At 49.1% G+C, this 57,671-nt stretch carries 49 protein-coding genes, 1 tRNA gene and 1 pseudogene (1 of these 51 running past the window's edge); 31 read left to right on the top strand and 20 right to left on the bottom strand.

Annotated features, from left to right (window positions below):
• Positions 1 to 365: pseudogene (locus QOL41_RS00005) on the bottom strand (InlB B-repeat-containing protein); the annotation flags it as partial.
• A gap of 371 nt (positions 366 to 736) precedes the next feature.
• Positions 737 to 1,336: a fibrobacter succinogenes major paralogous domain-containing protein gene (locus tag QOL41_RS00010; protein WP_283428143.1), complete on the bottom strand. Its 600-nt coding sequence runs from the start codon at positions 1,334 to 1,336 to the stop codon at positions 737 to 739.
• Between the two features lie 74 nt (positions 1,337 to 1,410).
• Between QOL41_RS00010 and QOL41_RS00015 the strand changes: the two genes are divergently transcribed.
• Positions 1,411 to 1,935 (top strand): hypothetical protein, encoded by a 525-nt coding sequence (locus QOL41_RS00015; RefSeq protein WP_283428144.1) that lies wholly within the window; start codon positions 1,411 to 1,413, stop codon positions 1,933 to 1,935.
• 361 nt (positions 1,936 to 2,296) lie between these two features.
• Entirely contained in the window at positions 2,297 to 4,849 is a 2,553-nt protein-coding gene (locus QOL41_RS00020) for an ATP-dependent Clp protease ATP-binding subunit (RefSeq protein ID WP_283428145.1), read from the top strand.
• 74 nt (positions 4,850 to 4,923) lie between these two features.
• Here QOL41_RS00020 and hisN read toward each other — a convergent pair whose 3' ends face one another.
• Both hisN and hisC read right to left on the bottom strand, forming a co-directional pair.
• On the bottom strand, positions 4,924 to 5,736 hold the full coding sequence (gene hisN / locus QOL41_RS00025) for a histidinol-phosphatase (RefSeq protein ID WP_283428146.1): 813 nt from the start codon (positions 5,734 to 5,736) through the stop codon (positions 4,924 to 4,926).
• Positions 5,737 to 5,750: 14 nt separating this feature from the next.
• Positions 5,751 to 6,842: a histidinol-phosphate transaminase gene (hisC, locus tag QOL41_RS00030; protein ID WP_283428147.1), complete on the bottom strand. Its 1,092-nt coding sequence runs from the start codon at positions 6,840 to 6,842 to the stop codon at positions 5,751 to 5,753.
• 46 nt (positions 6,843 to 6,888) lie between these two features.
• Between hisC and QOL41_RS00035 the strand changes: the two genes are divergently transcribed.
• Entirely contained in the window at positions 6,889 to 7,596 is a 708-nt protein-coding gene (locus tag QOL41_RS00035; RefSeq protein WP_173652820.1) for a hypothetical protein, read from the top strand.
• Here the strand turns inward: QOL41_RS00035 and QOL41_RS00040 are convergent, their stop codons facing one another.
• Positions 7,597 to 9,960, bottom strand: coding sequence for a DNA internalization-related competence protein ComEC/Rec2 (locus QOL41_RS00040; RefSeq protein WP_283428148.1), 2,364 nt, complete (start codon positions 9,958 to 9,960; stop codon positions 7,597 to 7,599). It abuts the gene before it with no gap.
• A gap of 67 nt (positions 9,961 to 10,027) precedes the next feature.
• On the opposite strand from QOL41_RS00040, the gene QOL41_RS00045 reads away from it, so the two are divergent.
• The 4 genes from QOL41_RS00045 to QOL41_RS00060 are packed head-to-tail and all read left to right on the top strand — an operon-like array spanning position 10,028 to position 13,827.
• A complete protein-coding gene (locus QOL41_RS00045; RefSeq protein ID WP_283428149.1) occupies positions 10,028 to 11,302 on the top strand; it encodes a zinc metalloprotease in 1,275 nt (424 codons plus the stop codon).
• Positions 11,303 to 11,307: 5 nt separating this feature from the next.
• Positions 11,308 to 11,874, top strand: a complete 567-nt coding sequence (locus QOL41_RS00050; protein WP_283428150.1) for a DUF4416 family protein — start codon at positions 11,308 to 11,310, stop codon at positions 11,872 to 11,874.
• Complete coding sequence (locus QOL41_RS00055) at positions 11,871 to 12,857, top strand: tetratricopeptide repeat protein (RefSeq protein WP_283428151.1); 987 nt, start codon at positions 11,871 to 11,873, stop codon at positions 12,855 to 12,857. The genes QOL41_RS00050 and QOL41_RS00055 overlap by 4 nt, the downstream gene beginning before the upstream one ends.
• Positions 12,858 to 12,876: 19 nt before the next feature.
• A complete protein-coding gene (locus QOL41_RS00060; protein ID WP_283428152.1) occupies positions 12,877 to 13,827 on the top strand; it encodes an asparaginase in 951 nt (316 codons plus the stop codon).
• Between the two features lie 62 nt (positions 13,828 to 13,889).
• Here QOL41_RS00060 and fabV read toward each other — a convergent pair whose 3' ends face one another.
• A complete protein-coding gene (fabV, locus tag QOL41_RS00065) occupies positions 13,890 to 15,095 on the bottom strand; it encodes an enoyl-ACP reductase FabV (RefSeq protein ID WP_283428153.1) in 1,206 nt (401 codons plus the stop codon).
• Between the two features lie 270 nt (positions 15,096 to 15,365).
• On the opposite strand from fabV, the gene metX reads away from it, so the two are divergent.
• A complete protein-coding gene (gene metX / locus QOL41_RS00070) occupies positions 15,366 to 17,168 on the top strand; it encodes a homoserine O-acetyltransferase MetX (protein WP_283428154.1) in 1,803 nt (600 codons plus the stop codon).
• Between the two features lie 82 nt (positions 17,169 to 17,250).
• The gene (locus tag QOL41_RS00075; RefSeq protein ID WP_163438388.1) at positions 17,251 to 18,132 is read left to right on the top strand and encodes a YicC/YloC family endoribonuclease; all 882 of its coding nucleotides are present in this window, start codon (positions 17,251 to 17,253) and stop codon (positions 18,130 to 18,132) included.
• A 149-nt stretch (positions 18,133 to 18,281) separates the two neighbouring features.
• On the opposite strand, the gene QOL41_RS00080 is transcribed toward QOL41_RS00075, so the two are convergent.
• On the bottom strand, positions 18,282 to 19,220 hold the full coding sequence (locus tag QOL41_RS00080) for an FISUMP domain-containing protein (RefSeq protein WP_283428155.1): 939 nt from the start codon (positions 19,218 to 19,220) through the stop codon (positions 18,282 to 18,284).
• 44 nt (positions 19,221 to 19,264) lie between these two features.
• Complete coding sequence (locus QOL41_RS00085) at positions 19,265 to 20,377, bottom strand: family 8 glycosyl hydrolase (protein WP_283428156.1); 1,113 nt, start codon at positions 20,375 to 20,377, stop codon at positions 19,265 to 19,267.
• 98 nt (positions 20,378 to 20,475) lie between these two features.
• Here QOL41_RS00085 and QOL41_RS00090 point away from each other — a divergent pair, with 98 nt between their 5' ends.
• Complete coding sequence (locus tag QOL41_RS00090; protein ID WP_283428157.1) at positions 20,476 to 21,342, top strand: NAD(P)/FAD-dependent oxidoreductase; 867 nt, start codon at positions 20,476 to 20,478, stop codon at positions 21,340 to 21,342.
• 134 nt (positions 21,343 to 21,476) lie between these two features.
• A complete protein-coding gene (locus tag QOL41_RS00095) occupies positions 21,477 to 22,211 on the top strand; it encodes a hypothetical protein (protein ID WP_349362387.1) in 735 nt (244 codons plus the stop codon).
• On the opposite strand, the gene QOL41_RS00100 is transcribed toward QOL41_RS00095, so the two are convergent.
• From QOL41_RS00100 to QOL41_RS00140, 9 genes are all read right to left on the bottom strand, one after another.
• Positions 22,208 to 23,590 (bottom strand): TldD/PmbA family protein, encoded by a 1,383-nt coding sequence (locus QOL41_RS00100; protein WP_173652808.1) that lies wholly within the window; start codon positions 23,588 to 23,590, stop codon positions 22,208 to 22,210. The genes QOL41_RS00095 and QOL41_RS00100 overlap by 4 nt on opposite strands.
• A gap of 1 nt (position 23,591) precedes the next feature.
• The gene (hisF, locus tag QOL41_RS00105) at positions 23,592 to 24,383 is read right to left on the bottom strand and encodes an imidazole glycerol phosphate synthase subunit HisF (protein ID WP_073320237.1); all 792 of its coding nucleotides are present in this window, start codon (positions 24,381 to 24,383) and stop codon (positions 23,592 to 23,594) included.
• A gap of 5 nt (positions 24,384 to 24,388) precedes the next feature.
• Positions 24,389 to 24,712: a thioredoxin gene (gene trxA / locus QOL41_RS00110; protein WP_283428159.1), complete on the bottom strand. Its 324-nt coding sequence runs from the start codon at positions 24,710 to 24,712 to the stop codon at positions 24,389 to 24,391.
• 37 nt (positions 24,713 to 24,749) lie between these two features.
• Positions 24,750 to 25,397: a hypothetical protein gene (locus tag QOL41_RS00115; RefSeq protein ID WP_283428160.1), complete on the bottom strand. Its 648-nt coding sequence runs from the start codon at positions 25,395 to 25,397 to the stop codon at positions 24,750 to 24,752.
• A gap of 18 nt (positions 25,398 to 25,415) precedes the next feature.
• Positions 25,416 to 26,966 carry a hypothetical protein gene (locus tag QOL41_RS00120; protein WP_283428161.1) on the bottom strand — a complete coding sequence of 517 codons (1,551 nt, stop codon included), beginning with the start codon at positions 26,964 to 26,966 and terminating at the stop codon, positions 25,416 to 25,418.
• 47 nt (positions 26,967 to 27,013) lie between these two features.
• Positions 27,014 to 27,775: an RsmB/NOP family class I SAM-dependent RNA methyltransferase gene (locus QOL41_RS00125; protein ID WP_283428162.1), complete on the bottom strand. Its 762-nt coding sequence runs from the start codon at positions 27,773 to 27,775 to the stop codon at positions 27,014 to 27,016.
• A 107-nt stretch (positions 27,776 to 27,882) separates the two neighbouring features.
• Positions 27,883 to 27,953 (bottom strand) — tRNA-Gln (locus QOL41_RS00130).
• Between the two features lie 44 nt (positions 27,954 to 27,997).
• Positions 27,998 to 29,389 carry a carboxypeptidase regulatory-like domain-containing protein gene (locus tag QOL41_RS00135; protein WP_283428163.1) on the bottom strand — a complete coding sequence of 464 codons (1,392 nt, stop codon included), beginning with the start codon at positions 29,387 to 29,389 and terminating at the stop codon, positions 27,998 to 28,000.
• Positions 29,386 to 30,237, bottom strand: coding sequence for a TIGR02147 family protein (locus tag QOL41_RS00140; protein ID WP_173652801.1), 852 nt, complete (start codon positions 30,235 to 30,237; stop codon positions 29,386 to 29,388). The genes QOL41_RS00135 and QOL41_RS00140 overlap by 4 nt, the downstream gene beginning before the upstream one ends.
• A 262-nt stretch (positions 30,238 to 30,499) precedes the next feature.
• On the opposite strand from QOL41_RS00140, the gene QOL41_RS00145 reads away from it, so the two are divergent.
• The 3 genes from QOL41_RS00145 to QOL41_RS00155 all read left to right on the top strand — a co-directional run bounded on the left by QOL41_RS00145 (position 30,500) and on the right by QOL41_RS00155 (position 32,663).
• On the top strand, positions 30,500 to 31,303 hold the full coding sequence (locus QOL41_RS00145; protein ID WP_283428164.1) for an alpha/beta hydrolase: 804 nt from the start codon (positions 30,500 to 30,502) through the stop codon (positions 31,301 to 31,303).
• Between the two features lie 144 nt (positions 31,304 to 31,447).
• The gene (locus QOL41_RS00150; protein WP_173652799.1) at positions 31,448 to 32,194 is read left to right on the top strand and encodes a hypothetical protein; all 747 of its coding nucleotides are present in this window, start codon (positions 31,448 to 31,450) and stop codon (positions 32,192 to 32,194) included.
• A 16-nt stretch (positions 32,195 to 32,210) separates the two neighbouring features.
• Complete coding sequence (locus QOL41_RS00155; protein ID WP_173652798.1) at positions 32,211 to 32,663, top strand: hypothetical protein; 453 nt, start codon at positions 32,211 to 32,213, stop codon at positions 32,661 to 32,663.
• On the opposite strand, the gene QOL41_RS00160 is transcribed toward QOL41_RS00155, so the two are convergent.
• Positions 32,660 to 33,385, bottom strand: coding sequence for a UDP-2,3-diacylglucosamine diphosphatase (locus QOL41_RS00160; RefSeq protein WP_283428165.1), 726 nt, complete (start codon positions 33,383 to 33,385; stop codon positions 32,660 to 32,662). The genes QOL41_RS00155 and QOL41_RS00160 overlap by 4 nt on opposite strands.
• 92 nt (positions 33,386 to 33,477) lie before the next feature.
• Between QOL41_RS00160 and QOL41_RS00165 the strand changes: the two genes are divergently transcribed.
• From QOL41_RS00165 to lnt, 3 genes are all read left to right on the top strand, one after another.
• Positions 33,478 to 34,050 (top strand): hypothetical protein, encoded by a 573-nt coding sequence (locus tag QOL41_RS00165; protein ID WP_283428166.1) that lies wholly within the window; start codon positions 33,478 to 33,480, stop codon positions 34,048 to 34,050.
• A 2-nt stretch (positions 34,051 to 34,052) separates the two neighbouring features.
• A complete protein-coding gene (gene rsmI / locus QOL41_RS00170) occupies positions 34,053 to 34,736 on the top strand; it encodes a 16S rRNA (cytidine(1402)-2'-O)-methyltransferase (protein ID WP_073320199.1) in 684 nt (227 codons plus the stop codon).
• Positions 34,737 to 34,844: 108 nt separating this feature from the next.
• On the top strand, positions 34,845 to 36,785 hold the full coding sequence (lnt, locus tag QOL41_RS00175) for an apolipoprotein N-acyltransferase (RefSeq protein ID WP_283428167.1): 1,941 nt from the start codon (positions 34,845 to 34,847) through the stop codon (positions 36,783 to 36,785).
• Here the strand turns inward: lnt and QOL41_RS00180 are convergent, their stop codons facing one another.
• Positions 36,786 to 37,424: an alpha/beta fold hydrolase gene (locus QOL41_RS00180; protein ID WP_283428168.1), complete on the bottom strand. Its 639-nt coding sequence runs from the start codon at positions 37,422 to 37,424 to the stop codon at positions 36,786 to 36,788.
• A gap of 221 nt (positions 37,425 to 37,645) precedes the next feature.
• Between QOL41_RS00180 and QOL41_RS00185 the strand changes: the two genes are divergently transcribed.
• From QOL41_RS00185 to QOL41_RS00195, 3 genes are read left to right on the top strand one after another with little or no spacing between them, the layout of a single operon-like run.
• Complete coding sequence (locus tag QOL41_RS00185) at positions 37,646 to 38,461, top strand: TPM domain-containing protein (protein ID WP_283428815.1); 816 nt, start codon at positions 37,646 to 37,648, stop codon at positions 38,459 to 38,461.
• 7 nt (positions 38,462 to 38,468) lie between these two features.
• On the top strand, positions 38,469 to 39,158 hold the full coding sequence (locus QOL41_RS00190) for a hypothetical protein (RefSeq protein ID WP_173652793.1): 690 nt from the start codon (positions 38,469 to 38,471) through the stop codon (positions 39,156 to 39,158).
• A gap of 14 nt (positions 39,159 to 39,172) precedes the next feature.
• A complete protein-coding gene (locus QOL41_RS00195; RefSeq protein ID WP_283428169.1) occupies positions 39,173 to 39,442 on the top strand; it encodes a hypothetical protein in 270 nt (89 codons plus the stop codon).
• Between the two features lie 129 nt (positions 39,443 to 39,571).
• Here the strand turns inward: QOL41_RS00195 and QOL41_RS00200 are convergent, their stop codons facing one another.
• Entirely contained in the window at positions 39,572 to 41,371 is a 1,800-nt protein-coding gene (locus QOL41_RS00200; protein ID WP_283428170.1) for a CotH kinase family protein, read from the bottom strand.
• A gap of 360 nt (positions 41,372 to 41,731) precedes the next feature.
• On the opposite strand from QOL41_RS00200, the gene QOL41_RS00205 reads away from it, so the two are divergent.
• From QOL41_RS00205 to QOL41_RS00255, 11 genes are all read left to right on the top strand, one after another.
• Positions 41,732 to 43,018, top strand: a complete 1,287-nt coding sequence (locus QOL41_RS00205) for a DUF3300 domain-containing protein (RefSeq protein WP_283428171.1) — start codon at positions 41,732 to 41,734, stop codon at positions 43,016 to 43,018.
• Between the two features lie 28 nt (positions 43,019 to 43,046).
• Entirely contained in the window at positions 43,047 to 43,400 is a 354-nt protein-coding gene (locus tag QOL41_RS00210) for a hypothetical protein (protein ID WP_283428172.1), read from the top strand.
• 44 nt (positions 43,401 to 43,444) lie between these two features.
• Complete coding sequence (locus QOL41_RS00215; protein ID WP_283428173.1) at positions 43,445 to 45,124, top strand: glutamine--tRNA ligase/YqeY domain fusion protein; 1,680 nt, start codon at positions 43,445 to 43,447, stop codon at positions 45,122 to 45,124.
• 134 nt (positions 45,125 to 45,258) lie between these two features.
• Positions 45,259 to 47,019 (top strand): AAA family ATPase, encoded by a 1,761-nt coding sequence (locus QOL41_RS00220; protein ID WP_283428174.1) that lies wholly within the window; start codon positions 45,259 to 45,261, stop codon positions 47,017 to 47,019.
• A gap of 64 nt (positions 47,020 to 47,083) precedes the next feature.
• Positions 47,084 to 48,412, top strand: coding sequence for a hypothetical protein (locus QOL41_RS00225; RefSeq protein ID WP_283428175.1), 1,329 nt, complete (start codon positions 47,084 to 47,086; stop codon positions 48,410 to 48,412).
• A 32-nt stretch (positions 48,413 to 48,444) separates the two neighbouring features.
• A complete protein-coding gene (locus QOL41_RS00230) occupies positions 48,445 to 49,626 on the top strand; it encodes a LysM peptidoglycan-binding domain-containing protein (RefSeq protein WP_173652785.1) in 1,182 nt (393 codons plus the stop codon).
• Between the two features lie 40 nt (positions 49,627 to 49,666).
• Positions 49,667 to 51,730, top strand: a complete 2,064-nt coding sequence (locus QOL41_RS00235; RefSeq protein ID WP_283428176.1) for a sensor histidine kinase — start codon at positions 49,667 to 49,669, stop codon at positions 51,728 to 51,730.
• Positions 51,731 to 51,732: 2 nt separating this feature from the next.
• Entirely contained in the window at positions 51,733 to 52,437 is a 705-nt protein-coding gene (locus tag QOL41_RS00240) for a response regulator transcription factor (protein WP_173652783.1), read from the top strand.
• 99 nt (positions 52,438 to 52,536) lie between these two features.
• Entirely contained in the window at positions 52,537 to 54,960 is a 2,424-nt protein-coding gene (locus QOL41_RS00245; protein ID WP_283428177.1) for a PQQ-binding-like beta-propeller repeat protein, read from the top strand.
• An 89-nt stretch (positions 54,961 to 55,049) separates the two neighbouring features.
• Entirely contained in the window at positions 55,050 to 56,858 is a 1,809-nt protein-coding gene (locus QOL41_RS00250) for an ABC transporter substrate-binding protein (RefSeq protein WP_283428178.1), read from the top strand.
• Positions 56,859 to 56,965: 107 nt separating this feature from the next.
• On the top strand, positions 56,966 to 57,671 hold the 5' portion of the coding sequence (locus QOL41_RS00255; RefSeq protein ID WP_283428179.1) for a CDP-alcohol phosphatidyltransferase family protein. It continues 89 nt past the right edge of the window; 706 of the gene's 795 nt are visible here — the first part of the coding sequence; the start codon lies at positions 56,966 to 56,968; the stop codon falls past the right edge of the window.

Raw genomic sequence — 57,671 nt, forward strand, 5'->3', positions numbered from 1 at the left:
TACGAATGATCTGCGCTAGTATAATCTTTTCTCACAAAACTGCTAGACGACTTCACCACGCTGCTGCTCGAAGCCACAACGCTTGAAGAAGACTGCTTAACTTCTTCGCTGCTACTGGACTTCGGCGTTACACTAGAGGAAGAAGCAATTACCACGCTACTGCTGGAATCTTCTTTTTTGACAGAGGAAGAAGACTGTTTATCTTCACTAGAAGTAGGCTTTGCCGAGGAACTAGATTCGTTTGTCTTTTCAACAGAAGAAGATGATTCTTCACTCGGGTCCGGGACAGGCGCAGAACTACTTGAGTCATCGCCACAAGCGACAAACAAAACGGCAGAAAGCAACAGCGCAGCAAAATATTTCACAGAAGACCTCCGGTAACCTCATGAATTCAGACTGAATTTAGCATTTTTCGGCAGAGAATGCTGATGCTGACCTTCGTCAGCATGACAACAGGCGGAGAATGCCGGGGCGTTGCGGGGCGGCGAGCGCCCGCAGAGAGGGTGCTGGAAGACCCGGCGAAAAATGCTAATGGCCGAAGCGAATGTTTTTTAGCAAGCGAACGATTTACGGTTTTTTCCGTCTGTGAGCAATAAGCCCCAAGCGTTAAGCGAGGGCGATTGCGAGAGAGAGGCTGTAAAGCCGAACAGTCTGTCATTGAGCGGGTAAAAACATCGTGAAGGCCATTGCCTGATTAAAGCCGGGGCTGCAAGCAGGGGGATTCTTCCCCCTTTTATCATCTAACACACCGTACAGAGAATCCGAAGTTCTTGGGTTTGGACATATAGCCAAATGCCATGGATTTGCTGGTGAGATACCACACACGGGCAGAGCCCGGGGCAATGCCTTCGGAGGAATCGTCGGAGCTCCAGAAGAAGGCGAATTTGGCGGTATTGCCGTAGGTTTCGTCGTCGAAACGGTTGCCAGCAGGCATCGCCGAGAATTTGAGAGTATCGTTGCCGTTGGTGTCGCCCGACCAGCCGTAATCAGCCTTAATCAAGTAGCCCGCGTTAAAGTCGGCGCCTGCCGCAGTCCAGAGGCTTTCAAAGTCGGCGTGAGTCGGCAAGCGGAACCCGGCGGGGCATGCCTTTTTGGCCGCATCCCAAGTGTAGAGCCTGCCGAAAACCATGCACTGGTCGTCTTCATCTTTGTAGCAGAAACTGCCCTCGGTTTTGTAATTCAGGTTGTCGCCCAGCCATTCGAGGCCGGCAATTTTCACCGTACGATACATCTGCTTGTCGCGCGGGTCCTTGAACTCGTTTTTCTTTTTAGACTTGGGAGCCGCCGAGGCGTAGACTACAAACAAACTAACAAACAAGACCAGCCAGAATTTCATGGTGTAAAAATAGCATAATAAAGGGGTCTCCCCCAAGCTTTTTTGCTATTTTCTACCCAAACTCAAGGAGTCCTATGCTTTTCAAACGAATTTCAGCCGCTATCCTATGCGCCGTAGCCATGAGCCTTGCAGCCCCCGATGCCGATTCCGGGGAAGACATGATGATTTTCAAGGCGATTCTGCAGAGCCCGATTTTCAAAGATAACTTTGTGCAATCGTGTACCGCACAGTCCATGGAATGGCTCGGTGCAAGCCAGGCCGACAAGACCTGCAATTGCGCTTTTGACCGCATGGTGAAAGACAGCAAGTTCATCAACCGGATCCTGAGTTCGATAAACAGCGAAAACATTGACTTTCAAAAATGGGGATTCGACTTTATCGAGCCGTGCATTCCCCAGAACTACCCCGCCGAAACAGACATTGCCTTCGTGAAGGAATGCCTGAAGGCCGGCGACGTGGACAAAGCAACCTGCGAATGCGTGCTGAATTCGATCAAGAAAGATTACAGCGTGCGCGACCTGATGAAAACCGCTTTCGAAGACCAAAAGAAGCTGGAAGTCGACCTAATGCTCAAATCGGCGCAGTGCCTTTCGAAATAATTCAGGAAATACCCCTATAAAAAACTAACGGCATCCCCCCCAAGGGATGCCGTAGTTGGTGTTTGGGATGTTTGGTTTCGTATCCATAAGATAGATTCGTATGCAAGCAAAAGGTATACTTGCAGCTTACAAAGCGTTGTTGTACTTTACAACACCCCGACCCCCGTTTCAGTCTCAAAATGAGCCAAAATGGCGTAAATTTTTGAAAAAACGGCATTTTTTTATTAAACACCCCCCAATAGCGTTGTTATAAAACTGCTGTTTTGGGGCAAAAAAAACGCCCAAAACGGCCAAATTTTCACATTTCGAGGCGTTGGCACGGCCTTTGCATATAGTATGGCGGTAAAAAAAGAGAGGTTTTATGTCCGATTTTAATAACGATGCAGAAAAAGTGTTGGCCAAGGCGCAGAGCCTGCGTGACCGTTGCTCGCATTCCTACCTGGGTGCGGCCCATTTGGCCGTGGGTCTAGTCGAAGGCCCCGATGCCACCCTGAAGAAACTTTATAAATCCAAAGGCGCGAAGACCAACGAACTCCGCGGCAAGCTGGAACCGTTCGTGCAGAAGATTCCCCGTATGGAAGGCGTGAACCCCGACGTGGAACCGGATAACGACTTGAACCGCATCTTGCGTGCTTCCGTGCAGGCGGCGCGCCAAGTGAACCGTATGGTGACCCCGGGCGATATGCTCGTGGCCTTGATGAAGTTCTCGGGCGACCGAGGCCTTGCGAAGGTGTTCGAAGATGCTTTGGGAAGCGTCGAGGTCGTGGAAACATGGCTTTCGGACCCGTTTGCGGGAGCCGCCAATGCCGAGGAACAGTCTCCCTTGAAATTGTACGGGCGTGAACTCGTGGAAATGGCTGCCGACGGAAAGCTTTCGCCGGTGATTGGCCGTGAAGAAGAAATCCGCCGCGTCATCTTGATCTTGAGCCGAAAGACGAAAAACAACCCGTGCCTGGTCGGTGAACCTGGCGTGGGTAAGACCGCTATTGTCGAAGGGCTCGCCGAGCGAATCTATCGCGGCGATGTGCCTGACGCTCTGAAGGGCAAGAAGTTGTTTGCGCTCGATTTGTCTGCCTTGATGGCGGGCGCAAAGTACCGCGGCGATTTCGAAGAACGTTTGAAAGCCGTGCTGGACGCCCTCGAAGAAGACGGCAATACCTTGCTGTTCATCGACGAAATCCACACCATCGTGGGTGCGGGCAAGACCGAAGGCTCCATGGACTTGGGCAACATGCTTAAGCCGAAGCTCGCCCGTGGTGAACTGCACTGCATCGGTGCGACCACCACGCAGGAATACCGCAAGTACATCGAGAAGGATTCCGCCTTGGAACGCCGTTTCCAGCCCGTGCAGGTTGACGAGCCGAGCGAAGAGGAATCGATTTCTATTCTGCGTGGCATCAAGGACGGATTCGATGCGCACCACGGCGTGCGTCTGCACGACAACGCGCTTGTGGCGGCGGTAAAACTTTCGAACCGCTACATCAGCGACCGTTTCTTGCCGGACAAGGCTATTGACCTGATTGACGAGGCGGCAAGCCTTGTGAAGACGCAGATGGATACCGTGCCCGAAGCCTTGGACACCTTGCAGCGTAAGGAACTCCAGATGAAAATCGAGGAGCAGGCCTTGGCGAAGGAAACCGACGACACCAGCGTAAAGCGCCTGAAAGAGTTGCGTGAAGAACTCGCGACGACAGATGCGGCTGTAAAGCTGATGCAGGACCGCTGGCAGGAACGCCGTGCGAAAAACGCCGAGTTGCAGGGCCTTAAAAAGTCTTTGCAGCAGGCGAAGGACGAGATGGAGCAGGCTGAAGCCCGCTACGACTTGAACCGCGCCGCCGAACTCAAGTACAACAAGATCGTGAACCTCGAAAAGGAAATCGCCGCGAAGACTGAAGAAATCAGGAAGTCCGCCAGCGACGGCGACTTGAGCGAAGAGGTGACCGAAGAGACGATTGCCCTCGTGGTAAGCCGCTGGACGGGAATTCCGGTGACCAAGCTTTGCGAAGGCGAAAAGGCCAAGTTGTTGCACTTGGACGAACGCCTGCATGCCCGCGTGATTGGCCAGGATGAAGCTGTCGAGGCTGTTTCCGAAGCCATCTTGCGTAACCGTAGTGGCCTTAGCCGCGAAAATGCGCCGATTGGTAGTTTCTTGTTCCTTGGCCCGACAGGTGTCGGCAAGACGGAACTTGCCCGTGCGCTTTCGACTGAACTGTTCGACAGCGAAGCAGCCCTGGTGCGTATCGACATGAGTGAATACATGGAAAAGCACAGTGTCAGCCGTTTGATTGGTGCGCCTCCGGGATACGTGGGCTACGAAGAAGGCGGCCAGCTGACCGAAGCCGTGCGTACGCATCCGTACTGCGTGATTCTGCTCGACGAAATCGAGAAGGCTCACCCCGACGTGTTCAATACGCTGTTGCAGGTGCTTGACGACGGTCGTTTGACCGATGGCAAGGGCCGTACCGTGAACTTCAAGAACACCTTGATTCTGATGACGTCGAACCTGGGCGCCGCTCATTTCCAGAACCGCGCGGGTGATGCAAAGCCTGTGACCTTGAAGGAAATCGAGCCGGAACTCCGCGGATTCTTCCGTCCGGAATTCCTGAACCGCTTGGACGAAGTGCTGGTATTCCAGAGCCTCACGAAGCCGCAGATCAAGGACATCGTGAAACTCAAATTCAAGGGTCTGGCCGAACGCGCCGCCCGTCAGGATTTGCAGCTCACGCTGACCGACAAGGCGCTCGATGCCATCGCCGATGGCGCTTACCAGCCGGAATTCGGCGCACGCCCGATTCAGCGTTACCTGGAACGGAACGTGGAACGCCCGCTGAGCCACGCCATCCTCGCTGGCGAAGTGAGTGCAGCAAAGCCCGTAACCATCGACTACGACGGAGCTACATTCACGGTGAAGTAAAATTCTCCTCCAATCCCCAAACGAAAGACCCGCTTATTATAAGCGGGTCTTTTCTATCATATTTTACCGAGTCTTTACGGCTTCATGATTTTCGCGACTTCGTCGTGAATCAGTCCGTTCGAGGCCATGCTCGTGTAGCCTTCGTAAATCGGGGCTACCGGCTTGCCGCTTGCATCGAAGAGTTCCGTGATGCCGTCGATAGTGCTGAACTTGCCGCCCGCCTCCTTGAACAGGAGCGGATACGGGGCGATGTCCCACAACGAAACCACAGGGTCAATCATGAGTTCGGCACGGCCGGCGGCAACCAAGTAGTAGCCGTAGCAGTCGCCCCAACCGCGGTGCAATCTAGCAGCCCGACGTACGGCAGCGTACTTTTCGCCGTAGCCCGCGGTTTCCATGGTATTCACAGTGCCCGAAAGCACAAGCGATTCCGAAAGAGTCGAAACCTTGGAGCAGCTAACTTCACGGCCGTCTAAGAAAGCGCCGCCATCTTTTACCGCCCAGACCGCCGTATTCATCGCGGGAATGCGAATGAGACTTGCAATCGGCGTACCCTTCTTGTACAAGGCTATCAGCGTCCCGAATAACGGCACGCCATGAATAAACGCCTTGGTTCCGTCAATCGGGTCGATGACCCATTGGTATTCGGCATCGGGATTTTCAATTCCGTATTCTTCGCCAATCACGCCAAAGCCCGGAGTTTCTTTTTCCCAGAACTTGCGGGCGATTTCTTCGGTGCTTTTGTCAGCGATGGTTACAGGAGTGTTGTCCTTTTTCCATTCCACGCCAACGCTTGCCTGAAAATACTTCATGATATTTTCTTGAGCAAGGTCTGCAGCCTTGAGCGCAATCTTCAAAAGCTCTTGATTTTCAGCAGTCGCTGCCATAACACCTCCGGCAATTAAGCCTGAGCCTTCCACTTTTTGACGAGGCTAACCAAGAGTTCGTTTTCTTCGCGCTTGCCGAGAGTCACGCGGATGTGTTCGGGCAGGCCAAAGCTGGTGAGCCCACGAACGATCATGCCGTTCTGTTCGAGGAACAGCACGAGGTCCTTCGCCTTAGGGCCAATGTGAATACAAATGAAGTTACCCTGAGTCGGCAACACCTTGAAGCCAAGCGATTCGAATTCCGGAGTCAGGTACTTGATACCTTCGGCATTGAGTTCGAGAGTCTTCTTGACGTGTTCCTTGTCAGAAAGGGCCGCGATTGCAGCCACTTGGGCAGCCTGGTTCACGTCAAACGGCGGCTTGATTTTCCACATGGCCTTGATTACTTCGGCATTTGCCATAGCATAACCAATGCGAAGGCCCGCGAGGCCGTAAATCTTACTGAACGTGCGGTTGATGAACAAGTTCTTATACTTGTCAAGCATGTCTATCAGCACGGGGTAATCTTCGGCAGTTGCAAATTCAGAATAAGCCTGATCGAGGAATACAAGCACGTTGCTCGGAACCTTATCCAGGAATTCAATCAATTCCTGCTTGTTATAGTAAACGCCAGTCGGGTTGTTCGGGCTGCAGATAAAGACCACGCGAGTCTTATCATTCACCACCTTCAAAAGTTCCGAAAGCGGAGTCTTCTGGTCGCCCACACCGACACCGATAAAGTCAGCACCGTTCGAAAGCGTCGTAAACTTGTAGACCGAGAACGTCGGCGTGATGCCGATACAGTTGTCACCCTGACGAATGAAAGCCTTGCCCACCATGTCGATGATTTCGTCGGAACCGTTACCAATCACAATCTGGTTGGTGTTCACACCGTAAAAATCAGCGATGGCATTAATCAGCTTGGGAGCATCACCACGCGGGTACAAGTGCAATGCGTCCGCAATTTCGTGGTAGGCTTCGACCGCCTTCGGGGAAGCTCCGAGCGGGTTTTCGTTCGAAGCCAATTTAACGACTTTCGTAAGCCCGTACTTCGCACGGATTTCATCCATGGATTTGCCGGGAACGTAATCAGAAAGTTTCAAAAGCTCTGGACGCGGATCAATCATGATATCCTCTTTTTTTTGCGCCTAAAATTTAGCTAAATTGGGACTCATGAAAATTTCCCATTTCATTATTTTTGTGTTAATAAGCCTTTGCATTCAAAACGCATTCGCTTTAGACCGTATTTGGAACATGCGCTATACCCTTGGCCCCGATGCAAGGCCCGCACCTAGGTTCGGTGCAGGAATCGGCATGCGTTCTGACTTTGGCAGCAACGTTCTATTCCCGGTCAACATTTTGGGTTCACTCAACAAAGAATGGGAACTTGGTGTCAAGGTGGACATGTACACCTACAACAAAATGGACAACTTGGAAGCATCCATTGACCTCGGTGGTAGATACCGTATGGGTGCAGGCCGTTTTATCGAATTGGACGGCTATTTCGGACTCAACCGCAATAACGGTAGCGCCTTGGTGTTGACCTACGGCAAAGAAGTCTACATTGCAAGCAATTTTTCGAACTCCTACGAAGCCCGCGCCGGCTTTTTCGAAGGCGTTACCGGCGAAGACGGTTACGTGAAATTCGCCCTCGGCACCATTCCGACACTGCACTTTGGCAAAAGCTTTCTTTGTATGATCGAAATCACCTCGAGCGGAAGCATTGGCCACTTGCGCGACGACTTTATGGTTGACATTATTCCGAAGCTTGAACTGGCCTTTGGCGGAACCCGCGTGCGCCTGGAATTCGACATCGGTGTCATGCAAGAAGAAAACAACGACCAAAAGAGCATCGGTCTGTACGTGCAGACCGCCTTGTAATTATTCCCACATTGTATTTACGAGCATGGAATCCTTTCGAAAGAGGATTTCTATTGTTCCCTTTTCTGCCGTATTCAAATACGGAATCTTGAGAGAATCAAGCCTTTGAATTACCTGCTTGCTCGGATGGCGGAACCGGTTCTTGCGCCCGCTCGAAATAAGGGCTAGCTTTGGTTCCACCTGATTCAAGAACTTGCGACTGCTTGATGTTTTTGATCCGTGATGTCCGAGCTTGAGCACATCGCTTTTCAGGTACGCATCGGTTTTCATGATTTCTTTTTCGCCTTGCACCGTCAAGTCGCCCGTCAGCAAAGCGGAATGCCCGAGTCCCTTTGCCCGAAACGCAATACTTTGTGTATTCGCATCGACACAACGCTTGGTATCTGGATGGAGCACCTTGATTTCAAAGAAGTTTTCTTTGTACAAGATTCCGCGAGAAATGTCGCGAATTAGAATTCCCCGCCGGTAGGCTTCAGAAACCACCCGTTGCCAGTTTTCTTTTTCATCGATTCTTGCGCATTCCGTTATCCAGAGTTCCTTGACCGGAAACATCTTGATGATTGATTCTGCGCCGCCGAAATGGTCTTGGTCTGCATGCGTGATGACTAAAGCATCTAGCTTGGAAGCCCCGATATGGTGCAGGTACGGAACGATGATATCTTTCCCGGAATCTTGCCGTTTGATATCGCCCGCATCCACCAGAATATGCGAGCCCGAAGGTGTCGTGAGCAAAAGGCTATCGCCCTGCCCGATATCGATGGCCGTCAGTTTCCAGCTCGGTTTTAGAATAGCATAGTATCCTTTGTATGCGAAAACGATTGCAAAAAGGAGCATGCAACAAAGCGAAAACCGCCTAGCGACTCGGTTCTTGCTTGCAACAGGAACCAAGACTATCAACGCCCCGCACAAAAGCAATATGGAGGGGTCAAACGGCCCAACAGTCACAGAGGCCTGCGAAGAATCCGACAGCAAGCGCGTCAAGAGCGATGCCAGCCGTAAAAAGAATCGCGCCGCATAACAAAAATGTTCCCGCAGTAAATCAATCGGCGAGAGCAACGCAAAAAGTCCCGCCTGCATGCCCATCGAAATCGCAGGCACCACCACAATATTGCCAAGCCACGCAAACGGAGAAAGCGTCTTGAAATGGTGAATCAAAAATGGAGCCGTCGAAAGTGTGGCGCACAGAGTCACGTAAGTCGGCTCCACCACAAATGCCTGCAAGCGGGCCCACCACTTATTCTTACGAAGTTCATCGGGCAATTTCTTAAGCGGATTCCAAGAGCCGCCCATCAGAATGCCCATGGTCGCCGCCACCGACAGCTGGAAACCAGGATTCCAGATAACAGAAGGCTCCGGAATCATAATAAAAAGGAGAGCGACCCCCAGGCTATTCAATGTATTCGCAGTCCTTTGGAACAATGCGCCGACCTGCGGCACGGCGAACATGAGCACCGCCCGCCTTACGGCGGGCGATCCGCCGGTCACAGGAATGTACAAGAACAAAAGCGCAATCGCCAAAATGCGCACCACTCGATGCGGAAGCCCAGTTGCCTTCAAGAAAATCATCAGCATGCCCGCCAAGAGCACCACATGAAAACCACTTATCGCTAAAACATGCACAAGCCCCGAGCGCTGAAAATCACTGCGCAAAGCATCGGGAATGCCCCCGCGGTCCCCCGCCAAAAGCCCAAGCAACAAGCCTGTTTCAGACGGATCCAGATAATCGCTAAACCTCGACGCAATCCACTTGCGAAAATGATAAAAACTGCGTTCCGGCACCCAAGTTTCACTGAAAACGGTCCAATGGACAAATTTTCCGTACGCCAAGAGTCCTTGCGACTTAAGCCACCCTTTGGTATCGAATGCCCCCGGCACTGTAGGCGGTAAAACCGGGTAATACGAAGCCTCGTAACACAGAGAATCGCCTGGCATGGGGTACTCGGGCAACGAGCGTTTTTCAGTCAGTCGAACACGATAAGGCTCAAGAGACTCGCCCGCCATCGTCTGAGTCGTACGAATCACGATAGCCATTCCACTTTTTTTGGATTGCGCCGTCTCAACAATCCCGCAAGCCGTGGTCAAAGCACCTGCCGCAGGCGAATTCTTTTCTTGTTGACTCACCGAAAACTCATGAGCCACAATCGCCACCACTATGCTAATCAAGACCACCCATTGGAGCGACCTTTTAAAAACATGCGTCACGAGCCCTAAAATAGGCCATAAAAAGCAGGCATACATCGGTTCGTCTATTCCTGCAAAAATAATCGTGATGACAATCGCGCTCAACAACGCGGGTTTTCCCATGAGCGGGGTGAGTAAGTTTTGCAAATCGGTCAGAATTTTATTTTTTTTGCTAGATTTCATTGTTATAAAGCCCTTAAAAGAGTCCTATCCTATACACGCTTTTTTTGGGGCAATGGAACCTGTTTTTATGAAAAATTTTTGTAAAAAATTTCGTGCATTATTATTTTTAGGCTTAGCGCTTCTCGTTGCCGGCTGTGGAGATGACTCTTCACAGGAATTTATCCTTTACCCGGATAGCGGACTTGCCTTTGGCCTTCACCCCAATGACTATGCCCGCAACGATTCTTCGGCCGCAAACCTTGCCCATGGTATCACGCTGACGGTTCATCCCAAGGCAACTTACCAGCTATCGTTTGACATAGACCCCAATTTTGAAGCACCCAAGCTCCAGCTTTTTAGAATTTACACCACCGATGACGGCGAAGAACTGCACGCCAAAATGGTCCGCACGCTAGACCCTGATATCCAAAATGGTCGATACGTCTACAGTTTTGTCTGCGAAGAACGCGAAAGCACTCTGTGGGCAACCTCTTTAATTCTGGACAAGACATTCTATCCGGGCCGCGTTTCAAACATTCTTTTCACCGGCGACGGCGCCTATTCTGACCATTTTTCAATCAACTTGATTTTGGTCGGCAATATTGAAGAAGACCTTGAAGACTATTCCGTTGACGAACTCGCCTCGAATCTACTCGCCGAATACCGCAAACATTACTCCTCGGTAACCATCGACACATTGTACATCAATCGCGCCGAATCCCACCCGAAATTGGGTAAAAAATACCCGGCAAACGCACCATGGATTGCAGGGCGTTCTTCGGATGATGTGATGCTTTCTGAATTAGGCGGTTGGCCAGGAATCGAATACGCCTTAGACATCACTTTAGTTCATTTTATCGACAACGAAGGCATTTTGGGCTATTCGAACCTGTTCAGTGCAAATCTTGGCTCGGGAGTCGGAAGCACGGTCGTTCTCGGCACACACATCAAGACTCTTATTGGCGAAGAAAAAATCGATATGCGAGGAATTATCGAAACTGCTCTACACGAAACAGGGCACTTCTTTGGGCTCCGCCACACGACTGCAACTCAGGCAGACATTGAAAATATCTTCATGGGCTACGATTTTGGCGATTATTCAAACATCGATGACGGACTTGATGACACGCCCTCTTGCATTGGCGAGGCAACCGTAAACCTCATGAAACTTCAAAAATCGGACATTCAATACAGACATTTAATGCCCCGTATCCGAATTTCCGCAGGCTCTTCGTTCGAGGTCGAAGATTGCCCGGATGCAAGCAACTACATGTTCCCCGTTACCGTAGACAATGTAGACCTCCAGTTTAGCGAACAGCAACTTGACATTATCCGCCGTAACTTGATGATTTTCCCCCACTGATTTTTATGAAAGCATCGCAATTTTCTGAAAACGCACAACTTTTAGCATTTGTCTTGCAACCCGGTGCCGAATGGCTCCCCGAGGTTATTGACGCCTTGGAACGGACATGGGGAAAAATCCGCCACAAAGGGAAACTTTTTGCTTTCGACAAAACGCCTTATTACACCCCCGAAATGGGCGAAGGCCTGTACCGCGGCGTACTTTCGTTCGAATGTACGATTCCGCCTGAAACGATAGCCCTCGAAAAGGAACGTAGCAACGCCTTGGAACTCACCATGGCGCAAGCGTCGGATCCCAACGCCCGCAGAGTAAATATTGACATCGGCTACATGGACTTGGACAAGGTCGTGCTCCCGAGCTACAAGCGAGGGCCCTTCAAACTTTACGCCGGCAACGGCGTGTGGCTCGACATGCTCTTGACGTACGCGAAAGGACAATTCCACCCAACGGCATGGGCTTTCGAAGACTTCAAGCGCAATCCCTACCAGCATGACTTACAGCTTATTCGCGAGCGCTACAAGAAGGCCGGCAGCGGGAAAGATTCTTCTAACGAAACGGCGGTTAGGCTTTGAAAAATCTGATCTCGATTGTCGTAGGCGTCATCGTCTTGCTTATTGGTGTCCGCTGGTTCATGCAACAGTCGGCGGCCAAAGAAGCTTTCGATAAGCACGAAGCGTTAATCGCCGAGACAAACGAATGCCTTGAAATGGCCGAATGGAACTGCGCCGAAAAGAATGTGCGCACGCTCCTCAAAGAAACGCCTGATGACCAAAATTTGCAACTGCACTTAGCAGGAATCCTTTTCGAGCAAGAACGCTACGAAGACTGCATCGCCTACGCTCAGTCGCGCAATTTTAAGCATGAAGACCTGGATTTCCTTAAGCAGAAATCTGAATCGCTGATGCGAGAAATGGCCGAATTGCAGTTGGAACGATCTATGCATTTCCGCGTGGAATTCGAAGGTCGCCCTTCCCGCAGCGATGTAATGGAAGCGCTCTCGGTTCTTGAAGTGGCCTACGATTCGCTTTGCAGGCTATTCGATTTCCACCCCGAAAACAAAATGCACTTGGTTCTTTACGAATCGTCGCAATACCAAGGAATCGGGCCGCGCCCAGAATGGGTGGGGGCCGTATTCGACGGCAAATTACGCATTCCGGTGAACGTGATGGCCTACCGTGAAATTTACCGCCCGATGTTCTTCCACGAGTTGACGCACGCGTTTGTACGCGCCATGACGCGCCATCATGTACCGCTGTGGGTCAACGAGGGCATTGCCCAAGTGATTGATGCATCTCGCACGGGCATGGCAAGGCCCGAAGGCGGCGCCCCCAGTATCGAAGCACTTACGACGCCGTTCGTGAACGAAAACAACACTTCGGCGGCAGTCAAACTCTACTGGTATTCGCAGGCCATGGTCGAACGACTTTTAGCACGCAACGCAAGCCTTGTACACTTTAGAGATTATATTCAAAACATGCGGCAATTGGGCGACGAAGAAGCCCTCCAGAAATTCTATGGCGTAACAACGCAACAGTTGCTCGACGAAGTAAGGTAATTTTGGCAGCGGAGTTCTTATGGCAAATCGCAAAAAACACATCGTGATTCTTGCAACCGGCGGCACCATCGCAGGCGTCGGTGAACCCGGCAAAAATACGGGCTACGTGTCCGGGCAAATCTCTGCCGAAGACCTAGTCAAATCCGTGCCCGAGCTTTCGGACTACGCCGAAATTACAACCGAGCAGATTTGCAACGTAAATTCCGACGACATCACGGACAAGCTCTGGATTAAGCTTTCAAACCGCATCACGGAACTGCAAGAAGACGAATCTGTCGATGGAATCGTCGTGACTCACGGCACCGACACCATGGACGAAACCGCCTACTTTATCAGTCTGACTGTCAAGTGCGAAAAAGCCGTCATTGTAACCGGATCCATGAAGCCCGCCACCGCCAAAAATCCAGATGGTCCCGAAAACTTACTCGGTGCCGTTCGTGCCGCCGCAGGCTTTGCCGTCGATGACGACCCTCCGGCAAATTTAGTGTGGGTGTATTTTGCTGGCGAACTCTTTGATGCACGCAATGTGCAAAAATGCTCTGCCTCGGCGATTAATGCCATGGGCGTCAACGCTCCCGGCGAAGGCTCCAATTGGAATGCCCTCAAGGAACAGAACTTCTTTGATGTTTCCAAGTTCGAAAGCCTCCCCCGCGTCAATGTAGTCTACTTTACCGTAGACGCGAATCCGAAAATTCTGGAATACGCCGCCTGCGTTTCCGACGGCCTCGTGATTGCAGGCGCAGGCTCGGGTGAATTCAGCCTTGCGTGGGCGAAAGTCCTTGAAAACATCGACATTCCGGTCGTCATTGCAAGCCGCACTCATCACGGACTTGTGACTCTGAACAAGTCACTTGCGCCCGGCCGCATTTGCGCCGGTCGCCTCGCCCCGCAAAAGGCAGCAGTCCTCCTGAAACTCGTGCTCACGCAAACTAGCCGCACCGACGATATCAAGCGCGTTTTCGCCCTATAAAAGACCATAAAAAAGACGCGGTTTTACCCGCGCCTTTTTAGCTTCACAACATAAAACACGAATTAAATCGTCTCGACGCTCTTCACGTCGGCGCTGTAATCTACGCCTTCGATGTCAAAACCATTGGTTGCCAAGAAGTCGTGACGGTAGCCTTCCAAGTCGCCCACCTGAGCAAGATTTTCCTGCGTGATGGTCGCCATGCGCTTGTTCACTTCTTCTTGCACCTTCGGGTCCAATTCCCAATCGTCAATACGAATCAGGTGGTTTTCATCCGTCGGAACAGCACTACCCGTATAAAGACGTTCGTTCATCAAGCGTTCCATCTGTTCAATGCAACCTTCGTGACTACCCTGTTCCTTCATCACCTTAAAGAGCACCGAAAGGTACAGCGGGATAATAGGAATCACGGCACTAGAGCGCGTGACCAAGCCCTTATTCACCGACACATAGGCTTCGCCCTTTAATTCCTTCTGAAGTTCTGCGTCAAGTTCCCTAGCAGTTGCTTCCAAGTGCTTCTTGGCGCCACCAATCGTACCGTCGCGGTAAATCGCATGCGACAAAGCCGGGCCAATGTAAGAATAGGCAACCGTCTTTACACCTTCGGCAAGCACGCCAGCAGCCTTAAGCTGACGAATCCAAAGAGCCCAATCTTCGCCACCCATCACCTTCACGGTGTTTGCCATTTCTTCTTCGTTGGCGGGCTCTGCGCTAATTGTGCTGATTTTACCGGTCATGCAGTCAATCGTTGCACCCGAGAAGGTTTCGCCAATCGGCTTCAACACGCTACGATAAAGCGTTCCGTTGTCCGGATCCACGCGCACGCTCGATGCCACGCTATATACCAACAAATCGACCTTACGACCCATCTTGTTCAACGTATCAATCACGTTCTTGCGCATTTCATGGGAGAATGCATCGCCATTAAACGTTACCGCTTCGAGGCCTGCTTCATGAGCGAACTTGTCAAAAGCCATGTTGTTATACCAGCCAGGTGTACCCGATTTCTGGCGAGGTTCATCAGTACCTTCTTTTTCAAACGACACGCCGATTGTTGCTGCACCAAATTCAAAGGCTGCAGAAATTCGGCTAGCAAGTCCATAACCTGTCGAGCAACCAAGCACAAGAACCGTTTCCGGAGCATCTTTCAGGGTTCCGCGTTCAGCGCGCTTCTTTTGTACGTATTCAATTTGGCGCTTCACATCCATGGCGCAACCCTGAGGGTGGGCATTCACGCACATATTGCTGCGGATCATCGGTTCAATTACCATCTTTACACCTCTTTCTTAACTATTTGTTTACAAACCGCGCCAAATGTAGCAAAGAGAGGCCCTTTTTTGAACCCTTTTGGAGCCTTCCCCGTCCTTTTTGTAAGGAAAAAGTAATTTTATAACCTTTTTGAAAGTTTGAGCCAAGCCATAAATAAAAGCTATAACTAAATATCACCATTTAAACAATATTCTTCGTTTTTCTTCATTTTTAATTAGTCATTGTTCATTATTTAGCCCTAATTTGGGCAACCATTTTCTAAATTTATGCATATGAGTGAATTTTTGCATAAAAACAGCGTCGGCCCCGTAGTTCCCCAGACTTTCGAAAAAGATTATGGCGAACAGGGCTTCATGCTGGAGTGTGGTAAGACACTCCCGGCGCTGACTATCCGTTACGAAACGTACGGAACACTGAACGCAGACAAGAGCAACGTAGTCTGGGTGTGTTCCCCGTTAACGGCCGATGCCCACGTAGCCGGATACTATACCGAAAACGACAAGAAACCCGGTTGGTGGGACGCCTTGATTGGCCCCGGAAAACCGGTCGACACAGACAAATTCTTTGTCGTGTGCAGTAACATTTTGGGTGGTTGCAAAGGCACAACTGGCCCCGCCTCCATTAACCCGCGCACCGGCAAGCCTTACGGCAGCACCTTCCCGATGATTACCATCGGCGACATGGTGAACGCCCAGCGTGAACTCGCCAAGGGACTCGGCATCGATCAGCTCTGCTGCGTAATCGGTGGTTCCATGGGTGGTTTCCAAGCCATGAAATGGGCCATTTACTACCCGGACCTTGTACGCCGTTGCATTGTGATTGCAAGCTCTCCGCGTTTCAGCAGTCAGGCCCTCGGTTTTGAAATCGTCGCCCGCGATGTGATTACTCAAGACCCGAACTTCAACGGTGGCGACTACTACGAATCCGCCCACCCCGATGTCGGCCTTTCGAACGCCCGCAAACTCGCCCACATTACCTATCTCAGCGCTGTGGGCATGGAACAAAAGTTCAAGCGCGCACAAGACCAGGAAAGCCGCAACCACGCAGTCACCTACAGCACGCCTTTCGATCTAAATCTTCCGCTCGAAAGCTACCTGCGTTATCAGGGTGCCAAATTCGTGGACCGCTTCGACGCCAACAGCTACCTGCACATTGCACACGCTACCGACAGTTTCGATCTCGAAACGGAATACGGTTCTTTAGAGGCCGCATTCAAAGACGTGAAGGCGGAATTCCTGAACGTGAATCTCAGCACCGACTGGCTTTTCCCGCCGCATGAATCACGCCGTATTACAAGCGCACTCTTGAATGCCGGCAAGGTCGTTACGAGCCTCGAACTCGACACGCAATTCGGTCACGACGGCTTCCTTATCGAAGTCGGCGACCTCGGAAAGGCCGTGGGCCGTTTCCTCGACAGCAAAATTATTCCGACCTCGACCGATACGCAGGTCATGCCGGTATTCCATGACACCGAAGACTTCGACTACATCGGAAGCCTCGTCAAGGAAAACAGCAAGGTGCTTGACCTCGGCTGCGGTAACGGCGAACTGCTCGACTTTTTGAACAAGAAAAAGCATGTTGAAGTTCTCGGCATCGAACGCAACTTCAAGAGCATCATGGATTGCCTTGAAAACGATGTGCCCGTGATCCAACGCGACCTCGACGAAAGTGGAATCAGCGACTTCAAAGACAATAGCTTCGACTATGCGATTATCAACCGCACCATTCAAGAAATCCGCGACCCGGTCGCCCTCTTGAACGAGCTCTTGCGTGTGGCCAAGCGCGCCATCGTGACCTTCCCGAATTTCGGCCACTGGACAACTCGCGGAAGCCTGATGCTGCGCGGTCGCATGCCGAAGTCCAAGGAATTGCCTTACGAATGGTATGACACGCCGAACATCCGTGTGCTCACGCTCAAAGATTTCTATACTCTTTGTGAAAAGGAAGGCCTGAAGGTCGAAACCATTCATTACCAGAACGAACACAAGTTCAGCAAGTTCCTGACGGCTATTGGCCTCACGACCTTCGGCGCTGAACACGTGATTGCTATGGTGAGCAAAAAGTCCCAAACGTAAAGTTTGGGACGATTGCGAGAGTGAGCAACGAATGTGCGAACGGTCTTATAAAGTGAGCAAGAAATAAATTTAGGGATTAATTATGGCTATTTTATCGATGACGGGGTTTGGGAAGAGCGAGTCCATGTACCAGGGCGCAAGTTGCGTGATTGAAGTCCGCAGCGTGAATAACCGCTTTCTGGATATCTCTTGCAAGTTGCCCAAGAACCTGGCCTACCTCGAAAATAGTTTCAAGAACCAGATTAAGGATAAGCTGGTCCGCGGTTCGGTCATCTTTAGCGTAACGCTTGGCGCAGGCACGGGCGGAAACATTCCCGTTTCCTACAACGACGCCGCCATCAAAAAGTTTGTCGAAATCACGCACGCCATGCAGCTGAAATACCACATTGCAGGCGACATCCAGCTGGAACATATTCTGGCCCTCCCCGAAGTTTTGCAATTCACCGATGCCGACGCCGACTCCGACGCGCTTGAAAAGCACCTCGCTGCCGAACTCGACAAGGCTCTCGATCAGGTGAACGAAATGCGTGCCAAGGAAGGCGCCAACCTCGCCCGCGATCTCGAAGGCCGCGTGAATCACTTGAACGCCGTTCTCGACAAGATTGAAGTTCTTGACCCGCAGCGCATCGAAGTCTGGAAAGACAAGTTCAAGGAACGCATCAACGTGCTCTTGAAGGATAGCGAAATCGACGACGTCCGCCTGCTGCAGGAAGCCTGCATCATGGCAGACAAACTCGACATCCACGAAGAAATCACGCGCTTCCGCAGTCACAACAAGCTTTTCTTGAACGCCCTCAAGGAAGGCGGCGCTCAAGGCAAGAACCTCGGATTCATTCTGCAAGAAATGGGCCGCGAAGCCAACACCCTCGGCACAAAGTGCCAGAGTGCCGACATCGCCGCCCTTGCTATCGAGCTCAAGAACGAAGTCGAATGTATCCGCGAACAGAGCCTCAACATCGCTTAAGGCGAGTGTTGCGGGCAAGCTTGCTTGCCCATGACCGAGCCGAGCGAGGCGCGCTACAAAGTAGCGCCACATCGCATAATCGCGACACATTTCAAACCATTAAAAAAGGCGCTCCGTGGAGCGCCTTTCTTTTTTCATTTTAAATCGAATTAATCCTTAATGCAACGCAAGCTTGCGCCGTATTCCGGATTGAACTTTTCGAACTTGGCGATATCCTTGTCGTGGAAGAACACCAGCACTTCGCCTTCAGCCGTCCAGAAGAAAGCCTTCTGACCAGCAGCTTCGAACTTGCGTTCCTTCAGCGGGACATCGCTCTTAGCAAAGTGTGCACCACCGGCCTTGGCACCGAATCCAAGTTCATCCTTTCCGTTGCCGTAATTGTTGGTACCCTTGATTGGATCCCAGCCGTAGCCAGCCTTCAGCACAACGCCCACCGGCTTTTCCTTACCTGCAAAGGCAAGCAATTCATTCCATTCCTGCTTAGTCGGCATGTGGAAGCCTTCAAGGCAAGCCTTCTTGGCGTTTTCAAAATTGTAGAGACGGCCCCAGTGATTGCACTGCGAGCAAAGCGAACCCGACGCCGTGCCGTAATTCATGTTTTCGGCCGTCCAAAGTTGCGAGCCAATACGAATCCATTCGTAAGCATAGCCATCGCGCGGATCCTTGTAAGAACCACTCGTAGCCGGTTCGCCCGATTCATCGAAATATTCGCCGAATGCAATCTGCTTGTTCTGCTTGTATTCAGCCTTAGACGCAACCTTGCCATTCTTGTGGTAGCGAATCACCGTACCTTCGATATAGCCATCGACATAATTGTATTCCGCTTCGGGAATACCGTCTTCATAATATTCCTTGACAACCCCTTCGCGGCGATCGTTCACGTAATTGGCTTCGCGCTTTACGTTACCGTTTTCGTAGTATTCCTTTTCGGGGCCTTCCTTCTTGTCTTTGACATAGGTTGTCTCGATACGGACTTTTCCACTGGGGTAATTTTCAACGCGCACGTCTTCGCACGCACTAAAAATCATGGCAGAAGCGAATACGCCCGCAAGAACCACCGGACGCACCATGTAATTTAATTTGTTCATCTTCTATTCCTTTATTTGTAACCCACACAAATTCCAAGATTCATTTAAATTCGGATTTTACCTGCGGTTGCAAGGAGTCCAAGCATGTAAAGCATGCCATCGTAATAGCGCCAGAAACGGTATGGCACAGAAAGCGCTGCCAAATCCTTCACAAACGGTTTGATGCGCGGATCGTCCGTCGGCAACACCTGAGTTGCAGCCGCATTCATTGCAATCACACCCGGGGTCGCATTACGGCCTGGGCGCGGAAAGTCGCCACCATCAATAGCGTAATCTGCCAAGTAGGGGCGCTTGCCGTTAAAGTAGTTCAAAAGCTTTTCGCAGATTTGCTTTTCACATTCGTGTCCGCGGAACAACGCATAGTCCAAGCTCAAGTTCATAGCCACACGCCAAGCATCACCACTAAAGCAATCACTTTCGGGGTACCAAGGCGTTGCCTTCGGAGTTCCATCGTATTCGGAATATTCGCTGCAAAGACCCGTTACCGGGTGGGCCGCCTTTTGAATGTATTCAAGGCTTTTTTCTACAGTCGTATACCATCTTTCATCTCCGGTTGCTTCGGCAAAAGCGCGGTAGAAGGCAATGGTGTTGTAGCTCGGGTCCGTAAAATCGTTGCCCAATACAGGAGAGAACTTCACCAAGTTGCGTTCAGGGTCAATCATCGGGCCCACAATTCCATTATTCGGCTTATTGCGCATCCAGTTAATCAGTCCCACGGCCTCGTCTTTGAGGTCAGGACGATTGAACTTTTCAGCCGCAATCAAAAGAGCCATGGCAAAGTATTCTTCGCCATCGGGAGCAGCCCCCGGATCCATCTTGCTAAAGTCCGTTGTCGAAACCTGCCAGGCAAAGTAACCCACATGCGGGCCGTCATCATTTCTCAGATAACGCTTGGTAAAATTCCAAAGTTTGTCGAACTGACGTTCATGGCCCGTGAGCGCCGTAATATACATGCCGTAGCTCATGCCTTCAGAGCGGATATCGTCATGACCGATATCAATGATATAGCTCATGTTTTCAGAAGCATCAAAGCAAACTCGTTCGTCGATCGGGTCTCCTTCAAATAGCTTGCTATAGGCATTTTGTATAAGCTGATTAGCAAAGTTCGGCCCATAGCCGGCTTCAACAAACATATCACGCGGTGTCAGTCGTTCCATCATTTTCCTTTAAGTTTTTTTACCACAAACCACCTATTCCATAAGATAAATAATTTGTATTTTAGTTATATAAGAATTACAGAGATATGGAGTCATTTATGACAGATATGCTGATTTTGGGCTACGGCCCCGCAGGTATTTCGGCCGCGCTCTATGGTTTGAGAGCAGGTCTTTCTGTCCAATTGATTGGTAAAGACGGCGGTGCACTCGCCAAAGCCCACATGATTCAGAACTACTACGGACTTGAAAAGCCCCTTTCGGGCGAACAACTCTTGGAAGTGGGCCACAAGCAGGCAATGGCCCTTGGCGCGAAAATTATCGACGACGAAATCACCGACCTCATGTTCGATGGTCAGGGCTTCTCGGCAAAAGGTCTAGTGGGCGAATACCACGGAAAAGTTTGCATCATGGCTACAGGGGCCGCCCGCAACAAGCACCCGGTGGCCGGCATGGCAGAACTCGAAGGCCATGGCGTAAGCTATTGCGCCGTTTGCGACGCCTTCTTCTACCGCCAGAAAAACGTAGCGGTTCTTGGAAGCGGCGAATACGCCCTCCACGAAGTCCAAGAGCTTTTGTCTATCGTCAAGAGCGTCACGCTCCTTACAAACGGAGCAGCCTTGTCCACCTCGTTCCCGCCCAGCGTCCGCATCGAAAATCGCCACCTGCAATCCTTGGTTGGCGAAGGCCAGTTCAAGGGAGTGCATTACGAAGACGGCTCCGAAGAACAATTCGACGGACTCTTTGTCGCTCTCGGAAGCGCAAACGCTACAGATCTTGCCAAGAAGGCCGGTGCAGGCTTTGACGGTCCCACGCTGGTTCTCGACAAAGATTTCCAAACGACACTTCCAGGCCTTTTCGCTGCAGGCGACTGCACCGGAGGCACACTCCAAGTTGCCGTTGCTGTTGGCGAAGGCGCCAAGGCAGGACTCGCCGCCATCAAGTATATCAGGGAGCATAGGGCCTAGATCGAATTTAGAATTCGTTCAGTTCTAATTAGATCATGCATCGTATTACTCTACTCACCAACCCTGACAAGTGCAACTTACGTTGCGCCCTATGCTTTTTAAGACAGAATGGCATTGTATCCTTTTCAGGAGAAATGCCCTTTGAAACAGCCAAGGCGGCTATTGAAAAATACGCCGCCGAAAAAGATTCTTCTGGCAACTCCTTGCTTAAAGAAGTCATTCCCTCGACCATGGGGGAACCGTTACTTTATTCCAGATTCGAAAATCTGCTGCACCTTTGCGAAATGTCCGGCATCAAAATGAACCTCACCACCAACGGGACATTCCCGGGTAAATGGAGTTCGCCGTCCCTCATGTTCGAACTGGTTCAGGCATGCAGCGACATCAAGGTCAGCACTCTTGCCTACGAAATGGGCGGATTCCTTCGTCACCTTTGGCGTGAAAATGTAGAGAAGCTTATCGAATGCCGTAAAAGGCGACTCGATTCCAGCGCCCGCATTTCTTTGCAAGTGGCCCTGCATCGCGAAAACCTTCAAGACCTTCAGGACATTGTCACTTGGGCAGAACAAGCAGGCGTTCAGCGCATCAAATGGAACCCGGCCGTATTCATGCCGAATTCGGCAATCCTCGAAAGGCGTTTTAAGCTGAACAAGCAGGAACTTGACACAATCCGTCAAGAACTTCTCAAAGGCTCTCTCCATTCAGATAAAATCAAATATGAAGGATCCCTGTTCCTGGATGACCCTACCGAAGACTGCCCCATGAGCGGTTCATGCGAAAAATGCCCCTTTACAGACGAGGTCTGGATATGGCCCGATGGTCATGAAGACCATTGTCCCAATCCTAAAAAACGTTGGGGTAAATTTTAGCGGCCACCGACCAGAATCTGGTCAACCTTAATAGAAGGCTGTCCAACAGTCACAGGTACATGTCCAGAACTTGCGCCGCAGACACCTGCGGCCAATTCCCAGTCAGAACCCACCATGCTAATGCGGGGCATGATTTCGTGACCCTTGCCAATCAAGGTAGCACCGCGCACCGGTTCACAAATCTTGCCGCCACGAATCACGTAGCCTTCGTCCACGGCAAAATTGAATTCGCCTGTTGCCGGATTCACCGAACCGCCTGCCATGCGAGCAGCATAGAGACCGTTATCGACACTTGCAATCATTGAATCGAGCGAATCCTTACCGGGAGCGATAAAGGTATTACGCATACGGCTTACCGGCGCATACTTGTAGCTTTCGCGGCGGGCAGACCCCGTGCGAGCAATTCCGACTTCCTGGGCGCCCACGCGGTCGCTCATATAAGTCTTCAAAATACCGTTTTCAATCAAGGTCGTGCGCTGAGTGGGAGTGCCTTCGTCATCGAAATTCAGACTACCCCACACGCCATCCATGGTACCGTCGTCAATCGCTGTCAAACAAGGCTGACCAATCGCTTCGCCAATTTTACCGCAGAACGGGCTTGCACCACGACGGACCGATTCCGTTTCGAGCGGATGTCCGCAAGCTTCATGGAAAATCACGCCGCCAAAGCCATTGCCCATTACGACAGGCATCTGGCCACCCTTAATGTAGCCCGCCGAAAGCATGCGCAACAAGCGTTCCGTTGCTTCGGTCGACAAGTCCTCGGGCGAATAATTGGCTAAAAGTTCATAACCACCGAGCGCACCAGGAGCTTCATGTGTCGTCAGTCTTTCAGTTCCATCGGACACCGTCACCGTCACGTTCACACGCAAACGGGCACGGTTCATCGACAAATTCAGCCCTTCGCTGTTCATGAGCGAAATCGTAGAGCAAGAATCAGTCACCGAAGCGCCTACCTGCACTACTTTATCCGAAATCTTGCGAGCAGCCTGGTCTGCGCGGAACAAGAAATCCTGCTTGACCGCCTGGCCTAGAACGCGGGGATCCTTGAATGCGGCGACATTGTAATCGGCCACGCGCTTTTCAGGCGCAAATTCAATCGGAGCCTTGCTCATTTGGGCGATGCGGCCAAAAGCGAGCGTCTTCACGAGCTTCACAAGAGCTTCTTCGGAATCATCGCTCGTAAAGCCGTAGAGCACCTCGGTTCCATAAATTAAACGGATACCGATACCATACTCGGTGCCAGCCGTTGCGGACTCAATCTGACTAGACTTCAGCCCGAGCGTCGAGCTACGGGTTTCTTCTTCGAAAATTTCAACAAAGTCCGCGCCGGCGCTTTTGCCCGCTTCAAAAATCTTGACCGCAACAGAAGTGTTCAAACTACACCTCGCCGTTCATTTTCTTGCGCACCGGGATCCCCGCGGCAAGCATTTCTTTCTTGATTCCAGGCACGGTGTAATCGCCAAAGTGAACCATCGAGGCCACCAGCGCTGCATCGGCAGAAGTCTTGCGGAACAAGTCCACAATGTGAGCCGGAGTTCCGGCACCACCGCTAGCAATCACCGGCACCTGCACCGCACGTGCCACCTGGTCCGTAATATTCAATTCATAACCATTACGAACGCCGTCGGTATCGATTGCGTTCAGGCAAATTTCACCAACGCCCAAGTCCTCGGCCTTCTTGGCCCATTCCACGGCATCGATGCCCATCGCCTGGCGACCGCCACGAATATACACTTCGTAGCCGCTCTTGAACTTGTCCGAAACGCCAACGAACTTGGCATCCATGCCCAAGACCACACACTGGCGACCAAAGGCCTTCGCGCCTTCGGCAATAATTTCAGGGTGCAACACGGCAAGGCTGTTCACGCTCACCTTTTCGGCTCCAGCCAAAAGGGCTTCGTGCATATCGTCCAAATTACGAATACCGCCTCCCACCGCAAACGGAATAAAAACACGGTGAGCAATCTGGCGAATCATTTCCATATCGCACGGACGATTTTCGGCACTGGCCGTAATATCATAAAAAACTAATTCATCGACACCGTCAGCGCTATACTGCGCACCCATTTCAACTGGGTCACCGATATCGATATTACCCTTAAACTTGACGCCCTTCGTCACCTTGCGGTTGCGGACATCAAGACATACAATCAATCGTTTAGTCAGCATGAGAATTACAGATTGCGGTCGATAACGCCTTTAACGGTAGCCTTCGGTACGGCTCCCACCACATTGCCCACTTCGACTCCATTCTTAAAGAGTTTCATGTTAGGAATGTTCGTGATTCCAAAGCGGGTGCAGATATCACCTACACCGGCATCATCCACATTTATCTTCGCAATAATTGCTCGACCATCGTATTCATCGGCAAGTTCATCGATCACGGGGCCCATCATCATGCACGGACGGCACCAAGTTGCCCAGAAGTCAACAAAGACCAACTGGCCCGAGGAAATCACCGAATCAAAGTTTTCAGCAGTCAAATGAATTGCTGGCATATAATCTCCGTTTTTCTATTAAAATAGAAAATTACAACTAGAACGCGATTCCTATCGTGTAATTTATGTCTAGACCAGCACCCACAGCGGTAATTTCGTCAATATCATCTTTCGCATCCTTCGATGCAGAGAACCGGGTGTAGGTAAAACCGACGTCCCACGACGATGTGAATATCCCCGTACGGACCTTATGCCCCAAATACAAGCCAAAACCAAAGCCGTTCACATGAATTTCATCATTTTTGTCAGGATGACCATCATAGGTATATTCCAACCCTACGCGGTCATACTTGAAATGGGCCGCAGCAAAGAAGCCCCGGTGTCCCTCTTTCAAATAAAAACGCAGGCCTTCCGAAATACCGAACAAGAATATATCCAGGTCTTCATCGGAATCCGAAAAATCTTTCCAAATAATATAGGGGCGAGTAATCAAGGATACATGACTTGCAAGATTGCCTTCGACCGTCATATAAACAGACGGGACATCGAACAGCGACAATATCAGCATCGAAATCGGATGGATTGACACTGCGAAAGTCGGTTCGTTGCTTGGCGTATGATTGATATTCATCACCGGAAGGTCGCTTTGTGGCGCCCCAGAAGTGAATACATAGGGATCATCAACAAGCTGGGCCGACGCCAATGCAATCGAAAGCAAGCAAACCGAAAGAACCTTTTTAAACATACTCCCCTCCCCCAATCGCTAGAACGCGAGTATAATGCCTGCCGTCAGGAGGCCCACGCCCAAAGCGCCAAGTCCAATGGCAACGCCACACTTGGTGTCACCGCTGTCATTCAACTTGTGGTTATCCTTAACCATCTGGCGAGTATCGTCGCTATCGAATGCAGACAAATTCTCATAAGCATGCTTTTTATCAGCAGCCTTGCTCCAATCGCGTTCTGCCAAGTACCACATGACACCACCGGCAATGAGCGGAACAATGGAACTCCACAAGAGTCCACGACCAATACGTCTCTGACCGCGTTCCTTGTTAAAGGCATTCTGTTCTTCGATAAATTCAAGATCATCAAGAACAGGCGTCATATCCACATACACCAGGTTCGGCATATACGGTTTGATTTCTGTAATCACCGTAGTATCACGGTAACCCACCTTTCTAAAGTGAATGGTCGCCTTAACCTGAGGCTTGACATTATCCACAATGGCATCCGTCATATAATCAGGCATCTTGTTCAACGAAGGATCCTGATTCACGTAGACTTCGGCCGCTTCAGGGTTCGAATTAAGCGTCAAGCGCGTCGAGGGACGAAGCACCGGAATCGTCACCTTGTTTACGCTATCGGCATTAATCTTCACGACAGCAGAGCCCCACCATTCAACATCTTTCAAGACCTTCATCACCGAAATCGTGTACTTGCCCGGCTTGATATTCTTGATTGTATCAGGAGCCACAATCTTCAGCGGAATACCGTTCACATACAAAGAGCAAGCTTCAGGTTCCGAAACCACCAGCAAGTTGGCCTTTCCCGGCGGATACAGTTCGATTGTTTCTTCGATAACCTTCACAATGGGAACGACATAATTCGAAAGCGAAAGGTCGATCATCACGTCGTCTTCCATATTATAAAGACGCTTCAATTCATACCTGAATATCTTAATATACGGGTTCTTCTTGGCTGCGGCGATACTGTCCTGGATTTCGCGGTCGCGGATTTCCTTTTCCACCTTCGCGATTTCTTCCATTTTCACACGCTTGTCTTCTTTAGCCATAGCGGTCGCAAGGTCGTCGTCGGCACCGTCATCTACCGGAGCCGCCTCAGCCTTGGTCGTATCGGCCTGAGCCGCCATCGAATCCTTGACCGCATCGGTCATAATGATATCGGCGGGTTTTGCGTTCAAATCAACTTCTTCATTTTCATCTTCAGTCAGTTCCACTTCCTGGCCGTTGCTTTCCTGCAAGGCAATAGCCTTTTTGTCGGCAAGGCGTTCCATGTGGCGCAATTCCGCTTCGGTCGGCTTCTTCAGGAAAACCGTATCGTTTTCAATTTTTACGAAAATGGCTTCGAGTTCCGAAGAATCCCCATTTACCCAATAACGGACAGGCACTTCACGCCATTTGGGGGCCTCGGATTCCGAAGATGCGGGAGCCACCTGCGACGAAGACGACATCACAGAAGAAGATACCGCCTGCACAGCCGAAGAGTCAACCTGCGTAGCAGGTGCAGCATCGTCAGCAAAAGCAAAAACGCTCGCCAACGTAAAAAACGACGAAAAGAAAATTCGCTTAAACATATTGTAAAGATAAATAAAAAATTGCAAAAAAGCTCTTTTTTATGCCGCTATTTTTGCTTCACGAGCTTTGCACAATAAATCGGGCCGCGTCCACCGGAGCGATCCGGCAGAATATGGACGCCTAATTCGGTACGGTCCGCGCCAGGAAGCAGATTTTCAATCATTTCGAAGCGCATGGCAGGCCTTTTTTTCAGGATTTTCTTGACGACATCGTCATTTTCCATCGGAGAAAGCGCACAAGTGCCATAAATAACGGTTCCACCCGGTTTCAAGGCATCTACAGCCGAAGCCAAGAGCGCCCCCTGCTCTACCGAAAGCCTTTTCACACGCTTTGCAGACCACACTTCCAAATGTGCCGGCGAATTCAGCACATGACGATCCGAAGAACAAGGCGCATCCAACAAAACCTTGTCAAAGCATTCTTTCTTATGAAGTCCAAACTTCATGCCGTCGTAACCCGTCACCTTAATCACGGAACGCCAGTTTTCGGGCAAAGAATTTTCAATCACATGCTGGAGCCTCAAGCGGCGATCCGGCGAACGGTCGTTGCTCTGCAAAGACCCTTCGCCTTTAAGCTGAGACGCAATCACGAGAGTCTTTCCACCCGGTGCCGCACACATGTCAAGCACATCGTCACCCGGTTCTACACCAAGAGCTTTCGCCGCAAAGACCGAAGCCTCATCCAAAAAATATGGTTCCAAGCCTTCACCAAAACGCAATTCCATTGCACAGCCTTCTCCCTTCAGGGATTCCAACAAGGCCGGCCAACGGTCACCAAAAAGCTTCTCGTAGTAGTCGAAAAATTCCATAGTATAAATATAGTAGACAGTAGGAAGTTAGAAGTAGACTGTAATTAGTCGTAGCGACCTTATAAAAAAAACTCTCTGCTCTGGGGTAAGAGCAAAGAGTTATATCGTTGAGCTACCAGGATTCGAACCTAGACAAACAGAGTCAGAATCTGTTGTGCTACCATTACACCATAGCTCAATGCGCCCCCAAAGTTAGTAAAAGAATTTCACCTCGGCAAGGGGTTATTTAAAAATATTTTGAGAAGGAGGCGTATAAGTCATCCATTGTTGCTGTTGCACGGCTCCTTCAGGCAAAGTTACCGGAGTCAGTGTTACATAATAATGCAATGCGATATCCGATTTGCGCAAAGTAGACATCACCTTCGGATCTCCAGAATAGAGAACCACCTGTTGTTCGCCCATGGGCAAATCCGAAAGCATCAACATATTGCAAGTCACATCGCGAACAAAATGAGACGTACCCTTGATTCCCACGACAACGCTATTCACCATGCAATTGCTAGACTGAGTAGTATCTTCGCGATCGATTACCAAGGAAACTCCGCTCACCAATGTGGCCGGACGAGTAAGTTTCACTTCACCCACTTTCAGGGTGTCCTTCAAGTTCTTGATTTCCTTTACGGTCAGGTAACGGGAAACGCCTTCCTGAGTCACGAGGTCATCTTGCAACTTGCGGAATTCAATTCTAAAGGAATCACCCGGCAGAGAATCCGGAAGCGGCAACCACCAGCGACCAAGACTGTCAGTCGTGGTCTGAGCCACAAACTGCATTGAATCACCTTCGGTAAAGTTGAAGCCATAAATATCCTTAATGGTCATCACTTCGACATCGGCGCAAGGATTACCATTCTTGCAAAGAACCGTACCCGAAAGGCGGGCCACATTCTTCGCTTCCTTTTCAGATTCCTTGATCAAGGAATCAGCTTCCGACGTCGTACTCCAGACAATCGGACCCGAATTAACGGAGTCGCCCGACTTAATCTTTCCAAGATCAAGAGTACGGTAGATAAGGCTATCGGCAAAACCAAGAGACTGCATGCGAGCAACCATCATAGAATCGCCCGGGAAAATTTCCATGGACCATTCACCTTCAGGCACCAGCATCGAGAAGCTGTCGGCAGCGAACACGTCGTTGCAGAACGGCGTTCCCGAAAGGCATGTCATAAAGTGGCCACCCACAGAAACTGCAGAATCTTCCACTTCTTCAAAATAGAGCACACTGCTGACAACTGCAGCCTTCGCAAGCTGAATGCTGTCGTAGGCCTTTGCCTTCAACGTCGTGCGCGGCAAGTAGAACACTTCGATTGCCGATGTATCAATAACAGCCAGCTGGAAGGTATCCGACAATGCAGAATCGAAAGCGTACACGCCATTGGAATCTGTCACGACTTCGATCTGTTCAGGAATATGCAGAACGCTATCGTAAACAGCCATGCGGGCCATACGGACCATGGCTTCCGAGGCAGGAGATCCATCTACGCGAAGCACCACACCCGACACAGCAACCGTATTGCCTGTATCCGTCACGGTACCGGCGACCTTTTCGTTACTGCAACCAATCAAGGCAACCGCAAACGAGGCTAGGCAAGCTAACAATGAAAATTTCTTGCTCATTCTTCCTCCTCTGTTTCTGGCGGCAGATCCACCTTTTCCTTACTCAGCGGGAAAAACTGGATATTCATCTGGCACACCATGGTTTCACCTTCGTCCGAACGGATAATGTCAACCACTTCCTTACGGAACAAATCAATCTTACTAATGATGCGTTCGAGCCCTTCAGCAGAAACGCTCATCGTCATACAAGATACATTTCTACGTTCGGTACTGTAATGGTCAAGGGCGTCTTTACCCAAATCCATCATCTGTTTCTGGAACTGGTGAACAAAGAGCGACGAAATTTCGGAGCCGCTAAAGATAGCCTTGTTCACGGAACGATAGAATCCCTTTTCGTCCAGTTCAATCAACTGCATCGACAAAAGCAACTGAATCGCTTGCTTTGCCTGCGGAAGAGAAATGCGCGGGTTCAGGAACAAAGCGAGTTCCTGAATATTCTTCGGGCCCACATTCAAGACGGACAACGCCTCGCGGACCGCCACGTAATACCACTTACTGTAGTATTCCTGCTGGCTCTTGGTCAAAGACTTGATAGCGCTCGGGAGAAGCGCCGACATCTGTTCGAAGATTGCCTGCTTAGACGCCGGCGTAGTGGCATGCGTGAAGTCCACCATCAGCGTGAAGTAGCGACCTTCCTTTTCATTCAGGCCTAGAGCCGCAATAAACTTGGGCAACATCTGAGGCGTAAGCGACTTGCGCCCGCGGACCAAGTCCAAATAAAAGCCCGACGAGGAATACCCCGCCTTCTTAGCAAAGGACCTGTAAGAAAAGTATCGCTGCACAGACTTACGGTAGTCGTAGTAGTCCTGCAGGAACTTTCGATAGTTGTAGTAAGCGTATACGTTCATCGCCATAAATATAATTTTTTTGTCAAATTTTGGGAACACTCTTTTTTCTTACAAGAAGCCATAATTGCGTTAATTTTTGTTAAAAGAACAATTCGAGAACACTTTTGAAAAAAAAGGTGATACGCTTGCCGATTTTTTTAGATATATTCAAGGAACACCCAATCCCATCCTTTGGACTTTCGTCTGGAACCAGGCGAAAGTCCTTTTTCGTTAATCAATCTTTTACTTCTTTACAAGCCATTCATTTTCTAAATTTGGCGCCATGAACAATATTTCGGAGAAAATCATACACTTCTTTAGGGATTCCGCTTTCAAGCTTTTACGCTTTGTAGGCATATTAGCAGTTATATATATTAGTATGGTATTCTATCTCGCTCTCACCGAACGAAGGAATGCTTTCCCGCGAGCAATTTATCACAAAGAAGCAAACGAAGCAATTCAAGGCAAGGCGAAAACTCTCACTTGTACCCTTGAAGACGGAACCGTTCTCAACGGATTCACTCTTGGAAACGAGAACGCACCGGTCATGCTCTACTATCCCGAAGCCGACGAAGACGCTGCCCAATTTTTGGCACAGGTCGATACACTCTCTGACATAAACATTGTCACGTTCAACTACCGAGGCTCTGCTCAGAATAAAGGAACGCCCAGCGAAGAAACCTTCGCACAAGACGCAAGGCATATTGCAGAATGCGCAGCCCAGGTAAATGGCAGGGCACCGCAAATCCTTGTGGGACGCGGCATGGGAGCGATTTCAGCAATTAATCAATACTCAAATAACGAACAAATTATCCTAATCGATCCAATCTTTGATATTGCCGATGCAATCCATCAAAAATACGGATTCATGTATCCCAAATTCTTGGTTCGTACAAATTTCATGGTAGACACAGACAAGCTAAAAAGCACTCAAAATAACATAACTGTAATCTTTGACAAGAAAAATCTTGAGTCCAGAACAAGGTTAGAATATTCCAAATTGGAAGGCTCAAAATTTTTTGTTCGAAATGGAGAGTCTTTAAAAAAAGTGCTTTTTTTAGCGTTTAAAGGCAATTTATCTCCATAAAATCGGACAAACTCTATGTGCATTTCCGCACAAAAAAAACTTTTTGGGAACAGAATTTAGTGCTTTTTTTCTTATCGGCATTGAATTTATTTACGAAAATTATTAGTTTACCAAGAAAACCACAAATAAACAAAAGAGGTGTTTATGGAAACAATCATTGTAAAAATGGATATACGCGGTTTTCTGCGTTTTCCCAATCAGGCCATCAAGACGATGAAACTCGACAAGATGGCTAAGCAAGAATCCTCCAAGAAGGGCGAAGTCATCGAGATCGGTCCTTATGCCGACATTGAAGTCGACCCCGTGGGCAAGCGAGTCGCAATCACGCCCACCAAAGAAGCCAAGACGACATCATTCCGTTTTATCGTCGGCGTCAACTCTACCAAATCTAAATTCCTTTATTTCAAGGGCGCTCTGAACGCCATTGGCGAAAAAATTGTTACCGGTCCGTACGAACTCGAAAAAGACGGCAACAAGTACATTTTCACAAGCAAGAACTCCACCAAGAAAAAAGGCCCGTGGAAGCTGATTGCTTGCCGTAACTCCATTGCTAACAAGACCATGCTTTCGATCGATTCTCGCGGCACGATTATTTTCGACCGCAAGACTAGAGATGCCGTGAACACCCAGGTGAACAAGACCATGATCGCTGATTACGATCGCGCCAAGAAGGTCTTCAAGCTCTCCTTCAGCAAGGACAAGGGCTTTATCAATGTGCGCACCATCGCTAGCCACGCTAACGCTTCCTTCATGGGCACCTTCTCTTCGCACGGACTCGCCCTCCCCAAGCAGAGCTTCCGTACCGAATGTAAGGTCGAAGGCAAGACGATTACTTTCAGCGTTGCCTCGCTGGTAGCCGAACAGAAAGCGGCTGAAAAAACCAAGAAGTAATTAGTCGGAGTATCCTATGATCGACATTCTCAAGTTGTTCTATACGACGCACTATAATTTGGGTGCATTGGCAATTCTTTTCGTATTCCTTTTAATCTTCTTTTTAACCAAGAAAAATTATAAGGGAGCGATTATTGTCGTCATCATTCTTATAGTCTATAATGTCGGCATTTATAAAAGAACCGAAGGCAAGTCCTGGACCATCGAAATCGATCCTCCTGCAGCGACTCCGAACGAATACGGAACCTACAACGAGCCCGAACCGATCAAGATGACATTCTCCGCTACCCCGGAGAAATGGACCATTACCGATTCAAAAGGTGAAACCCACCATTGGTGTTGGCTAGACGCCCTTTGGGATCAATTCGCAAATACTGACATTGTCGCCTGGATTTGGGGCGAAAATGCCAGCAAGAAGATGATGAAGTCAACGGAAACTCGCGCAAACAGCGCCGGAACCCAAGATTAATCATCGAAATTCAGAATATCAAGCTCACCTGCTTCCATACGGAGGTAGGTGAGTTTTTTTATCCATTCTCCCGACGACGCAACAATGCCATTTTCGACATTCCAAATGCCCGAAACATGATGATGGCCAATCACACAATATTGGCTATCCGTTTTCTTGAGCATTTTATTGGCCCATTGCAAGTATTCATCCATCTTAATAACGCGGGACTCGCCCACCTTACGACTGTTACGACCCACAAAACGGGCAAGAGCCATCCCCCAATCCGGATGGATTTGACGAAACAAGAATCGGTTCAGCGGGAAATCAAGCACTCGACGGAATAACCGGTAACCGAAGTCAGACTTGGCAACGCCATCGCCATGACGGAAATAAAGCCTTTTTCCTTGAATTTCAAGAACCAAATCCTTATGGGTCTGCACTCCTATGGATTTCGGGAAAAAATCGCCATAAGCAAAATCATGATTTCCTTGAATCAAATGAACTTCACAGCCCGATTTCACCAATTCGCGCAATGCAAAAAACAAATCAAAATGGTTACGGCACACATAATCGTTGTACTCGTACCAAAATTCGAACAAATCGCCCACAATCACCAAATGCGAAGCATGCCCCTTGATAGATTCCAGGAATCGAACTAAGGCTTGCTCACGATTAGGCACAGAGCCCGGCGGGTTTACCCCAAGGTGCGCATCAGATAAAAAATATGCAGGCAGAGACATCGAGAATGAATATAGAAAACTATAATAAATGAGGAATGCGAGATGAGAGAGGAGTAATTGCACTTTGCACGAGTTTGTTATATTTTGTGATGATGAGATGGATTCATGCAAAATTTGCGGTCCTTGCGGCAATTACCACCATCTGTGGCGAACTTTTCACGGGTTGCTCCATCGGCCTCACCAAATACGACCTACAAGAATACCCGAAAACAATTCCCTTTTTTGAACCGATTACACTTACTTTCGGCGAAAAAACGGTTTATCTGGACACGAATCTGCAAAGAGCGTACTCTTTTGCGGTAGATTCCGCAAGCTACCCCATGGAATCCTGCCGCGGAGTAGCACATATCGACGCCTCCGTCACTCCCGATGACGAACCCAGCGCATGGAATATCGGAGCAGCAATCATTCCCTTCTGGCCAATGCTTCCTGTAAGCGAAACATGGCATTACCACATGGAAGCCCGAATTTTCTGCCACGGAGCATTAACCTTCAAAGTGGAATTCGATGAAAGCGAGCATGTAAAAGCATTCTGGTACGGACGTATGCGCGCAGACCTCGTAAACGACGCCTCCCAAGAAATGCACCGCAAGCTCTTGGAACGCCTTAAATTTGAAACCCGCCTCGTCCGAAATACTGACCTAAATCTGGCACAGGATTTTTAGCTATGCACACTCTCTATATTGTAGCCACCCCCATCGGGAACATGGAAGACATCACCTACCGTGCCGTACGGACATTAAAGGAAGTTCCGCTGGTGCTTGCCGAAGATACGCGCCACACACGCGTGTTATTCGACAATTACGGGATTAACACGCCCATGGAAGCCTACCATGACTTCAATAAAGAGAAGGTGACGCCCAAATATGTGGAATTCTTAAAAAACGAAGGCGATATCGCTCTCGTGAGTGACGCAGGCACACCCGGCGTCGCAGACCCGGCATTCAATTTGGTGCGCGAATGCGTCCGCGAAGGCATCGATGTCCGCGCGATTCCTGGCCCCTGCGCCATGATTACCGCACTTGTTTCTAGCGGCATGCCCACCGATCACTTTTGCTTCCAGTACTTTTCGCCCAAAAAGAGCGCCCAGCGCATTCACTTGCTCGAAAAATTGAAAGACGAAGAAGCAACCCAAATTTTCTACGCAAGCCCGCACAACATCGACAAGTTCGTCGAAGAAATCGGTCAAGTCTTTGGTGAAATCAAAATCGCATTGATGCGCGAGCTCACCAAGAAATTCGAAGAGCACTTGATTGGGACTCCAAGCGAGATTACAGCACATTTTAAAGCTCACCCGCCTAAAGGCGAATTCGTTCTGATATTCAATCCCCAAGACAAGAGCGGACTGTAAAGATGTGGAATGTGAGATGGGTGATTTGAAATTAATCATTACACATTCCACATTACACATCAGTTAATGACTTTGTGATTTTAAATTAGAGACTAGAAAAACAAGATTATGTTGAATAGGATCAAGACACGACTTAAAGCGCTCCCGAAAGTTTATTGGATTTATATAGCTATTCTCTTTGTTGCCGAGATCATAGCCTTTTCACTGCGTCCAGATACGCCAGGGCTTTACACTCATGTTTTGCAGATTCTACCCTTAGTCGTAACGCTCCCGTTTCTGATTTTCAAGAACATCCGCAAAAACTTTAAGCGTACCCTTTTTGCCTTTGCAATCATTTCGTTTATATTCCTCGCACTCGATTACAACTTGGGAGACCTGAACAGAATTGGCCATGCCGGCTTGATCCAGCTCATTCTTACCGCATGCCCCATCGGACTTTTCTGGATTATTCTTTTTGCCCGTTGGAACTTTAGGCATATTAAAACGAAAGAATCCCGAACGGCCCTAATCCTTTCGTGCATCGCATGGGGTTTGTACGCTTTAGCCTACCCGCCCATGCCCTTGGGCCCAGCAGCACTCTTGATTCTTGTTCCCTGGTTCATTGTCTTAAGCAGATTCAGCCGCGGACAAGCATTGTTCGCAACTTTCTGGTCGGGCATGCTCTACAACAGCATCAACTACTACTGGATTTATAACGTGATGCATGTAGAAACCGCCCCTTCGGGACTGATTCTCTTTGGCCTGTTCCTGCTCATCGCCTTCTTTAGCGCATACAACACCTTGGCCGGATTCGTCTACACACTCGCCAAAAATGCCCCGACCAAAATCCGCCCGATTTTATTGGTTCTTTATCCCGTATTTTATGCCGGTCTTGAAATGACCCGAACCTACGGTGACTTTGCATTCCCGTGGAGCCACTTGGGCTATGTTTTCGGCAACAGTTTGGAACTTTTGCAGATGCTTTCTTATATCGGAATTTTCGGATATACAATTCTTGTGATTGCATCGAACCAAGCCGTGGCACACGCTCTCTGCAAAGTTCAAGACATCAAAAAAGCCATCCCTGTTTTAGCGGTTCCCGTATCCATCTTTGTTTTGTTGCTCGTTCATGGAAGCATCGTTTTATCGAATTCCGAAGCAAAGCCATTCTATAATGCCGAAGCCGAAGGCAACCCTTCCATAGCCCTTATTCAGCCAAGCATTGAACAAGGCGCCAAGTGGAGCAAGGAACGTTTCGACAACATTGTCAACAAAACTCTCGGCATGGTAAACGATAGCGTCAAGGAACATGCCGACATCATCGTCCTTGCCGAAACGGCAATTCCAGACCACATTCGCAGACAACCAGGCGTCATCGAACGCTTTCATGAAGTCGCCGACCATAAGAACGCACAGCTTTTGACTGGCGCACTCGACTACCGCCGCAATCCGCGCGGAAGCATTCGCAAATTCGATGTCTACAATGCATCTTTCCTGTTCACTCCGGGCGACTTTCACTTCCCGAAACGCTACATCAAAAAGCACTTGGTGCCTTTTAGCGAACGAATTCCTTTCGATGAAATCTTCCCGATTCTGAACTACGTGGATCTCGGCGAAGGCGATTTTGTCGCCGGCAAAGAAACACCTGTCTACAAGCCGTTCCTTTGGACTCCTTACATTTGTTACGACGCCATTTTTGGCGATCTAGTTCGTGAAGCCATTCGCGAAGGTTCCCGCTTAATGGTGAATATCACCAACGATGGCTGGTTCGGCCGTAGTACCGCCCCCTACCAGCACCTGAACTTGATCCGCTACCGCGCTATTGAAAACGGCATGCCGGTTGCCCGCCTTGCCAACAGTGGCGTTTCGGCATTCATTGACCAGTATGGTCACTACGACGGCAACACCGAAATATTTACCGACCGCGTTGTACAAAGAAAGGTGCCGCTCAAAACTCGCGACACCCTTTACAGCCACATTGGCGACATTGTTGAAAAGTTCTTGCTTTTGTTCTTTGCAGTCTATCTGCTCTCCGCTCTGTTGCTCTCCTTTAAAAGCCGCAAAGCGTAGCTAGAACAAAAGCATCGGCGGCCAGTGTCCTGCCTTGGGGCGTTCCTTGAATTCTACCCCAGGCATAAACTCCTTGAGTTCCAACGTCATTGCTGGCGGCACGGCGCCATCCATTCTGCCATACAACACCTGGGTTTCAGCCGTTATAGGCACAGGCTCATCAATGCGATTTTTCGCAATATACGATAGCCCCTTATACATGGCTTCAGGATTAATTGCCTTTGCGGCTTTCATCCAATCATCTTGCCATTCGCCAAATTCATTTTCGATTAATTCATAAAAAGCATTCAAGGTCGCATCTACGGCAGTCTTTGTCTGGTGCGCAATAAACGATAAATTTTCATTATTCCATTCACTATGTTCCGAACAATAATCTGCATAGGGAGCAAGTAAAATCCATTTCTGGTTCTTAGGGCGATTCTTTGCATTCTTCAAAAGCACAAACGCCCCGAAGCCCCATCCTACAACGGTAGATGCCTCGGCAAGACCATCCAATTCATAGAGATTATCAAGAACAGAAACCATTTTTTCATAGGTAACAAACTGATGATCCGCGTCAGGCGCAACGCCCATAAGATCATCTTCCCAAATCCCCATATCCGAGGCAAAATCCGGAAGCCATATCCACTTTTCGTTCATAACGTGTTCCTAGAATTCTGTTCGTAATACACTTCTAAATATACAGAGTTTTTTCTGAATAGAACACTTATCTCAAAAAAAAATTAATTTCTTTCGTTTTTCTTATTCCAAGAAAGAATATTCCATTTTAGAAGATACGAATAAATTTTACAGTAAAAATTCGTATGAAAAATAATGTTCACGCTATCCTTTTTTAAAATAAACATTATATTTTCAAAGTGATGTTTCAATTAAGGCGACTATCTATCCGTATTACACTCCTTTGCCTGAGTCTTACACTCGGAGCACTGGCTGAAACATCTTTTGAATCGCAAACATTTCCGCAAAGGCCTAGTGAAAGTCAGATTTACGACGACAACCACTTACTTAACGCATCTGAAACACAACTTTTTAACAACCTCGCCTACAAATTCCAGCAAGAAACAGGGATTGAACTCACCTGTGTGCTTGTAGACGACATCGGACACGCCAACCAATTCGAAAAAGGGGACAAGTACGCCAAGTACACGGCCGAACAATGGAACCTCGGCAAAGAAAATGGTGAAGGCATCATGATCTTTGTCGCCCAAAAGCAACGTTGGAAAAACATTGTCGTCACCCCAGGCCTAGAAAAAATCTACAGCGAAAAAAATCTCGCCAAGATTCAACAAAAGACACTCCTCCCCGCCTTCCGCGAAAACAATTACAGCGAAGGAATTCTTTCGCTTTCATACGCACTTGCTAAAATGGGAGCAAAAGCCAAAGGCAAATCTCTTGGTATCGACGAAACCCCATACAAGCTCCGCGAAAATAGTGTTTCGTCACTCATGATTTTATTTATTCTCTTTGTTTCGTTCATGCTTTTAATGGCAAAATTCAGCGGCGGACGCGGAAATGGTATTTTCTGGTTCCTGTTCGGAGGCGCCATCAAGAACAAAAAGAAAGACGAACCCGAAATCGGATTCGGCGGCGGATTCGGAAGCAATCCGCGTGGTTTTGGCGGTGGGTTCGGAAGCGGTTTTGGCAACAGCGGATTCGGGAACAGGGATTCCTGGTGAGGTGATTATGAAAAAGAACCTAAGCATCGTAGAACTTCAAAGGTCCAACTGGCCGGGCATGCTACAGCAAGCCCTGGGCGACAACCTGATTTCGGCGTTCCTGCACGGAGATTGCCTAGTCGAAGGATTCAACGCACTCGAAAGACCTTGGACCGTAAGCTTTATCTTGCGTGACAATTCTACTGCAAGCATCAAGCCTCTGCAAGATCTTTTACGCGAAGCCAAGAAAGAAAACATCGAATTCCGTTACTTCTTTACGCTTAAAGAAATCCAGACCTCCGAAGACGTATTCCCGCTCGAATTCTTGCATATCGCAAACAGGAATGTGGCACTCGCTGGCGCAAAACCGCTGCCCAATTACCAGCCGAATGCAGAATGCCTGCGCCTTGAATGCGAACGCGAACTGCGCGGGCTCTTGATTCACCTGCGCGAAGCCTACATTTACTTACAGCAAGACCGCAATCCGCTCGGATTCTTCGCCCGAGCAAACGCGACATTACTGCCGATTATGTACGGGGTTTACTACCTGATTCACAAGACTTACCCCGAAAACCACCAGCAAATCTTTAATGCCTACCCCGCACTCCGTGCACCAATCAGTAGCAGGAACGAAAAGGCATTCATCGAAAGCATAAATAGCTATATTGCGACCGTCACAGAAATCGTAAACCAGGTCGACACCATGGATGCGGTTTAACGCGGGAAAACTAAATGATTTGCAACAGCATTTTAGGCACCATTCACCATGGTACCTACAAGAAAGTTATCGACGTTCCGTTCGAACGCCACGAGCTCAAAGAGCATTCTATTCGCCGCATCGCCCGTGATGGCGTAGAAATTGAAATCGACATCAACGAAGACATGCAAGAAGGCGATATTCTCGTCGAAACGGACCATTACGTGTACGCCGTCAAAATCTATGTGCCCAAGCCCCCAAAAGAAAACCTTGACCCTGTAAACAAGGTCAAGCATTATCTTTAGCATCACATTTTTAATCCGCGATAGAGCCGAGCAGTCTTTGTGAGCAACAAACCCCAAGCGTTAAGCTGGGGCGGTTGCGAGAGCGAGGCGATATCACATTTTTAATCTGCGATAGAGCCGAGCGGTCTTTTAACGTCCGAGCATTTTCCCGTTGAGAGTTGCAATCCAATGCTTGTTCATCGCCTTGGCCGGAATTCTCATTGTCGTAAGCCCCTTATTGATACGGGTCTTAAACAACACAGCGCCATTCAAGTCTATGAGGGCAAAGGTTCCGCCCAGGCTTGTTTGAATTTCAAGAGATTCGCCGTTTACTGTAAAGAAGTTCGTCGGAGAAAGTCTGCTGAAATCATCCAAACCGACATTCATCGGAGGGGGGTCTGTCTTGTTTTTTTCGTCGCTCTTCCAGTCCGGATCATGAATCACGGGTTCCGTTACAATCGGATTGGCCGGTTCCGAGAATCCGAGTTGCTGGTCCATCCAGGCAATTCTTTCTTTCATTTTCTTACGAAGATGTTCAAATTCGCCATCCCAAGTAGTAGCATTATAGCCGCCCATAGCCATTCCAAAGCCGCCACTCTGGCTGTTGCAGTACTTCATCGGCTCCGGGTCAGTATCGTTTTGGCCACTAGCCTTGCCCAAGTTCGGCCAACGCTTGAAGTTTCTGTCGGCAGCGTTCTTCAAATAGATTTTCATGGAATCCAAGTATGCATCCATCGTCTTGGTGTGCCATACACCGCTACGGAGTTCCGCCCAGCGCTTCTTCAGTTCGCTCTGGTAATGGCTGTCTTTCCACATTCCCAAAAGCCAGTTCGGAGCTTTCAGAGAGCTTCCCATACCCCACATGCCACCGTTGCCTGATTTCTGGCTATTTTCGATTTGCCAACCGGTGACGCCGGAACTTCCAAAGCCGTTTCCACCGCCGCCAAAGCCCCACATACCACCCTGGCCGCCTTGGCCACCGCCATTTTCAGGCTGGCTTCCGTTACTCATGGCAAGGTTAAAGTCCCATGCCGGGCCAAGCGTCACCTTACCGCCCTTACTGTCCTTGGGCTTGTGCAAGAAGAAACTGCACCAGTAAGAGTCCGCATTGTTGGTAATTTCTTCGTGCAACACGTAATCGAGTGCCGAAGTCATGTCCACATAGTTTTCGTATCCGCTACCGTTCTTGCCGTTCTTGAACAAGCCTTCAAGATCGTTCAGGTATTTTTTCAGGTATTCTTCCTGGGCCTTCTGGATATTTTCCTTTTTCGGGTAATGCAAAATGACGTTCAGGCCGTCCGAAGTATTAAAGCCTTCCTTTTCGATGGGACCGCTGCCTGCACCACCCGTATTGGTACCCGTCTTGTCGAATGCCCAAATGTAACCGCCGGTAACGCTGTCGCCCGCGACATCGGTTTCTTTAAGCTTGCTCACGTTTACACGATACTTGCCACGCTTAATCTTTTCGAGAAGCACGTACACACCGCGATAAACACCGTTGATGTACAAGTCAAAATGTCTGCTACGGGGGCTATAATGCCCGGCCTGCCTAAAGAGCCAATGGGCAAGCGCATTACGCATCATACTCTTGTCTACATACGGACCGTGGAACACCCAGTCGTCTCCAGGAGGGAGCCCAAACAGGCTCACGTCCATGCCTTCGCCTTTTTCGTCGCGGACTTCCACGCCGTAACCCGGTTTCGGGAACAAGGCAGAAGATTGACCTCTAACCTTGATGCCAATATCGTAAAGGGTACCCTTGGCACTGTCAGCCACATTGTTCGTCTTACCATCCAACACACGCATGGTTGCCGGAATCTTTTCGGTGACATTCTTGTCAAGGCATTTCTGCTTGGTGTCAACGAAAATAATAGGCAGATCATAGGTCTGTGCAAAGGAGAAAGACGCCAAAAGCGCCGTGCCAGATATAATTTTAGCCCAATAGCCCATATAGTGCCTCCAACTATCTATTGTAAAAATAGATTCAAATGTGTAAGAATTTATGTTAATTTTAGTTAATGTGTTGTGCAATTCAACAACACTCCAACTGCAAAAAACGCGCTATTTTTAACAGAATCAAGGCTTTATTAAGCCATTTTAAAGCATTTTTCACACATTTCGCACACACAGTCAAAACCATATTTTCGTTTAAGAAGTGTGTAAAAATAAAAATATCCACCATGGACAAATCTCAACGCAAGCATTTCATCGCCTAAATAATACCTTCTGCAACCAAAGTTCCCGATTATTCATCCAATAAGCATAAAATTTTTATATAATAATGTAAACCTTAGGCTACAGGAGGTAAACATGTTTACCGAATCAAAAGCACAAAAATGTTTTGCGATTCCGTTTGCGGTCAAGCACGCTTGGCTGTGGATTTTTCTCGCGGTCGTTTTATGCCTTCCGAGCACGACACGCGCAAATGAAAGATTTACTCCCGCGGAACTCGACACACTCGTTTCAACCATAGCATTGTACCCCGACCCACTCCTGGTACAAGTGCTCGCCGCCTCGGTCCATGGCGATGAAATCCCGGGAGCCGCGGATTGGGCAAACCAACACAAGCATCTCAAAGGTCAAGAACTAGCCGACCGAATCGAGTTTGAAGACCTTCCCTATGACGAAAGCGTTCAAGCCCTGATTCCTTTCCCGACCGTGCTTGCCACCATGGCCAAATACCAAATATGGACAGACCAGTTGGGCGACGCTGTTGCTACCCAAAAAGAAGAAGTGATGGACGCCGTTCAGCGTATGCGTAATGCGGCCTATAATTATGGTCACTTACAAAGTAACGAACATGTAAAAGTCATCAAAGAAAAGACGATTATCATCGAACCGGTTCAAAAAGAATACGTTTACGTTCCGGTATACAACCCGCACGTCGTTTTCTACGCTTATTCCAACGGATACCCGGGACTGCGTTACCGCTACGGAGTCTGGCTGGGAGCCTATTACGATTCCTGGGGTTGGGGAACCAGCCGTTTTGAATGGGACACGCACCTGATTTACGTACACGATTATCGTTGGTACCATAACAGGCCTCGCCCGCACCATCCGCTCCGCCACCACAATCCGCCTCCTCCCCATAGGTACCACAGCGCACCTTCCCCGAGGCACGACCACCATATGGCACCCCCTCCGCCAAGACATGACCACCACGCAGTTCCCCCTCCGCCAAGACATGACCACCACGCAGCTCCCCCTGCGCCAAGACACGACCATCATGCGGCACCTCCTACACCAAGACATGACAATCACATGGCTCCTCCGCAGCCTAGGCAACACGACACATACACTCAGCCTTCTAGCAGGCCGACCAAGGTCCCCATGAGCCATGATAACGCGCCGAGGTCTAAAGCCGAAATCGAACGTTCAGTCATACACTCGGACAAGAGAGTTACAGTCAGATCGTCCAACAACAACTGGCAAGACGATTACAACAACCAGGGAAACAATCAAGGTTATGGTAACGCAAGGGATTCTCATAGCAGCCCGAGGCATTACGACGATTCCCACAACAGCAGCCGAAGCCATGGCGACAACGGTCATAACGGTAACAGCCGCGGTGGCTTTAGCAAAAGTATGAGACGATAATCCACATCTTTAAGATGTGCAAACATTCATGAAATCTTTATTCAGCATTCTACCCGTAGCCTTTTTACTCGCCGCTTGTGGCGGGAAAGGCTCTACTGACGCATCGACCGATTCGGATCACGATTCCAAGAATAATCCCCAATATTCGCAATACCCCTGTAAGACAGCCTTAGAGGGGGTTATTGTATATCTAAACAAAGAGAAAGTTGGCTACATATGCCAAGATGAGTATTGGGTTGACTATGAAGATCAGGAGCTGTTTTCAAAACTTGAAAATGGACCCGCCTGTACCGACATAGATAAAATCGCCGTCATTTCCAACAGGACATCGCACACTACCATTGTCTGCCATGACCGCGACTGGTTCTTCGGTGACGAATAACCATTTTACTATATTTTCCAGCGTTAAAAACTAAAGGATTAACCATGGAAATCCCCGAATCTTCGAATTTTGTACAGGACATTATCGTTAACGACCTCGCCACGGGCAAGCGCAAGAGCGTGCACACCCGTTTCCCGCCGGAACCGAACGGATACATTCATATCGGACACGCAAAGTCCATCTGCCTGAACTTCGGTACGGCAAACAAGTACAAGGACTTCGGTGGCGTTACGAACCTGCGCTTTGACGATACGAATCCCACTAAAGAAGATGTGGAATACGTCGATTCCATCCGCGAAGACGTGAAGTGGCTCGGCTTTGAATGGAAGGGCGGCGAATACTTCGCCAGCGACTACTACGACCAGATTTACGCCTTTGCCGAAAAGCTGATTGAAATGGGCAAGGCTTATGTGGAAGACCTGACCCGCGACGAGATGCAGGAATACCGTGGCAACGATGCCGGTAAGCCGAGCCGTCCGAGCCCCTACCGCGACCGCAGCGTCGAAGAGAACATGAAGCTCTTCCGCGAAATGCGCGACGGCAAGTATGCCGACGGTGAAAAGTGCCTCCGTGCCAAGGTGGACCTTTCTAGCCCGAACATGAACATGCGCGACCCGGTCATCTACCGCATTAAGCACTGCACCCACCACCGCACCGGTGACAAGTGGTGCATCTACCCGATGTATGACTTTGCCCACCCGCTCAGCGACTGGATCGAGGGCATTACCCACTCCATCTGTACGCTTGAATTTGAAGCTCACCGTCCGCTGTACGACTGGTTCCTGATTGAACTGGGCCTCGATAACCGCCCGCAGCAGATTGAATTTGCCCGTTTGAACCTCACCTACACCATGATGAGTAAGCGTAAGCTCTTGGAACTGGTGCAGACGAAGGCCGTGATGGGCTGGAACGACCCGCGTATGCCGACCGTTTGCGGTTACCGCCGCCGCGGCTTTACCCCGAGTTCCATCCGTGAATTCTGCGACCGTATCGGCGTTTCCAAAGCCGACTCCATGGTCGATGTGAACTTGCTCTACTTCTGCATCCGCGAAGAATTGAACCAGACCGCCAACCGCGTGATGGCCGTGATTGATCCGGTCAAGCTCGTGATTGACAACTGGGAAGCCGGCAAGGTCGAAATGATCGAAGTGGAAAACAACCCGAACGATCCGAACGCCGGTACGCGCCAAGTTCCGTTCAGCGGAGAACTCTACATCGAAGCCGACGACTTTATGGAAGAACCGCCCAAGAAGTACTTCCGTTTAAAACCCGAAGGCGAAGTCCGCCTGAAGGGCGCTTACTTCGTGACCTGCAAGAGTGTCGAAAAGGACGCCGATGGCAAGGTGAAGGTGATTCACTGCGTCTATGACCCGCAGAGCAAGGGTGGTGAAACTCCCGATGGCCGCAAGGTCAAGGGCACCATCCACTGGGTTTCCGCCGCTCACGCCGTGGACGCCGAAGTACGCCTGATCGACAACCTCTTCACACTCGAAGATCCGGCCGCAGTTCCCGAAGGCGAAGACTGGCACGACTACCTGAACCCGGAATCCATGGTCATCAAGCAGGCCAAGGTGGAACCGAGCCTCGCCAACGCAAAGCTCGAAGACCGCTTCCAGTTCATGCGTCAGGGTTACTTCTGCCTCGACAGCGAGGATTCCAAGCCGGGTCACTTGGTGTTCAACAGAACGGTTGGTCTGAAGGATAGTTTCAACCCGTCGAAGTAATTCGAGACTACAAACAAATTAAAAAGAACGTTCCGGAGCGATTCCGGGGCGTTTTTTCGTGCATTTTGCACTTTTAAGTACCCTTTTGTAAATAAAAAAGCTACATTCAGTATGATAAAGCATCTGAGGCGCTTATGGAAAATGCAAAAAAGACCATTAACCTGTTCCTCAAGAACAAGTTTAACAGCGTAAACGAACTGAAAGCCGAATTGTACAAGGCTGGTGTTGCCGCCATGGAAGAAGGCTGGACGTTCATGGACGCCAGTTTCCAGCTAGGCGGCAAGGCCCGCGACGACGGCATGGACGGCGAAGAGGTCGAACAGACTCTTCGCCGTGCGTTCTCCGCTGAAAAACGCACCACGGAACGCCCAGAAGAAAAGCCTGCAACGCAGAACGCCCAACCGGCTGCGGAAGGCGCCATGCCCCAGACACAAGCTGCGGCCGCCCCGCAGACAGTTGCCATGCCGATTATCACCCCGCTGTCGGCAAACATGATTTCCATGGAACAGATGCTTGCCATGGGCCTCGATACTCAATCCTTGGAATTGTTGCAAAACTTCAAGATTGACCCCGAAGCACTTTCCATTCCTTGGCCCGCAGCAGACTGGCGTAAAGACTTAGCCAAACTTTTGGAAGCGACTTTTGATCCCGAAGAAACGATTTCGTTCAAGGTTTCAAACACTCCCGAAACAACCGAAGAACTTGTATCGAACATTATCGGGCAAGATGACTCTATCAAGAAAATCATGAAGAGTCTCGACAGTCCCGAAGGCGCCCTATTGTGCATTAACGCCGTAAAGGGCGGCGACGACGTCACAGATGAATCTTTCCGTTACCGCTATGTGGTAGTCGACAACCCCAAGATGTCCTTGGCCAAGCAGCTCGCCTACTACAAAGCCTTGAACTTGCCCTGCGCAGCCCTCGTGAACACTGGCGCAAATTCAGTGCAGGCTTGGGTAAAGATTTTTGCAAACGACGAAGAAGAATACAACGAACGCGTAGACTTCCTTTTCAAGACACTTGATTCCCAAGGATTCAAGGTCGACCCGAGCAACAGCAACCCGCACATGATGGTGCGTATGCCGGGCGTGCTCCGCGGCGGTAAGCAGCAATACCTGATTGGCCTGGAACAAGGTGCCAAGAACTTTAAGGAATGGCAAGAATGGGTGGAATATTCTTTGGACGGAAAACCGCTCATTGAACTGGCTAGCGACACCGAAGAAGCCCCCAAGAAAGACCAGACCATTGTCGAAAACATGCTCCGTGCGGGTGAATTCTTCTTGTTCACCGCACCTCCGAAGAGCGGTAAGTCTCTTGCGCTCATGGATTTAGGCCTATCCATTTGCTACGGCGAAGACTGGTTCGGCAATTCAACGTCTTCTAGCGACGTGTTGTTCATCAACTTCGAACTGACCAAGTCTGTGTTCCTGAACCGCCTTTACCTATTGGCCGGCAAGCGCAACTTGAACGCCAGCACCCCGAAATTCGGTTTCTTGAACTTGCGCGGTACGGCTCTTTCACCGATTGAAACAGCCCAGCTCATTGCAAAGCGTATTCAAGGTGCCAAGCGACTCGAAAACCATGATTACCGCGTCGTTGTCATCGACCCGATTTCGGCCGTATTGCACAATCCGAAGTCTACACGCTTGAATGGAGCCCCGCACCAGATTTTGATGCAGATGGTCGACACCATTATCGCCCTCACAGGGTGCGCCGTAGTGTCGTCTTGCAACATTGATGAATACCCCTACCTCGAAGCCCGCGCCGACTCGCTTATCAAGCTTTCGCCGGTGGAAGGCAGCCTGAACCTTTACCAGATTAATGGAACATTCCGCGAATTCCCGAAGATGCTCGCCCGTGAATGCTCCTGGATTTACCCGAGATTCCTTGTATAGCACGAGCCTGCGGCCCTTTGAGCAAAGAGGTCGCAACTACGTTGCTTTGAGGCATGAGTTTATAATGAAGAACGAAAGAATGAAGAACAATTTTAAAGGTACAAACAATCGCGCACGCGGAAATTCCTTGCGTCGCGGCAAAGAACAGACGGAAACCCCGAAAGAAGAAAAGCCGGTACGTAAAGCTCCGGTGACATTCGAAGACATTAAGCAACAGCTCGCCGCCTGGGTTGAAAACGAACATATTCCCGGAAAATTTCAGGCATGGTTTACGGCTGATGCAATACCGGATCACGCAGATTGGCGCATTCTAAAGACTTACCGCGGCAAGCAAGAAATTTTCACAATCGAAGCACCTGCCCGCGGCATGGAAGCCCCCGAACTTGTGACCCGCGTTTTTGAACAAATCAAGAAAGAGCACTTGCATATCTTTAAGAAGGCTCTTCGCCAGATTTGGTTCCGCGCCGTTGGTGACGGACGCTACGCCATGCTTGTACAAGTAAACCTGAAGGGCCGATTCTCAGCCCACGGTTACAAGACTTTCATTGATTTCGTACAAAGAAACTGTCCTGAAGTTATCAGTTGCCACCACATTCAATGCTTGCCCGACCAGCCTTTTGATCCGGCAGGAACTATTCCGATGAAGGTCGAAGCCAAGAGCGCCTTCGGTAGCGACTTTATGCCAATAGGCGAAACTGGAATCAGCATGCATGTGCTGGATTGGACGCCGCGTATTCACGACGCCTGGATTGGCCTCCCGAAACGTATCGAAGATGCAATCCACCCGAATGCAGAAGACAGCTTCTTTGAATTCTATTCCGGAAGTTCTTTTGTAAGCGCCATGCTTGCAAACCGATTCAAACGCGTTGTTTCGATGGATTGCCGCGAATATGCCATGATGTCTTCGCGCTTGAATGCTCGTAACGCCTTGGATGACAACATGAAATTCATCCGCAGTCATGTAGAGCAGGAATTTTTCGGCAAATTCTTCAGCAAGCCCGAAAACGAAGGCCGTTGGACATTCTATTTCAACCTGCCCGGCGACGAACCATTGGCACAGGGAGTTGCTCAAGCTGCAGCCCTTTCGAGACCGGAACGAATTCTTTTGCAGACATCGAACCTTGAAGTAGCGGCACGCACCATCAAGCAATTCAGGAATGAAGGCTACATGCTGCGTAAGAATATCCCGCTTTACCTGGAACCCGGTTCTGGAAAATTCGAGATTCTGTTCCTGTTCGTGCCCGACCGAGTAGGCGTTTTAGGGCAGAATCCGGCTCAAAAACAGCGTTCTAGGACCATTCAGCGCCCACAAGAACGCGTTTCTGGCCGAAAAACGCAAGAAATTCCGCATTTTAGTCAAAAAAGCCCTTCTTTTAAGCAAAGAAAAGGTTAAATTATTGATATAACAGTCTTTAAGGGATTATTATGCGACTTTTAAAATGTGCATCCATCTGTCTGGGTCTTTCGGCATTGTTGGCGTCTGCCTACATTGTTAAGGAAGGCGATACCCTTTGGGACTTGAGTGACGAATTCCTCAAGGACCCTTTTGCCTGGCCAGACCTTTGGGAAAATAACCGCCACATCGAAGACCCGCACTGGATTTATCCGGGCGACTCCATTTACCTGGGCGATTCAATTCGCGAAGGCAATGTGTTGCAGGTCGAAAAGAAGAGCAAATATCCCTGTAATGCATCTATTTCGGACTCCGCTCTCCCGAAGGGCAAGGGTCTGACGGTTGCCAACGCAGGCTGTGACGACGGCGACGAACGCAATAGCGATTTCGAAGGTATGCTCGGCAACCTGCGCGATAAGGACAAGAAGGCCGTCAAGAAGGCCAAACCCAGCGACGAATACTATTATAAGCAGCGTCCGGCACCCAAGATTTTCAACGGCTATTACCAGATTCACGCGCCCGAAATCTATACGCTCGATTCCTTGAAAAAAGACAAGCGCTTTATTTCCATTAAATCGGGCGAAAAGAAGGAACCCCTGATTCACATGCCTGAAACGGAAGTGGTCGTGGGTATCGGTAAGAAAACTGACGCCAATCTGAAGCGTGGCGACCTCGTGGAAATCGTTGATGCTAAAGCAATTAACGTTCCGGCAGCCAAGGGCAGCAGCTTTGACCGCTATGCCTTGCTCCGCCTTGCTGGCATTGCAAAAATCACCGCCATCGGTGACACGCTTTCTCGCGCCAAGATCGTAACGAGCTTCCGCGAAATCAAGATTCACCAGGCCAAGGCAAGACTCAAGCAGCCGCTCAAGACCATCAATGTGTCCGGCTATAGCAAGGTCAAGGAAGCCAAGTTGGACGATTTGGCCATGATCCGCTATTCCATGGACCCGATGCTGATTATCGGCGCATTCTCGTATGTGCTTGCTGATAAAGGCATTAACGAAGGTTACAATACTGGTGACGCGGTCGCTATTTGGGAAGAAGACAAGACTGATGAATCGCTCCCGCCCCGCCTGATTGGCCGAGGCATCATTGCCAGAGCTGCTGACAACGAATCGAGCATTCTCATTCGCGAACTCTATTCCAACAGCAGAAGAATTGAAGTTGGACACAGGGTATCGGTGACCCACCGTGCGCAGATTGTCAAGTAAGAGAATCGCACCAAGCCTACAAGTTCTATAAGGACTGGCAATGCAGGTTTCACGTAATAATCTGCTGTTCGTCCTATTGTTTGCGGGAGGAATTGTCCTCCCGACGGCGATTCTTTCTTTCTTAAGCTTTAGGAACATCCAAAACGAGATTTACCTTTCGCAAAAGAACTTCGACGAAAACCTGAATGCATTCCAAAGCGAAGTCGAAGAAGCGATTGAAAAGGAACAATCCAAAATTTACCAAGAGACCAAAGCGGCCTCATTGTTCTTGTACGAACAGCCACAAGGGCTTTTGGACTTCGGGCATGCGGCTGAATTCAAGTCTGTCGAAGGTCTAGACGCCATATTCCTGTTCAATAACGGAAACTTGATTTACCCGGACATGACGTCCAAAAAATTTTTCAAGTCTTCCAATTTTTCAAATAGCGTACCTTCGCTCCTTGACAAAAAACTTTATCAAGTAGAAACCAGCGGTTTAAAGGACAGCGTTGCCCAAAAGATTTATCTGGAACAGCGGTCCCGGAGTCTTAGACCCACCAGCTTTTTCTTTGAATCCAAAGAAGAACAAGTCCAGAATATTCTGGGGCTGATTCGTTTCTACTACAAGAACAAGAAGTATGACGAAGCATTACACCTGCTCGAAATTCTTGAAAACAACCCGCACCAGCAGGGCTACCTACATGCCGACTTGACCTACGCCGTCTACATGCTCCACTTTGAAATTCTCGTATTCCAAAGAAAGCATCAAGAAGCGCAGGACTACTGCCTTTCTGTTTTAGCTCAATTTTTAGACAAGCAGAACATCGACGACATATCTTCGTCCAGGTACTTCTTTGAATCGGCATTCACGCAAATTCTTTCGTTTGAAAGTCTCTCGCAGGAAAAGCGCGAAGCCTTTTGGAACCTGCGCGAAAACTTCAACCGCCAGTTGGGGTACATGGACATTCTTTTCTACAACAAGGACTTGTTCCACGAAATCTTAAACGACGATGTTTCTTCGAAAGAAGGCATTCTTTACAAGAATACCGAAGAAATTACCTTGTTTAAAATGTCTTACCCATACCTTTCGGGCGACCAAGTAGTAATTGCGGTAATCAACAAAGACGCCTACAAAGCAAGACTGCTGAACAAGATTAAAACGGTCATACAGAGTTACAAGAACATTCCGTTCTCTATTACCGAAAACAGCGACAAACTTGTTATAGGTGAAATCCCGGAAGGGGCTCCGATTATCGCACAACACTACATTTCCGAAGCGTTCGAATGGGAATTTACCTTGTACGAAAAAGACATGCAGGACATTCATAAAGAAACTAGACACCGCATGTTCTTGATGTACGGACTCATGCTGTTTGCGCTGATTACCGTCATTTTCGGTTCGTTCTTCATGTTCAGATTCATTACGCAGGAACGCAAGCTCTTGGCCATGAAGGCAAACTTCTTGTCTAGCGTTTCGCACGAACTGAAAACTCCGCTGACATCCATCAAGATGTTTGCCGAAATGATGGCCCGCGGGCGCTTACAGCGAGCTGAAAAAGTGCAGGAATATTCAACCCTGATTGGTAAAGAAGCTTCAAGACTCGAAAACCTGATTGGAGCCATTCTGAATTACACGCGCATGGAACACGGAACAGGCGCTTTCAAGTGGGAAAAACTCGACTTCTCGATTTGCGCCAAAAAGGTCTTTAACGCTGTTGAAGATATCGGTGTCGAAAAAGGACTTACCTTCTACACGCATTTTGAGCCCAACGTTTTTGTAATGGGCGACTACACAGCGCTTTACAGTTTAGTGCAGAATCTAATCGATAACGCAATAAAGTACACTAATGCTCCCGGCGACATTCATGTTGAAGTCAAGAGTGACAGTGAGTGGGTCATATTCTCGGTAGCAGACACCGGAATTGGCATTGCGGCATCTGAGCAAAAAAATATATTTAATGATTTTTATAGAGTGGGTGACGAAATGACCCGCAGCACCAAGGGGTCGGGACTCGGCCTTGCAACCGTCAAACGCGTTGCCGAAACACACAAGGCAACCATTTCGCTGGTCAGCAAACCCGGGAAAGGATCTACGTTTATCGTCAAGTTTAAAAAGGCAGAATAACCATGAATTTCAAAATACTCATCGTAGAAGACGAAGAAATCATCCGCTTGGGCCTCCAAGATAATTTTGAAATGGAAGGCTATGTCGTAGAAACCGCCTGCGATGGTGAAGAAGCAATTGCCAAGGCTGATTCTTACCAGCCGCATTTGGTGCTTTTGGACTTGATGATTCCGAAAAAGAGCGGCTTTGAAGTTTGCCGCTATATCAGAAACAAGCATCCGGATACCTATATCATTATGCTCACGGCAAAAACCGAAGAAACGAGCAAGGTGGCTGGACTTGAAATGGGTGCCGACGACTACGTGACCAAGCCGTTCTCGATTCTGGAACTTTTGGCCCGCGTCAAGGCATTCCGACGCCGCATTGAACCGCAAAGTGGCAACAACTCGGTTCAGGTTCCTGAAATTCTTGAATTTGCAAACATCAGCATTAACGTCAAGAAGTTTGAAGCAACCAAGGGCGGCATTCCTCTGGACTTGACCACCCGCGAATACCTGATTATGAAATATTTCTGGGCACATCGCGGCGAAGTCATTCTGCGCGAATCCCTGCTCAAGGAAATCTGGGGCTATACCGACGAAAACATGCCTTCTACCCGTACGGTCGACAACCACATTGCAAACCTTCGCCGTAAAATAGAAGACGATTTGGACAACCCTAAGTTTATCATTTCTGTTAGAGGCGCCGGATACAAGTTTGATGCATAAATGAAACAGATAGGAACAAACATAAGGCTTTTGCAATTACGCACGGCAATTACGCTCGTGTGGTTATGCGGGCTTGTTTCTTTCGCTTTTGCAGAGAAAATGGAAACAAGCATTCAAGAAGCACTTTATCTGTTTGAAATGAAGGGCGAAACGGCAGACGCCATCAAGATGCTTGAAAAAGCTGCCATGCAGGGCGACGAAGACGACAAGGAAAAAGCCTATTTCTATCTGGGAAAAATTCAGGAACTTGCCGGCAACAAGACATCGGCAAACTTTTACTACGAGCAAAGTCTAGCCAGGACGAATGAAGTTGCCAAAGCCTACTGGCTTTCGGAACGCGAAAGCGCAACCAGCAGCAAGCCCGAAGCGCTACTGAGAGCACCGCTCCAGTTGAAGAGTCCTATTTTAAGAACCTTCGGAAAAGATCCGACCTTTTTGCTTTTACGCGACGGCACGATTAGCAAAATCGTAGATGACCGCGTCGAAAACATTACTGTCGCTCCCGCCAACAAGCAAATTTTCAATATCGACCGTCAAGGAATCTGGTATCAGCCTATTGACCAGGACAGCCTTGTTTTTAAGGCTTTATATGCCAGCAGCCCCAGCAAGAGTTTCCCCATTACAGACATTACGCACCTCTTGATTGACGGAAACAGGGCGATTGTCCAAGGCGAAAAACAGCTTTCCATTTTAAATAACAAGCGCATTGTAACGCAAATCGCTGACAAATACAACGGCTGCGTTCCGGAAGGCTATTTTGCTCCGACTAACGAATTTGTCTTGAATTGCACCGACAACGCGCTCCATTTTATTTCGCCCGAAGACGGATCGACTAAAAAATCCATTGCCCAATTTGACGTAATTAGAAGTGTTCTTATTGACAAGAACATGCTATTCCTGGTTTCGGGCAATTACCTATATGGCTACATTCCTAAAGCAAGAATTTCTCCCCTTTGGAAAATTTCGGTCAGCAATATCGAAACAATGTTCTCTTTCGAGAAAAGCCTTGTCCTACTTGAAGCTTCCGGAAGAATTTCGCTGATTGACAAAAAAACAGGCCTTATCCGAAAGACAATCCGAAGCGAAGCCTCTTCTGTTTATCCGCTCGCAAAGGGAACTCTCGGGCTATTCTCTAGCGAAGGCGCCATTACCGCGGTTGACACCGTGCTCAACCCTTTGTGGCATTTCAATTTTGCAAAGCCGATTGAGCAATCCCCCATTTACACTAACGGGAATCTCTATCTGTATTTTGGCGACCGAAAACTAGTTTCGCTTTCACCGCATTACTACGGGAAAAAGATTCTGCTCTCTGAAATTATGGCAAGACAGGCAGCCGAAATCACCGAGCACGAAGAATGGGAAGACCTGCCTCCCGTTTTAGATTCGCTTTTCAAACTGGAACCGGGAAATGCCGAGGGGTGGTTCTTCAAAGCACTTTATCTCGAACAAAATAAAGGAAGTGACCGAGACAAACAGAAAGCCTGGTCCGAGGCCGTCCGACTTTCAAGTAGCAATCCGCAAGCGACACAGCTAATTTTAAACCGATTCAGCAAGGCCATTGGCGCAAAATTCGTAACGTTACTGCCGATTTCGCCCAAGACCCGTTACCCGCAATTCTTTAGCAGCAAGAAAATGCTGTACACGATCGACCCTGCAGCAGACAGATTGCTGTGCATTAACGCTGAAACAGGCGAACTGCGCTGGTCAAAATACATTGGAACACTCGACAACAGCCCCGTTATCGATAACGATGAAAACACCCTCGTTATTGCCTCGGGTTACAACATTTTCATTTACGACTTGAACAAGGATACCTCTCCCGCCTCCTTGCAGCTTCCGGGAAAGGCATTCAAGATGAATGTTACCGAAGACGCCATTTACGTTTCTACCTGGAACGGATTCTTGCTCAAAATCCAGAAACCCGACAATAAACTCGCTTGGTCCAGAAAGATATTCTCTGTCCCGTTCCTGCATACCAAATCGGACAAGACAATTTTTGCATGTAACCTCGAAGGAGAACTCGTTTCCCTTGATGACGAAGCCGGACAGACCCAAGAAAATTCTGCTCGCAAGATTCCTGGCCAGGTTTCGCACATGCTCAGCGCAGATTCCATTATTACGGTCGCAAGCGGAAACAAGCTTTATCTATTCAACCAAAAGAAAAAGGATACCCCGCCGCTGCAGATTCTAATGGAAAACGACGTTTCTTCGCTGCAAGTGATTTCTGATGCGGGCGAAAGAAAAATCCTTGTCGGACTTTCGGATCAATCCTTCTTGCTCTACTCTGAAGCAGGCGCCCCTCTGTGGAAATTTAACGGCAAGAACGCTGTATTCCCCAAGCCCTTTGTCAAAGATGGTTTTGCCTGGATAGACCAAGGAAACGAAGTCATTGGAATCTCTTTAAAGACCGGAAAGAAAGAAAGAAAATACAGTACTCCAGGTGGAGCAGGCACACCGTTTATACTAAATCATACTTTGTTCAGTGCCTCTCCAAAGCGCTTGTTGTACGGATTCACTCTATAGTCTAGAAATATGCCCTAAAACAGCATATTTCTGCATCTTGTAAACAAATTTTGGTGGTTTTTTTGTTAAAAACACACTAAATTTATGATATGGTTTACAGGATTACAAAGAAGACTTTGGGAAACATCATGAAAATACGTGCAAGGCAAATATTCACCCTGGCAACAGCCCTAGGCTGCGTTTTCACCGTTGGTTGCAACGAAGAAACTAAGCCCACCGCCGATAAGATCCAGTCGGAATACGATCGCAGCGAAACCCTGTACATCGGAGGCTTTGACTGGACTCCGCCATCTTCGTTTAATCCGTTGGATTACAACCCCAACTTCCCTATCGATGGCAATTGCCGTATTACCTACGAAGCTTTGCTCGCTTACAACCAGTTAAGCGGCGAACTCGAACCCATGCTTGCTGACAGCTACAAGAGCGACGAAAACAAGATTACAGTCCATCTTGATCCTAAGGCAAAATGGAGTAACGGAACCCCCGTTACTGTCGAAGATGTTCTTTACACATTCAAGATTGACTCCCTGCTTCCTACGCCGCGCCATGACAACTGGCAATTCCTGAGCCAAATTACCGACGACGGTAACAACAACATTTCTTTCCATTTCAGCAGCAACAAGAATCCCTTGATTATCTTGAATGCTCTTGCTGAAACATCTATTCTGCCGAAGGCCGTATTCGAGCCGCTCGTCCAGGGGGCGAAGTCCGGTAAGAGCTACGACATGAACCGCATTGCCGAATTCAAGAACGATTCGATGCCTGTGGTTTCAGGTCCTTACAACATCAAGACCTATTCGCCGGACCAGATTGTTTTGGAACGTAATGACAACTACTGGGGCAACTATAAGTTCGGCGGAAAGAAGCCGACTCCCAAGTACATTATTCATTCCCTGTACAATAGCAACAACCAGTTTAACAGCGCCATGACCAAGGGCAACTTGGACATTTCTTCGGTGTTCCTGCCCCGCATTTGGGATAAGGCCAAGGACAGCATTCGCGCCTGGAGCCGCAACGAACCCTACCATCTTCCGGGTTCGATTACGACACTCTTTATTGCCCATACACGTGCTCCGTTTGACGACGTGAACATCCGTCGCGCCATGGTGCACGCCATCAATTTCGAAAAAATCAAGGCACGCGCCGTTTCAAACTACACCCCTGTTATTCAGCCCGGATTCATTCTGCCCTTCGGTACAGAATCCAAGTTCTTTAACAAGGAAGACGCAGACAAGTACGGATATTCCTACGATGTCGAAGAGGCCAAGGAAATCTTGACGAAGGCCGGCTACAGCTGGGATGAAAGTGGCAGACTGCTCGACAAGAACAAAGAGCAGGTTCGCAATATTACCATTGAATGCCCGCAAGGCTGGACCGACTGGGAAGACGCTATCAAGGTTATCGTAGAATCCTTGAACGAAATCGGGCTTGCCGCCGAAGAAAAATTTGTGGACTACAGCGTTTGGGACAAAAACTTGCGCTTGGGTACATTCGATCTCGCCATGAAAACACAGACTGCTGAACTTTCTGCAGCATCTCCTTGGAACAGGTTCGACCAGGTGATGAGTTCTGTTTCTCTCAAGCCCACTGGCGAAGAAGCTTTTGCTAACCAGGGTCGCTACAAGAATGACGATGCAGACAAACTATTATTGAAGATTCCGGCAATCACCAACGAAAAGGAACTGGTCGAAGCTTATCGCGCTTTGAACAGAATCTTTATGGAAACGATTCCGGTACTTCCGGTCATGTATCGTCCTACACAGTATTACCAGTTCTCGACAAAGCACTGGACCAATTTCCCGACCGAAGAAGACCCGTATGCACCGCCGCAGAGCCTTGTGGTTGCCGCCGGCGTGAAGGGTCTCTGGAAGATTACTCCGCAGGCAAATGCGAAGTAAAAAAATCAGATTTTCCACTTTTGAAAACGCCCGTTTACAGGGCGTTTTTCTGTTTTTAGCCCACAAAAAAACTATCTTTATTTCGATACTTCTTAATGGAGGACCCTATGGGTAAGTCTCGTTTTATTTTGCCGAATGCGTTCACTAGCATGAACTTTCTTTTGGGCGTTTTTGCCATTTGCTGGGTGACCGGCGCATTCAGTTCTTTTACCTCTTCTGACCCCATCCGCACCGGTGCTTATTTCATTATCTTGAGCGTTCTCTTGGATAAGCTGGACGGATTTGCCGCTCGTCTCGTGAATGCAAGTTCCGAGTTCGGGGCCCAGTTCGACAGCCTTGCTGACCTGATTGCCTTCGGTCTCGCTCCGGCATTTACCGTTTTCTTTACCTACAAGACCCAGAGCCCGGAATGGTTCCAGGCCAACGGAGTGCTCCTGATTGTCGCATTTGCAATCTACGTGCTTTGCGCCGCCATGCGCCTTGCCAAGTACAATGCCTGCGATAGCGACACCTACCACCACCACTTCTCCGGCCTTCCGTCTACCTTTGCCGGTGCCATCAACGCTATTCTGATTGTCTACCTCAAGCAGAACGGTCTGTTTGAAAACGCAGAAAGCCCGCTCCTGGTTATCCCGGTACTCGTGATGCTGGTAACCGGACTTTTGATGGTAAGCCCGCTCTTCTTGCCCAAGCTCCAGCCCCGCAAGAATCAGCTCTTGAACATTGGCCAGGCAATCCTGATTGTGATTACCTATATCTGCGGATTCCTGTTCATTTCTGACAAGGTTCCGTTTATTTTGGAATACCTGCTCA

Origin of the sequence: Fibrobacter sp. UWB10 (assembly GCF_900182935.1) — a bacterium.
Taxonomy (GTDB): Bacteria; Fibrobacterota; Fibrobacteria; order Fibrobacterales; family Fibrobacteraceae; genus Fibrobacter; species Fibrobacter succinogenes_O.

Excerpts from the sequence above, each read along its gene's own strand:
- QOL41_RS00010 (WP_283428143.1), bottom strand. The coding sequence starts at position 1,336 with ATGAAATTCTGGCTGGTCTTGTTTGTTAGTTTGTTTGTAGTCTACGCC.
- QOL41_RS00015 (WP_283428144.1), top strand. The coding sequence starts at position 1,411 with ATGCTTTTCAAACGAATTTCAGCCGCTATCCTATGCGCCGTAGCCATG.
- QOL41_RS00020 (WP_283428145.1), top strand. The coding sequence starts at position 2,297 with ATGTCCGATTTTAATAACGATGCAGAAAAAGTGTTGGCCAAGGCGCAG.
- hisN (WP_283428146.1), bottom strand. The coding sequence starts at position 5,736 with ATGGCAGCGACTGCTGAAAATCAAGAGCTTTTGAAGATTGCGCTCAAG.
- hisC (WP_283428147.1), bottom strand. The coding sequence starts at position 6,842 with ATGATTGATCCGCGTCCAGAGCTTTTGAAACTTTCTGATTACGTTCCC.
- QOL41_RS00035 (WP_173652820.1), top strand. The coding sequence starts at position 6,889 with ATGAAAATTTCCCATTTCATTATTTTTGTGTTAATAAGCCTTTGCATT.
- QOL41_RS00040 (WP_283428148.1), bottom strand. The coding sequence starts at position 9,960 with ATGAAATCTAGCAAAAAAAATAAAATTCTGACCGATTTGCAAAACTTA.
- QOL41_RS00045 (WP_283428149.1), top strand. The coding sequence starts at position 10,028 with ATGAAAAATTTTTGTAAAAAATTTCGTGCATTATTATTTTTAGGCTTA.
- QOL41_RS00050 (WP_283428150.1), top strand. The coding sequence starts at position 11,308 with ATGAAAGCATCGCAATTTTCTGAAAACGCACAACTTTTAGCATTTGTC.
- QOL41_RS00060 (WP_283428152.1), top strand. The coding sequence starts at position 12,877 with ATGGCAAATCGCAAAAAACACATCGTGATTCTTGCAACCGGCGGCACC.
- fabV (WP_283428153.1), bottom strand. The coding sequence starts at position 15,095 with ATGGTAATTGAACCGATGATCCGCAGCAATATGTGCGTGAATGCCCAC.
- metX (WP_283428154.1), top strand. The coding sequence starts at position 15,366 with ATGAGTGAATTTTTGCATAAAAACAGCGTCGGCCCCGTAGTTCCCCAG.
- QOL41_RS00075 (WP_163438388.1), top strand. The coding sequence starts at position 17,251 with ATGGCTATTTTATCGATGACGGGGTTTGGGAAGAGCGAGTCCATGTAC.
- QOL41_RS00080 (WP_283428155.1), bottom strand. The coding sequence starts at position 19,220 with ATGAACAAATTAAATTACATGGTGCGTCCGGTGGTTCTTGCGGGCGTA.
- QOL41_RS00085 (WP_283428156.1), bottom strand. The coding sequence starts at position 20,377 with ATGGAACGACTGACACCGCGTGATATGTTTGTTGAAGCCGGCTATGGG.
- QOL41_RS00090 (WP_283428157.1), top strand. The coding sequence starts at position 20,476 with ATGACAGATATGCTGATTTTGGGCTACGGCCCCGCAGGTATTTCGGCC.
- QOL41_RS00095 (WP_349362387.1), top strand. The coding sequence starts at position 21,477 with ATGCCCTTTGAAACAGCCAAGGCGGCTATTGAAAAATACGCCGCCGAA.
- hisF (WP_073320237.1), bottom strand. The coding sequence starts at position 24,383 with ATGCTGACTAAACGATTGATTGTATGTCTTGATGTCCGCAACCGCAAG.
- trxA (WP_283428159.1), bottom strand. The coding sequence starts at position 24,712 with ATGCCAGCAATTCATTTGACTGCTGAAAACTTTGATTCGGTGATTTCC.
- QOL41_RS00115 (WP_283428160.1), bottom strand. The coding sequence starts at position 25,397 with ATGTTTAAAAAGGTTCTTTCGGTTTGCTTGCTTTCGATTGCATTGGCG.
- QOL41_RS00120 (WP_283428161.1), bottom strand. The coding sequence starts at position 26,966 with ATGTTTAAGCGAATTTTCTTTTCGTCGTTTTTTACGTTGGCGAGCGTT.
- QOL41_RS00125 (WP_283428162.1), bottom strand. The coding sequence starts at position 27,775 with ATGGAATTTTTCGACTACTACGAGAAGCTTTTTGGTGACCGTTGGCCG.
- QOL41_RS00135 (WP_283428163.1), bottom strand. The coding sequence starts at position 29,389 with ATGAGCAAGAAATTTTCATTGTTAGCTTGCCTAGCCTCGTTTGCGGTT.
- QOL41_RS00140 (WP_173652801.1), bottom strand. The coding sequence starts at position 30,237 with ATGAACGTATACGCTTACTACAACTATCGAAAGTTCCTGCAGGACTAC.
- QOL41_RS00145 (WP_283428164.1), top strand. The coding sequence starts at position 30,500 with ATGAACAATATTTCGGAGAAAATCATACACTTCTTTAGGGATTCCGCT.
- QOL41_RS00150 (WP_173652799.1), top strand. The coding sequence starts at position 31,448 with ATGGAAACAATCATTGTAAAAATGGATATACGCGGTTTTCTGCGTTTT.
- QOL41_RS00155 (WP_173652798.1), top strand. The coding sequence starts at position 32,211 with ATGATCGACATTCTCAAGTTGTTCTATACGACGCACTATAATTTGGGT.
- QOL41_RS00160 (WP_283428165.1), bottom strand. The coding sequence starts at position 33,385 with ATGTCTCTGCCTGCATATTTTTTATCTGATGCGCACCTTGGGGTAAAC.
- QOL41_RS00165 (WP_283428166.1), top strand. The coding sequence starts at position 33,478 with ATGAGATGGATTCATGCAAAATTTGCGGTCCTTGCGGCAATTACCACC.
- rsmI (WP_073320199.1), top strand. The coding sequence starts at position 34,053 with ATGCACACTCTCTATATTGTAGCCACCCCCATCGGGAACATGGAAGAC.
- lnt (WP_283428167.1), top strand. The coding sequence starts at position 34,845 with ATGTTGAATAGGATCAAGACACGACTTAAAGCGCTCCCGAAAGTTTAT.
- QOL41_RS00180 (WP_283428168.1), bottom strand. The coding sequence starts at position 37,424 with ATGAACGAAAAGTGGATATGGCTTCCGGATTTTGCCTCGGATATGGGG.
- QOL41_RS00185 (WP_283428815.1), top strand. The coding sequence starts at position 37,646 with ATGTTTCAATTAAGGCGACTATCTATCCGTATTACACTCCTTTGCCTG.
- QOL41_RS00190 (WP_173652793.1), top strand. The coding sequence starts at position 38,469 with ATGAAAAAGAACCTAAGCATCGTAGAACTTCAAAGGTCCAACTGGCCG.
- QOL41_RS00195 (WP_283428169.1), top strand. The coding sequence starts at position 39,173 with ATGATTTGCAACAGCATTTTAGGCACCATTCACCATGGTACCTACAAG.
- QOL41_RS00200 (WP_283428170.1), bottom strand. The coding sequence starts at position 41,371 with ATGGGCTATTGGGCTAAAATTATATCTGGCACGGCGCTTTTGGCGTCT.
- QOL41_RS00205 (WP_283428171.1), top strand. The coding sequence starts at position 41,732 with ATGTTTACCGAATCAAAAGCACAAAAATGTTTTGCGATTCCGTTTGCG.
- QOL41_RS00210 (WP_283428172.1), top strand. The coding sequence starts at position 43,047 with ATGAAATCTTTATTCAGCATTCTACCCGTAGCCTTTTTACTCGCCGCT.
- QOL41_RS00215 (WP_283428173.1), top strand. The coding sequence starts at position 43,445 with ATGGAAATCCCCGAATCTTCGAATTTTGTACAGGACATTATCGTTAAC.
- QOL41_RS00220 (WP_283428174.1), top strand. The coding sequence starts at position 45,259 with ATGGAAAATGCAAAAAAGACCATTAACCTGTTCCTCAAGAACAAGTTT.
- QOL41_RS00225 (WP_283428175.1), top strand. The coding sequence starts at position 47,084 with ATGAAGAACGAAAGAATGAAGAACAATTTTAAAGGTACAAACAATCGC.
- QOL41_RS00230 (WP_173652785.1), top strand. The coding sequence starts at position 48,445 with ATGCGACTTTTAAAATGTGCATCCATCTGTCTGGGTCTTTCGGCATTG.
- QOL41_RS00235 (WP_283428176.1), top strand. The coding sequence starts at position 49,667 with ATGCAGGTTTCACGTAATAATCTGCTGTTCGTCCTATTGTTTGCGGGA.
- QOL41_RS00240 (WP_173652783.1), top strand. The coding sequence starts at position 51,733 with ATGAATTTCAAAATACTCATCGTAGAAGACGAAGAAATCATCCGCTTG.
- QOL41_RS00245 (WP_283428177.1), top strand. The coding sequence starts at position 52,537 with ATGGAAACAAGCATTCAAGAAGCACTTTATCTGTTTGAAATGAAGGGC.
- QOL41_RS00250 (WP_283428178.1), top strand. The coding sequence starts at position 55,050 with ATGGTTTACAGGATTACAAAGAAGACTTTGGGAAACATCATGAAAATA.